Annotated in this window: 51 protein-coding genes and 3 pseudogenes; 23 read left to right on the forward strand and 31 right to left on the reverse strand. The window is 67.4% G+C overall.

The window, feature by feature from the left end; all coding sequences use genetic code 11:
• Positions 1-785: pseudogene (locus CSW59_RS18935) on the reverse strand (PTS transporter subunit EIIC); the annotation flags it as partial.
• A gap of 15 nt (positions 786-800) precedes the next feature.
• Positions 801-3,417, reverse strand: a pseudogene (gene ptsP, locus CSW59_RS18940) (phosphoenolpyruvate--protein phosphotransferase).
• Between the two features lie 160 nt (positions 3,418-3,577).
• Here ptsP and CSW59_RS18945 point away from each other — a divergent pair.
• From CSW59_RS18945 to CSW59_RS18960, 4 genes are read left to right on the forward strand one after another with little or no spacing between them, the layout of a single operon-like run.
• Positions 3,578-4,342, forward strand: coding sequence for a GntR family transcriptional regulator (locus tag CSW59_RS18945; RefSeq protein ID WP_099445537.1), 765 nt, complete (start codon positions 3,578-3,580; stop codon positions 4,340-4,342).
• Positions 4,343-4,380: 38 nt separating this feature from the next.
• On the forward strand, positions 4,381-5,472 hold the full coding sequence (locus tag CSW59_RS18950; protein WP_099445538.1) for an SIS domain-containing protein: 1,092 nt from the start codon (positions 4,381-4,383) through the stop codon (positions 5,470-5,472).
• Positions 5,472-6,635, forward strand: a complete 1,164-nt coding sequence (gene nagA, locus CSW59_RS18955; RefSeq protein ID WP_099445539.1) for an N-acetylglucosamine-6-phosphate deacetylase — start codon at positions 5,472-5,474, stop codon at positions 6,633-6,635. The genes CSW59_RS18950 and nagA overlap by 1 nt, the downstream gene beginning before the upstream one ends.
• Complete coding sequence (locus CSW59_RS18960) at positions 6,607-8,919, forward strand: GH92 family glycosyl hydrolase (protein ID WP_099445540.1); 2,313 nt, start codon at positions 6,607-6,609, stop codon at positions 8,917-8,919. Before nagA ends, CSW59_RS18960 begins: the two co-directional genes overlap by 29 nt.
• A 45-nt stretch (positions 8,920-8,964) precedes the next feature.
• Here the strand turns inward: CSW59_RS18960 and CSW59_RS18965 are convergent, their stop codons facing one another.
• The 4 genes from CSW59_RS18965 to CSW59_RS18980 all read right to left on the reverse strand — a co-directional run bounded on the left by CSW59_RS18965 (position 8,965) and on the right by CSW59_RS18980 (position 14,620).
• A complete protein-coding gene (locus CSW59_RS18965) occupies positions 8,965-10,485 on the reverse strand; it encodes a cellulase family glycosylhydrolase (RefSeq protein ID WP_099445789.1) in 1,521 nt (506 codons plus the stop codon).
• 114 nt (positions 10,486-10,599) lie between these two features.
• Positions 10,600-12,579: a TonB-dependent receptor gene (locus tag CSW59_RS18970; protein WP_099445541.1), complete on the reverse strand. Its 1,980-nt coding sequence runs from the start codon at positions 12,577-12,579 to the stop codon at positions 10,600-10,602.
• Between the two features lie 72 nt (positions 12,580-12,651).
• Positions 12,652-13,515 (reverse strand): dienelactone hydrolase family protein, encoded by an 864-nt coding sequence (locus CSW59_RS18975; protein ID WP_099445542.1) that lies wholly within the window; start codon positions 13,513-13,515, stop codon positions 12,652-12,654.
• A 76-nt stretch (positions 13,516-13,591) separates the two neighbouring features.
• A complete protein-coding gene (locus tag CSW59_RS18980; protein ID WP_099445543.1) occupies positions 13,592-14,620 on the reverse strand; it encodes a N(4)-(beta-N-acetylglucosaminyl)-L-asparaginase in 1,029 nt (342 codons plus the stop codon).
• A 53-nt stretch (positions 14,621-14,673) separates the two neighbouring features.
• Here CSW59_RS18980 and CSW59_RS18985 point away from each other — a divergent pair, with 53 nt between their 5' ends.
• Complete coding sequence (locus CSW59_RS18985) at positions 14,674-15,432, forward strand: copper homeostasis protein CutC (RefSeq protein WP_099445544.1); 759 nt, start codon at positions 14,674-14,676, stop codon at positions 15,430-15,432.
• Here CSW59_RS18985 and CSW59_RS18990 read toward each other — a convergent pair.
• From CSW59_RS18990 to CSW59_RS19000, 3 genes are read right to left on the reverse strand one after another with little or no spacing between them, the layout of a single operon-like run.
• On the reverse strand, positions 15,429-16,592 hold the full coding sequence (locus CSW59_RS18990; protein ID WP_099445545.1) for a glutathionylspermidine synthase family protein: 1,164 nt from the start codon (positions 16,590-16,592) through the stop codon (positions 15,429-15,431). The genes CSW59_RS18985 and CSW59_RS18990 overlap by 4 nt on opposite strands.
• A complete protein-coding gene (locus CSW59_RS18995; RefSeq protein WP_099445546.1) occupies positions 16,592-17,344 on the reverse strand; it encodes a PspA/IM30 family protein in 753 nt (250 codons plus the stop codon). The genes CSW59_RS18990 and CSW59_RS18995 overlap by 1 nt, the downstream gene beginning before the upstream one ends.
• Before the next feature lie 24 nt (positions 17,345-17,368).
• Positions 17,369-18,040: a YjfI family protein gene (locus CSW59_RS19000; protein ID WP_099445547.1), complete on the reverse strand. Its 672-nt coding sequence runs from the start codon at positions 18,038-18,040 to the stop codon at positions 17,369-17,371.
• 156 nt (positions 18,041-18,196) lie between these two features.
• On the opposite strand from CSW59_RS19000, the gene CSW59_RS19005 reads away from it, so the two are divergent.
• From CSW59_RS19005 to CSW59_RS19020, 4 genes are all read left to right on the forward strand, one after another.
• Positions 18,197-18,838 (forward strand): YjfK family protein, encoded by a 642-nt coding sequence (locus tag CSW59_RS19005; protein WP_099445548.1) that lies wholly within the window; start codon positions 18,197-18,199, stop codon positions 18,836-18,838.
• 10 nt (positions 18,839-18,848) lie between these two features.
• Entirely contained in the window at positions 18,849-19,262 is a 414-nt protein-coding gene (locus CSW59_RS19010; protein WP_099445549.1) for a DUF350 domain-containing protein, read from the forward strand.
• Positions 19,263-19,273: 11 nt separating this feature from the next.
• Positions 19,274-19,909: a DUF1190 domain-containing protein gene (locus CSW59_RS19015; protein WP_099445550.1), complete on the forward strand. Its 636-nt coding sequence runs from the start codon at positions 19,274-19,276 to the stop codon at positions 19,907-19,909.
• A 143-nt stretch (positions 19,910-20,052) separates the two neighbouring features.
• Positions 20,053-20,544: a hypothetical protein gene (locus CSW59_RS19020; RefSeq protein WP_099445551.1), complete on the forward strand. Its 492-nt coding sequence runs from the start codon at positions 20,053-20,055 to the stop codon at positions 20,542-20,544.
• Positions 20,545-20,547: 3 nt separating this feature from the next.
• On the opposite strand, the gene CSW59_RS19025 is transcribed toward CSW59_RS19020, so the two are convergent.
• The 5 genes from CSW59_RS19025 to CSW59_RS19045 all read right to left on the reverse strand — a co-directional run bounded on the left by CSW59_RS19025 (position 20,548) and on the right by CSW59_RS19045 (position 27,537).
• Positions 20,548-21,024, reverse strand: coding sequence for a low molecular weight protein-tyrosine-phosphatase (locus CSW59_RS19025; RefSeq protein ID WP_099445552.1), 477 nt, complete (start codon positions 21,022-21,024; stop codon positions 20,548-20,550).
• Positions 21,024-24,614: a hydantoinase B/oxoprolinase family protein gene (locus tag CSW59_RS19030; protein WP_099445553.1), complete on the reverse strand. Its 3,591-nt coding sequence runs from the start codon at positions 24,612-24,614 to the stop codon at positions 21,024-21,026. Before CSW59_RS19030 ends, CSW59_RS19025 begins: the two co-directional genes overlap by 1 nt.
• Positions 24,615-24,773: 159 nt before the next feature.
• Positions 24,774-25,349, reverse strand: coding sequence for a TMEM165/GDT1 family protein (locus tag CSW59_RS19035; protein ID WP_099445554.1), 576 nt, complete (start codon positions 25,347-25,349; stop codon positions 24,774-24,776).
• A gap of 349 nt (positions 25,350-25,698) precedes the next feature.
• Complete coding sequence (locus CSW59_RS19040; RefSeq protein ID WP_099445555.1) at positions 25,699-26,436, reverse strand: DUF2793 domain-containing protein; 738 nt, start codon at positions 26,434-26,436, stop codon at positions 25,699-25,701.
• 93 nt (positions 26,437-26,529) lie between these two features.
• Positions 26,530-27,537, reverse strand: a complete 1,008-nt coding sequence (locus CSW59_RS19045; RefSeq protein WP_099445556.1) for a nitronate monooxygenase family protein — start codon at positions 27,535-27,537, stop codon at positions 26,530-26,532.
• Positions 27,538-27,769: 232 nt separating this feature from the next.
• Here CSW59_RS19045 and CSW59_RS19050 point away from each other — a divergent pair, with 232 nt between their 5' ends.
• Genes CSW59_RS19050 through CSW59_RS19060 form a run of 3 tightly spaced genes read left to right on the forward strand, consistent with a single transcriptional unit; the run spans position 27,770 to position 31,834 of the window.
• Entirely contained in the window at positions 27,770-29,161 is a 1,392-nt protein-coding gene (locus CSW59_RS19050) for a methylmalonyl-CoA mutase family protein (RefSeq protein WP_099445790.1), read from the forward strand.
• Between the two features lie 3 nt (positions 29,162-29,164).
• Complete coding sequence (gene scpA, locus CSW59_RS19055; protein ID WP_099445557.1) at positions 29,165-31,315, forward strand: methylmalonyl-CoA mutase; 2,151 nt, start codon at positions 29,165-29,167, stop codon at positions 31,313-31,315.
• A 57-nt stretch (positions 31,316-31,372) separates the two neighbouring features.
• Positions 31,373-31,834, forward strand: coding sequence for a hypothetical protein (locus CSW59_RS19060; RefSeq protein WP_143755019.1), 462 nt, complete (start codon positions 31,373-31,375; stop codon positions 31,832-31,834).
• Here the strand turns inward: CSW59_RS19060 and CSW59_RS19065 are convergent.
• On the reverse strand, positions 31,831-32,304 hold the full coding sequence (locus CSW59_RS19065) for a DUF4112 domain-containing protein (RefSeq protein WP_201722859.1): 474 nt from the start codon (positions 32,302-32,304) through the stop codon (positions 31,831-31,833). The genes CSW59_RS19060 and CSW59_RS19065 overlap by 4 nt on opposite strands.
• Positions 32,305-32,429: 125 nt before the next feature.
• On the opposite strand from CSW59_RS19065, the gene meaB reads away from it, so the two are divergent.
• On the forward strand, positions 32,430-33,413 hold the full coding sequence (meaB, locus tag CSW59_RS19070) for a methylmalonyl Co-A mutase-associated GTPase MeaB (RefSeq protein ID WP_099445559.1): 984 nt from the start codon (positions 32,430-32,432) through the stop codon (positions 33,411-33,413).
• A 9-nt stretch (positions 33,414-33,422) separates the two neighbouring features.
• Here the strand turns inward: meaB and CSW59_RS19075 are convergent, their stop codons facing one another.
• Positions 33,423-33,743, reverse strand: a complete 321-nt coding sequence (locus tag CSW59_RS19075) for a (2Fe-2S) ferredoxin domain-containing protein (RefSeq protein ID WP_099445560.1) — start codon at positions 33,741-33,743, stop codon at positions 33,423-33,425.
• A 44-nt stretch (positions 33,744-33,787) separates the two neighbouring features.
• Between CSW59_RS19075 and CSW59_RS19080 the strand changes: the two genes are divergently transcribed.
• The 3 genes from CSW59_RS19080 (at position 33,788) to CSW59_RS19090 (ending at position 35,200) form a co-directional block, all read left to right on the forward strand.
• A complete protein-coding gene (locus tag CSW59_RS19080) occupies positions 33,788-34,105 on the forward strand; it encodes a hypothetical protein (RefSeq protein WP_099445561.1) in 318 nt (105 codons plus the stop codon).
• Positions 34,106-34,144: 39 nt separating this feature from the next.
• A complete protein-coding gene (locus CSW59_RS19085) occupies positions 34,145-34,558 on the forward strand; it encodes a response regulator transcription factor (protein ID WP_099445562.1) in 414 nt (137 codons plus the stop codon).
• 114 nt (positions 34,559-34,672) lie between these two features.
• The gene (locus tag CSW59_RS19090; RefSeq protein WP_099445563.1) at positions 34,673-35,200 is read left to right on the forward strand and encodes a DUF4199 domain-containing protein; all 528 of its coding nucleotides are present in this window, start codon (positions 34,673-34,675) and stop codon (positions 35,198-35,200) included.
• Between the two features lie 20 nt (positions 35,201-35,220).
• On the opposite strand, the gene cckA is transcribed toward CSW59_RS19090, so the two are convergent.
• The 4 genes from cckA to fliQ form a co-directional block, all read right to left on the reverse strand.
• The gene (cckA, locus tag CSW59_RS19095; protein ID WP_099445792.1) at positions 35,221-37,299 is read right to left on the reverse strand and encodes a cell cycle histidine kinase CckA; all 2,079 of its coding nucleotides are present in this window, start codon (positions 37,297-37,299) and stop codon (positions 35,221-35,223) included.
• 100 nt (positions 37,300-37,399) lie between these two features.
• Positions 37,400-38,485, reverse strand: coding sequence for a flagellar biosynthesis protein FlhB (gene flhB, locus CSW59_RS19100; RefSeq protein ID WP_099445564.1), 1,086 nt, complete (start codon positions 38,483-38,485; stop codon positions 37,400-37,402).
• Positions 38,486-38,494: 9 nt separating this feature from the next.
• Entirely contained in the window at positions 38,495-39,250 is a 756-nt protein-coding gene (fliR, locus tag CSW59_RS19105; protein WP_099445565.1) for a flagellar biosynthetic protein FliR, read from the reverse strand.
• Positions 39,251-39,265: 15 nt separating this feature from the next.
• Positions 39,266-39,532: a flagellar biosynthesis protein FliQ gene (gene fliQ / locus CSW59_RS19110; protein WP_201722860.1), complete on the reverse strand. Its 267-nt coding sequence runs from the start codon at positions 39,530-39,532 to the stop codon at positions 39,266-39,268.
• Positions 39,533-39,725: 193 nt separating this feature from the next.
• Between fliQ and CSW59_RS19115 the strand changes: the two genes are divergently transcribed.
• From CSW59_RS19115 to arsC, 3 genes are read left to right on the forward strand one after another with little or no spacing between them, the layout of a single operon-like run.
• A complete protein-coding gene (locus tag CSW59_RS19115) occupies positions 39,726-40,100 on the forward strand; it encodes a helix-turn-helix transcriptional regulator (RefSeq protein WP_201722861.1) in 375 nt (124 codons plus the stop codon).
• Between the two features lie 8 nt (positions 40,101-40,108).
• Positions 40,109-40,768, forward strand: a complete 660-nt coding sequence (locus CSW59_RS19120; protein WP_236632272.1) for an MIP/aquaporin family protein — start codon at positions 40,109-40,111, stop codon at positions 40,766-40,768.
• A complete protein-coding gene (arsC, locus tag CSW59_RS19125) occupies positions 40,765-41,178 on the forward strand; it encodes an arsenate reductase (glutaredoxin) (protein ID WP_099445569.1) in 414 nt (137 codons plus the stop codon). Before CSW59_RS19120 ends, arsC begins: the two co-directional genes overlap by 4 nt.
• Here arsC and CSW59_RS19130 read toward each other — a convergent pair.
• Positions 41,175-41,477, reverse strand: coding sequence for a hypothetical protein (locus CSW59_RS19130; RefSeq protein WP_099445570.1), 303 nt, complete (start codon positions 41,475-41,477; stop codon positions 41,175-41,177). The two genes, arsC and CSW59_RS19130, sit on opposite strands and share 4 nt — an antisense overlap.
• Before the next feature lie 62 nt (positions 41,478-41,539).
• Entirely contained in the window at positions 41,540-42,901 is a 1,362-nt protein-coding gene (locus tag CSW59_RS19135) for a hypothetical protein (RefSeq protein WP_099445571.1), read from the reverse strand.
• A 386-nt stretch (positions 42,902-43,287) separates the two neighbouring features.
• Between CSW59_RS19135 and CSW59_RS19140 the strand changes: the two genes are divergently transcribed.
• A complete protein-coding gene (locus CSW59_RS19140) occupies positions 43,288-43,767 on the forward strand; it encodes a ribonuclease H (protein ID WP_099445572.1) in 480 nt (159 codons plus the stop codon).
• Here the strand turns inward: CSW59_RS19140 and CSW59_RS19145 are convergent, their stop codons facing one another.
• Positions 43,768-44,160 (reverse strand): methylglyoxal synthase, encoded by a 393-nt coding sequence (locus tag CSW59_RS19145; protein WP_201722862.1) that lies wholly within the window; start codon positions 44,158-44,160, stop codon positions 43,768-43,770.
• A gap of 170 nt (positions 44,161-44,330) precedes the next feature.
• Here CSW59_RS19145 and CSW59_RS19150 point away from each other — a divergent pair, with 170 nt between their 5' ends.
• Positions 44,331-45,560 (forward strand): pyridoxal phosphate-dependent aminotransferase, encoded by a 1,230-nt coding sequence (locus CSW59_RS19150; RefSeq protein ID WP_099445573.1) that lies wholly within the window; start codon positions 44,331-44,333, stop codon positions 45,558-45,560.
• 66 nt (positions 45,561-45,626) lie between these two features.
• Here CSW59_RS19150 and CSW59_RS21965 read toward each other — a convergent pair whose 3' ends face one another.
• From CSW59_RS21965 to CSW59_RS19165, 3 genes and pseudogenes are all read right to left on the reverse strand, one after another.
• A complete protein-coding gene (locus tag CSW59_RS21965) occupies positions 45,627-45,854 on the reverse strand; it encodes a DUF6289 family protein (RefSeq protein WP_099445574.1) in 228 nt (75 codons plus the stop codon).
• Positions 45,855-45,949: 95 nt separating this feature from the next.
• Positions 45,950-46,088 (reverse strand): annotated as a pseudogene (locus CSW59_RS21545) (hypothetical protein); the annotation flags it as partial.
• Positions 46,089-46,126: 38 nt separating this feature from the next.
• Positions 46,127-47,590 carry an alpha/beta hydrolase gene (locus CSW59_RS19165; protein WP_099445794.1) on the reverse strand — a complete coding sequence of 488 codons (1,464 nt, stop codon included), beginning with the start codon at positions 47,588-47,590 and terminating at the stop codon, positions 46,127-46,129.
• Between the two features lie 222 nt (positions 47,591-47,812).
• Here CSW59_RS19165 and CSW59_RS19170 point away from each other — a divergent pair, with 222 nt between their 5' ends.
• The gene (locus CSW59_RS19170) at positions 47,813-49,138 is read left to right on the forward strand and encodes a LytTR family DNA-binding domain-containing protein (RefSeq protein WP_236632286.1); all 1,326 of its coding nucleotides are present in this window, start codon (positions 47,813-47,815) and stop codon (positions 49,136-49,138) included.
• Positions 49,139-49,172: 34 nt separating this feature from the next.
• On the opposite strand, the gene CSW59_RS19175 is transcribed toward CSW59_RS19170, so the two are convergent.
• The 3 genes from CSW59_RS19175 to CSW59_RS19185 all read right to left on the reverse strand — a co-directional run bounded on the left by CSW59_RS19175 (position 49,173) and on the right by CSW59_RS19185 (position 54,786).
• Positions 49,173-50,771, reverse strand: a complete 1,599-nt coding sequence (locus tag CSW59_RS19175) for a peptide chain release factor 3 (protein ID WP_099445577.1) — start codon at positions 50,769-50,771, stop codon at positions 49,173-49,175.
• 18 nt (positions 50,772-50,789) lie between these two features.
• Complete coding sequence (locus tag CSW59_RS19180; protein ID WP_143755020.1) at positions 50,790-52,310, reverse strand: hypothetical protein; 1,521 nt, start codon at positions 52,308-52,310, stop codon at positions 50,790-50,792.
• Positions 52,311-52,395: 85 nt separating this feature from the next.
• Positions 52,396-54,786, reverse strand: coding sequence for a TonB-dependent siderophore receptor (locus CSW59_RS19185; protein ID WP_099445579.1), 2,391 nt, complete (start codon positions 54,784-54,786; stop codon positions 52,396-52,398).
• A 290-nt stretch (positions 54,787-55,076) separates the two neighbouring features.
• Between CSW59_RS19185 and CSW59_RS21020 the strand changes: the two genes are divergently transcribed.
• Positions 55,077-55,214, forward strand: a complete 138-nt coding sequence (locus CSW59_RS21020) for a hypothetical protein (RefSeq protein WP_201722863.1) — start codon at positions 55,077-55,079, stop codon at positions 55,212-55,214.
• On the opposite strand, the gene CSW59_RS19190 is transcribed toward CSW59_RS21020, so the two are convergent.
• Both CSW59_RS19190 and CSW59_RS19195 read right to left on the reverse strand, forming a co-directional pair.
• The gene (locus CSW59_RS19190; protein ID WP_099445580.1) at positions 55,211-55,591 is read right to left on the reverse strand and encodes a hypothetical protein; all 381 of its coding nucleotides are present in this window, start codon (positions 55,589-55,591) and stop codon (positions 55,211-55,213) included. The two genes, CSW59_RS21020 and CSW59_RS19190, sit on opposite strands and share 4 nt — an antisense overlap.
• Before the next feature lie 137 nt (positions 55,592-55,728).
• Positions 55,729-56,067: a DUF1491 family protein gene (locus CSW59_RS19195; protein WP_099445581.1), complete on the reverse strand. Its 339-nt coding sequence runs from the start codon at positions 56,065-56,067 to the stop codon at positions 55,729-55,731.
• Positions 56,068-56,325: the final 258 nt, after the last annotated feature.

Raw genomic sequence — 56,325 nt, forward strand, 5'->3', positions numbered from 1 at the left:
CAGACCAAACATCATCACCGGGAAGAACCCGCTCATGAACGCCCCGGCGGCCGGTCGCCGGCGAAGAAGCGGCGCAGGTCTCCCGTGGCGCCGTGATAGTCGCCGACCACGAACCAGGCGATGTTGTTGAGGATGTGGTGCAGGCCGGTGACGATCAGGACCCGGTTCAGGAACCCGTAGACCACAAGGCCAAGCTCGCCTGAGCCGACCACGGCCCGGCTGGCCGCGTCGACCCCGCCGTTGAGGACGTCATAGCCCAGGCCCAAGAGGACGGCGATCAGCAGGCCCGCCAGCCCTGAGACGATCGGCACGAACCGCCGGCCGCTGAAGAAGGCCAGATACTCGGGCAGCTTGAAGCCCGAGAAGCGGTTGTAGAAGAGGCCGCCGATGATCCCCGAGACGATGCCGATCGGCACGCTGAGCTTTCCCAGCGCCTTGGCCTTATAGGCGGCCGAGGCCAGGTCCGCGTGGGCCTGGACAAGGCCCGCCATCACCTCGGCCGGGACATGCAGCAGGGCTTTGGCGCCCTCGGTGGCGATCAGGAAGCAGACCACGCCCGCCAGGCCCGCCGCGCCGTTGTTCTCGCGGGCCAGGCCCACGGCCACGCCGATGGCGAACAGCAAACCGAGGTTGGAGAAGATCGCATCCCCGGCCGCGGCCACGAAGCCGATGTTGAGGAGGTCTGGCTGGCCCAGGCGCAAGAGCAGGCCCGCCACCGGCAGCACCGCGATCGGCAGCATCAGGGCCCGGCCCAGCGGCTGGAGGATCTCGAGCGGAGACTTCATCGGAGACTTCATGCTTTAGGCTCCGAAGGCTTGGACAAGGCCGCGCACGGCCTGCGGCGAGGTCTGGGCCAGGGCCTGGGCGGCGAGCTTTTGGCAAGCGGCCAGATCAAGATCGCGGACGCGGGCCTTGACCTCCGGGGCGATGGCGGCCGTGGTCGACAGCTCCGTGACCCCAAGGCCCAAGAGGATCGGCGTGGCGGCGACGTCAGAGGCCAGGCCTCCGCAGACCCCGACCCAGCGGCCGTGGACCTTCGCGCCCTGGCAGGTCTGGCTTATCATCCGCAGCACCGCCGGGTGCAGGGCGTCGATCCGGGCGGCCAGCTCGGGATTGCCCCGGTCCATGGCCAGCACGTACTGGGTCAGGTCATTGGTGCCGATCGACAGGAAGTCGGCCTCGGCGGCGATCAGGTCGGCAGTCACGGCCGCAGCCGGCGTCTCGATCATCACGCCCAGCTCGACGTGGTCGGTGATCCCAAGCTCGCGCTTGGCTTCTTCCAGCACAGCCGCACGGCCCGCAGCTCGTCGAGGCTGCCGATCATCGGGACCATGATCTTGCACTGACCCCCTTTTGCGCCTTTGGGCGGAACCACCCGCAGGATGGCGCGCAGCTGGGTCTTCAGGAGATGCGGTCGCCACAGGCTGACGCGCACGCCGCGCAGGCCCAGCGCCGGGTTCTCCTCGGCCGGGATCGGCAGATAGGGCGCGGCCTTGTCGCCGCCGACGTCCAGCGTGCGCACGATCAGCGGCCGCCCCTGCAGGGCGTCGGCGATGGCCTGGTACTGGCGGGCCTGCTCGTCCTCATCGGGCGGGGTCTGGCGGTCCAGGAACAGGAACTCGGTGCGAAGAAGTCCGCTGCCCTCCGCGCCGTTCTCGATCGCCGCCAAGGCGTCCTTGACCGAGCCGGTGTTGGCGAAGACCTCGATGCGGGTTCCGTCCTTCGTCACGGCTGGCGCGTGGGCGGCGGCGTGGGCGGCGGCCTTGCGGGCCTGGCGCTGAGCCAGCTGCGTCTGGGCCGCCTCCAGAGCCGGGGCGTCGGGGGCCACGCGAAGGCTTCCCCCATCAGCGTCGAGGATCAGGGCGGTTCCGTCCGCGATCGACAGCGCCGCGCCGCCCAGCGCCACCAGGGCCGGGATGCCCATGGCCGCAGCCAGGATCGCCACGTGCGAGGTCGGACCGCCGCGCGCGGTGGCGAAGCCGGCGATGACGCCAGGGTCAGCCCCCATCAGCTGCGAGGGCAAAAGCTCGTCGGCCAACAGGATCGAGCCGGGCGGCAGCACCGCGGCGTCATCGTCTTCGCCATTGAGAGCGCGCAGCACCTGGCGCTCCAGGTCGATCAGGTCATCGACCCGCTCGGCCATCCGGCGATCGCCCAGCGCGCGCAGCGCCTCGACATAACCGCCCACCGCCGCGCGCCAGCCAAAGCCGGCGCTCTTGCCCGCCGCGATCAGGCTCTTGGCCTGGGCGAGAAGCTCGGGGTCGTCCAGGAAGGCCAGGTGGGCGGACAGGATAGCCTTGCGGGCCTTGTCGCCCCCAGGGGCGTTTTCTTTGGACGCATTGGCCTCGATCTTGGCGCGGACCTTGTCCAGGGCGGCCACCAGCGCGGCCTCTTCAAAGGCCTGCCCCTCGCCCTGCTCGCGCACGGCGATGTCGGACGAGGCCAGGCGAACGGCCTTGCCGATCGAAAGCCCCGGCGCGGCCAGCACGCCCTTCAGCACCCCGTCGGCCGGCAGCGCCGCCGGCGCCAGCGGCTGCGACGCGATCGGGGCCGGGGCGGGCGCTGGCGCAGCCTTCGCCAAGACCCGAGCCCCCTCGCCCATGCCGCTCTCGATCAGCGCGACGATGGCCGCCACGGCGTTCGCGGCGTCCGCGCCCGAGGCCGTGACCACGATCTCGTCGCCGTGGCGCACAGCCAGGGCCATCAGCCCCACCGGGCTCCTGGCGCTGGCGCGGCGCGCGCCCACGACCAGCGCCGTCTCGCCGCCAAAGGTCTTGGCCAGCTCGGCGATCCGCGCCGCCGGCCGCGCGTGGATCCCGTGCATCAAGGGCACGGTCACCGCGCGGGAAATCTCGTTGGACGCATCCGAGGCGTTCGAGGCCGCCGCACCGCCCAGCGCCCGCAGCTCCATCAGGAAACCGCCCGCCTCCACGGCCTGGTCCTGGTCGCGGCGCACAATCTCGAAGGCTTCGGGATTGGTGATGACCACCGGCGTGATCAAGCTCTTGGCCCGCTGGGCCAGGAAATCCAGATCAAAGCTGATCAGCCCATCGCCCGCGCGCACCGACTGGCCCTCACGCACGCGGACCTCAAAGCCCTCGCCGCCCAGAGCCACCGTCTCAAGCCCCACATGCATCAGAATCTCGGCCCCGCACGCCGCGCGCAGCGTCACCGCGTGACCCGCCCGGTGCACTGAGGCCACAACCCCGTCGCAAGGCGCCACAAGCTCGCCACCCAACGGATCAATCGCAACCCCGTCGCCCAGCATCCGTCCCGCAAACACCGCGTCCGGAGCCTCATCCAAAGACGCGATCCAGCCTTTCAGCGGTGAAGACAGCACCCATGCCGACATCTGAATCGCCCCCTTTCCGCCGCGCTACAACGACGGGACGGCACTACATTCCATTTTAATACCATTTGGCAAGGCCACTTTTGCGCTTTGGCATGGCCACCCTTGCTAAGCCTACGAAATAGCCAATATACAGGGACAAATCGGCGCGACAGGGTATGAAGCGTTGACATCCGCCGTCGGATAATAGGACTCATATTGGTATCCGACGGTTAGACCGCCGGGGTCATGCAACCGCAGGAGGCGGAGCGAGTGTCTCTTTCCCAGCGCATAGGCTTCGCCCACGGGGCGGTTTCTGCGCCGCTATACCTTCAGCTGCAGCGCGCCCTGCGCGAGGCGATCCAATTGAAGGTGCTGAGCCCGGACGACGCCCTCCCCCCCGAACGGGATATGGCCGACGAGTTCAACGTCTCGCGCATCACTGTGCGCAAGGCGCTGGAAGGCTTGGTCAACGAAGGCCTGCTGACCCGCCGCCAGGGCGCCGGCACCTTCGTGGCCGCCCGGGTGGAGAAGAACTTCTCGAAGTTGACCTGCTTCACCGAGGACATGATCTCGCGCGGTCGCGCGCCGCGCAGCGAATGGATCACCCGGGCCGAGGGCGCGGTGACGCCAGAGGAGGCGCTGATGCTGGGCGTCTCGCCCAACACGCCGGTCTACCGCTTCCACCGAATCCGCTTCGCCGACGGCGCGCCCATGGCGATGGAGTACACCACGATCGCCGCCTTCGCCCTGCCCTCGCCCGAGGTGGTCAAGGACTCGCTCTACGAGGCTATGGCCGCGCACGGTCACCGCCCGGCGCGCGCGCTCCAGCGCCTGCGCGGCGTGCTGATCAACCGCGAACACGCGGCGCTGCTGGGCGTGAAACCCAAGGACGCGGGCCTGCTGGTCGAGCGGCGCGGCTTCCTGAAGGATGGCCGGGCCGTCGAGATTTCTAATTCCTACTATCGTGGCGACGCCTACGACTTCGTCGCCGAACTGAACGACGCATCCTGACCGGCGCTCGCGCTGGCATGTTTCAAAGGACCACGAGCTTGGAGGCGACTGTCTTGACCCGTCCTGAAGGCCCCACGACGGGGCGGCTGGCGCCGGAAAGCACGAAGATGTTCGCCGAGGCCGGCCAAGGCGCAGCCGTGGCCAAAGCCCTGCTGGCGGCCAACGCCGAGCGGGTCGCGGCCCTGGCCGAGCGCCTGCGCGCCAATCCGCCTCGCGTCGTGGTGACCTGCGCCCGCGGCAGCAGCGACCACGCCGCGACCTTCGCCCGCTACCTGATCGAGACCAAGGCGGGCGTGCTGACCTCGTCGGTCGGCCTGTCGGTCAGCTCGGTCTATGACGCCTCTCCGAACCTCGAAGGCGCGCTGTGCCTGGCGGTCTCGCAGTCGGGCAAGAGCCCCGACCTGCTGGCGGCGGTGACGGCGGCCAAGGCGGCCGGCGCCTACGCCGTGGCCCTGGTCAATGTCGAGGACTCGCCTCTGGCGCAGTTGGCCGACGCGGTGATCCCGCTGCATGCGGGACCGGAACTGTCGGTGGCGGCCACCAAGTCCTACATCGCCGCCCTGGTGGCGGTGACTCAGTTGATCGCCGCCTGGACGCAGGACGCCGAACTGACGGCGGCGTTGGCGGACCTACCCTCCGCGCTGGAAAAGGCCTGGACCCTGGACTGGTCGGCGGCCGGCAAGCGTCTCGAAACGGCGACCAACCTCTATGTGCTGGGTCGCGGCGTAGGCTTTGGCGTCGCGCTGGAAGCCGCGCTGAAGTTCAAGGAGACCTGCGGCCTGCACGCCGAGGCCTTCAGCGCCGCCGAGGTGCTGCACGGCCCGATGGCTCTGGTGAAGGACGGCTTTCCGGCCCTGGTCTTCGCTCAGAACGACGAGAGCCGCCAAAGCGTCGAAGACATGGCCCAAGGCCTGCGGACGCGCGGCGCCGACGTGTTCCTGGCCGCGCCTGGTAAAGCCGACGGGGGCAAGTCCGGCGATGATCTACTGCCCAGCCTCAAGACCCATCCGGTGCTGGAGCCGATCCTGATGGTCCAGAGCTTCTACCGCATGGCCAACGCCTTGTCGGTGGCGCGCGGCTATGATCCCGATAGCCCACCTCACCTCAACAAGGTCACCGAAACCGTCTGATGCCGGCCGCTCTTATCAACGGCCGGGTAATGACGCCGGCTGGCGTCGTCGAAGGCCACGCCGTACTTGTCGAGGATGGCAAGGTCGTCGCCGTGGTTCCGATGGCGCAGGTCCCCGCTGGGGTCGAGCGCCAGGACCTGAGCGGCGGTCTGCTGGTCCCCGGCTATATCGACACCCAGGTCAATGGTGGCGGCGGCGTCCTTTTCAACGACGCCCCGACCGTAGAGACCATCGCCGCGATCGGCGCGGCGCATCGCGCCTATGGCACGACCGGCTTCCTGCCGACCCTGATCAGCGACGACCTCGATGTCGTGGACAAGGCCCTGCGCGCCACCGAGGCCGCCATCGAAGCGGGCGTGCCCGGCGTGCTGGGCGTCCACATCGAGGGGCCGTTCCTGAACCCCAAGCGCAAGGGCATCCACGACGAGGCCAAGTTCCGGGTCATCGACGAGGAGGCCATCGCCCTGCTCTCTTCGCTCAAGCGCGGCAAGCTGTTGCTGACCCTGGCGCCCGAGCGGACCACGCCCGAGGTCATCGGGCGTCTTTCCAAGGCTGGCGTCATTGTCGCGGCCGGCCACACCAACGCCCGCTACGAGACCATGCGCCAGGCCATCGAGCACGGCCTTACAGGCGTGACCCATCTCTTCAACGCTATGTCGCCCCTGACCAGCCGCGAGCCCGGCGTCGTCGGGGCGGTGCTGGAGGACCAGCACGTGTGGGCGGGGATCATTGTCGACGGCCGCCACGTCGATCCGGTCACCCTGAAGATCGCCCTGCGCGCGCGGCCGCTGAACCGGTTCATGCTGGTCACCGACGCCATGCCGACGGTCGGCATGACCGATAAGCGCTTCACCCTGCAAGGTCGCGAGATCACCGTGCGCGACGGCGTCTGCGTCGACGACGTCGGCACCCTGGCCGGCTCGGACCTCGACATGGCCGCCGCCGTCCGCAACGCGGTGGCGACGCTGGGCCTGTCGCTGGCCGACGCCGTCATGATGGCCTCGGCCGCCCCTGCCGCGTTCCTGGGCCTTGGCCATCAGCGCGGCCAGATCGCCCCCGGCTTCGCCGCCGACTTCTGCCTGCTAGACGACGACCTCAACGTCGCGAAAACCTGGATCGACGGGAAGGAAAACCATGTCCGGAAAGAGCCGCTTCCCGTCTAGGCGGGTCCTCGCCCTCGCGGTCGCGCTGAGCCTGGGTTCCGTCGGACTGGCGAGCGCCCAGTCGGCGCCAGACCTGCTGGCCAAGGTCGATCCGTTCGTCGGCGTCGACGGCGGTGGCGTCACCGGCGGCAACACCGTGCCCGGCGCCGGCGCGCCGTTCGGCTTCGTGTCGCTGAGCCCCGACACCACCAACGCCGACACCAACGGCTACGACTCCAAGAGCCCGATCATGGGCTTCAGCTATACCCATGTCAGTGGCACGGGCGGCTCGGGCAAGTACGGTAATTTTCGGGTCACCCCGACGGTCGGCCCGCTGCGCGTCAACCACCTGCACTACGGCAAGACCGACGAGCGGGCCTCGCCGGGCTACTACGCCGTGGGCCTGGCCAATACCGAAGCCGAGCGGATCAAGGTCGAGCTCACGGCCTCGCGCCGCGTCGGTTTCCAGCGCCTGACCTATCCGGCGCTCGCCGAGAGCAACCTGATCTTCGACGTCAGCTCGGTGATCGCCATGCGCGGCCGCGGCCAGCGCGTGCGTCTGGCCAAGGTCGAGCTGATCGACGACCACACCCTGTCCGGCGAGGTCACGGTCGAGGGCGGCTGGAACCCGACGCCCTATACGCTCTACTTCCACGCCGTCACGGATCGTCCCGCCAAGGCCTTCGGCGCGTGGAAGGCGGGCCAGGGCTGGATGGAGACCAAACCCGGCATCGGCCGCGCGGAAGGCGGCGTCCAGGTCAAGAGCGCGGCCAACCGCCAGGGCCTGATGATCGAGTACGACACCGAGCGCGAGTTCTCCAACCGCCTCGGCGCCTATCTGACCTTCGACACGACCACCAACCGTCAGGTCCAGATGAAGCTGGCCGTGTCGTTCGTCAGCGCCGACAAAGCCCGCGCCAACCTGGCCGAGGAGATGCCCGGCTGGGACTTCGACACCTATCAGGCGGCAACAGCGGCCCAGTGGTCGGACGCCCTGGCCAAGATCAAGGTCGAGGGCGGCACGGACGAGCAGCAACGGATCTTCTATTCGGCGCTCTACCGCTCGCACACCATGCCGCATGATCTGAGCGGCGAGAACGTCTGGTGGAAGTCCGACGAGCCGCACTACGAGGACTTCTACACGCTGTGGGACACCTTCCGGACGCTGCATCCGCTGCTGACGGTGATCCAGCCGCAGCGTCAGCGCGACATGATCCGGTCGCTGATCGACACCTACAAGCACACCGGCTGGATGCCCGACTCCCGCATCGCCGGCGCCAACGGCATGACCCAGGGCGGCTCGAACGGCGACATCCTGATCGCCGACGCGGTGACCAAGAAGCTGGGCGGCTTCGACGTCAACCTGGCCTATGAGGCGATCCGCAAAAACGGCGAAGTCGACAGCGACCAGCCCTTCCTGCAGGGCCGAGTGCTGAAGGACTATCTGAAGCTAGGCTATGTGCCGTTCACGCAGACCCGCTCGGCCTCGCGCACCCTGGAATACGCCTATGACGACTATGCGATCGGCGTCGTCGCCAAGGCGCTGGGCAAGACCCAGGACGCCAAGCGCTACATCGCCCGCTCGGGCAACTGGAAGAACCTCTGGGACGATAGTCTCGGCTGCGTCCGCCCCCGCTATCCGAACGGCGAGTGGGTCGAGAACTACAGCTGCACCTACGAGTATCCCGACCGCTCGGGCCCCTGGTGGGACGCGGTGTTCTATGAAGGCAATTCGCTGCAGTACTCCAGCTTCGTCCCGCAGGACGTGGCGGGGCTGATGGCCAAGACGGGCGGATCCGAGGGTTTCGTCAAATGGCTCGACCACCTGTTCGACGGCCACTACTCACAGAGCAACGAGCCGGATCTGCTGGCGCCCTATCTCTACATCCACGCCGGCCGCCCGGACCGGACTCATGAGATCGCGCGCGGCCTGATGGCCAAGCATTATCGCCTGAGCCGCACCGGCCTGCCGGGCAATGACGACGCTGGCGCCATGTCCAGCTGGTACGTCTGGAACGCGATCGGCCTCTATCCGAACGCTGGCCAGCCCTACTACTACATCGCCTCGCCGGTGTTCTCGCGCAGCGTGATCGCGCTGGAGGGCGGCAAGAGCTTCGAGGTCCGGGCGCCGACGACGTCGGAAGCCAATCGCTATGTCACGGGCGCCAAGCTGAACGGCAAACCGCTAGATCGCGCGTGGATCTCCCACGACGAACTCGCCAAGGGGGGCGTGCTGGAGCTGACCTTGGAAGCGGCGCCGACGGGCTGGGCCGCCCGCTTCACGCCGCCGCCAAACGGGCTCTGACGTATAGGGCCGAGCTCCCACGAGATCGCAAAGCAGAGCCCGCCATCAGGCGGGCTCTAGTTCCACCAGGACGATGTCATTGGCGCGCATGGGAAGATCGACCACCGCTTCGCCCGAGACTTTGATCACCTTGTCGACCTCGGGCCGATCCATCGTTAGGGCCTGAAGCTGGGCGAGCTGGGCCGGCGTCAGAGCGCCGGGCATGCCCATGTCGATGTAGGCGCTGTAGGCGTCATTGGCCCGATAGCCCGTCCGACGCGCGCGAAGGCGGTAGAGGCCAGGCTTGAGGCCAGCCAGACGCATTTGCAGCGCAGGCGCGGGACCCGGCGGATGCAGCTTGGTGTAGAAAGGCCGGTTGCTGACAGTCTGCTCAGGTTGTCGCCAGGCATAGGCCAGCACCGCCACTTTTCGCCCGTCGCGGGCGGCGAAGACCTGAGCGTCCTCGCAGGCGATCGCTTGGCCGCGCAGGGCGTTCAGGTACTTGTAGGCGAACCAGGCTGGCTTGCGGACGCCCTCGGGATTCATCAGCCCAAAGCCCCCCTGGAACGGCGCGGTCGGCGGCCCGGGCTCCTCGAACAGATCGCTATAGGTCCAGTAGCTCATGCCCTGTACGAGGCCCTGGGTGCGCCTCAGCTTGTCCAAGATGTAGGCCGCGCTGACATAGCTGTCATGAACGCTGTCGCGCGGCGTGTAGCTGGTGCTCCATTCGGTGAAATAGAGCGGCAGACCTGGGAATGGCGAGGCTTCTATCTGCTCTCGGACTCTGCGCACGTCACCGACGACCGCGTCCGGAGAGGCCGAGAGTTTGGTGTCCTGCTGGCCCTTCTCGTCAAGGAAGCCGCCGTCGACGCCATAGGTGTGGGTGGTCACGAAATCGACAGGCGCGCCGCTTTGCTTGACGTGCGCGAGGAACTCCGGAACCCAGGCCGCGCCGGCCGTCGACGGCCCACCGACAGGCAGAGCTGGATCAATCGCCTTGATGGCGCGCGCTGTGACATCATAGAGCTCGAAATAGGCGGCCTGGTCGGCCTTCTCCCAGAAGCCATCCAGGTTCGGTTCGTTCCAGACCTCGAAGAACCAGGTCCGCACCTCCTCGGCGCCATAACGCTGGCGAATATGCCGGACAAAGGCGTCGATCAGGTCGCGCCACGGCTCCAGCTTGGGGTGGGAGGTGTTGCCCTTCCAGTAGAAGATCGTCTGGTCCGAGGTCTTCATCGCCTCCGGCGTGAAGCCCAGCTCGACAAACGGCTTGATGCCCTTGGCGAGTAACGCGTCGTAGAGCTGGTCGATCTTGGTCCAGTCATAGACAATCTTGCCATCCCGAACCTTCACCGTGCCCAGTACGTCGTGGAAGATCGCGTGGAAGCGGATGTAGCGAAATCCCAGCTCGTCCACTGCGGTCTTCAGTTGGGTCTGGCTGTCGGCGCGGATGAGGGTACCGGGATAGTCCGCCCCCACCGAGAGATCGAAGAAGCGGTCTACGGGACCCGTGGTTTTCGCCGTGTCGAGACGGATCACGCGGGGAGCCGCCGACGCGGCGTCGGCAATGGCTGGCAGGCTCGACATAGCCGCCAGCAAGGCGCGGCGCGACAGGCGCATGGTGTTCCTCCTCAACTTTTGAAAAGAGGGCTACCCGGTCGTGACAGCGCTATCAAGGTCTATAGTCGATGATCGCAACGCCTATCGACGGAGCGCGAAGCCCACGAAGACCGTCCGAGGCGCGGCGTAACTGGTCACGCCGTCGGCGGTCTGGGCCACGGCGAGATCGGTGTTCAACGCGTTGTCGGCGGCCAGATAGATCTCGCTGGTCGGCGACAGCGCCCAGCCGGCGCGAAGGTCAAGGCTGGCCCCCGCCTTCAGCGTCCGGAGGTTCAGGTCGTCCTCGTAGCGTTTGCTCTCGTAGCGCAGGTCGGCGTCCAGGCTGAGGCGCTGCAGCGGTCTCCAGCGCGCGCCGGCGGTTATGGTCAAGGCCGGCGCCTGGGCGGGACGCTTGTCGGTCAGCTGGGGCGCCAGACCGCCGCCGTCGACGCGGGCATGGGTCGCAGAGAAGGCGGCGCGAACTGTCCAGGCCGGCGACAGGTCGGCGGCGATATCGCCCTCCAGACCATAGGCGTTGATCTCCCCCGCGTTGCGGCGCTGGCGCAGCACGCCGCCGGCCGGGATGAAGCCCGCCACCGGGAAGGTCCCCGGCCCGACGCCGATCGTCACATTGGTGATCGGATCCTGAATCTGATTGTAAAAGAGACCGAGGTTCCACGCGACCGCACCCTCGCCCGAGAGGCCAGCCTCGACGCCATAGAGCGTCTCGGGCTTCAGGGCGGAATTAGCCTCGGTCACGTCGTTGCCGACCCGGAACGGACGGTGCAGTTCGTTCAGCGTGGGCGGCCGAAAGCTCGCATAGGCGGCGGCCCGGACCCAGGTGTCGTCGATCAGACGCTGGCGCACGCCGGCGCGCGCCGTCGGCGTCGTCCCGGAGGCGTCTGCCACGGCCGCGTCGAGAGTCAGCGCGCCGGTCGCCGCATCCCGCTCGCGCCTGACGCCGTGATACGAGCGCCAGCCGTCCAGCCGCGCCCCGCCGGTCACCGAGAAGTCTGGCTGGCTATAGGCCGTCTCGGCATAGACGCCGCCGACCAGGGTACGACCGCCGGCGGTTCGCTGCCGGGTGAAGACGCCGTTCTGGTAGCGGAAGCGCTCGTTCGTCCGCCCCTCGGTCGCCCGGACGTCGCCTCCCAGCTCCCACGACCAGTCACCGGCCTTGTCCTGCCAGGCGGCGTTCAGGCCATAGCCACTGGCGGGCGTGGAGTACTGGTCGTTGGCTGGCGTCGTCGCGGTCCGTCCAGCAGCGACGGCGGCTGAGGTATTCTCCAGATCGCTGGATCGCGTCCAGGCTTGCAGGCGCCAACGGTCGCCCGCGACAGTGAGCGCCAGTGAGCTTCCCGTGGCGTTCGACTTGGCGCCGAACAGGCCGGCGCCGCGCTTTTCTTGGAAAGCGCCCATCCGCGCCGCCCAGCGCACGCCGCCCGCCTCGCCCTGGACGCGGGCGGTGATCGCGCCATCCTCAAGCGTGGTCGGGACATCGGCCGCGCCCGCTGCCGCGCCGCGCACCGGGCGATAGCCGTCGGTGCGCGAGCCGCTGGCGGTCAGCAGCACGTGATCGGTTCCGAGGGTCCCGGCAGCACGCCAGCTATCGCGCTCGCCGGCCTGGACCGAAAGACTGGAAAGGCCGCCGCCGACCGCGCGCTCTCGCAACGCCACCACGCCGGTCAGAGCGCCAGCGCCATAAGGCCCCGCCCCCGCACCGCGCACGATGGTCGCGCCGGAGAGGCTCTCGCCGGGCAAGGCTGTCCAGATGACCCAGCCGCCGAAGGGATCATTCTGAGGCGCGCCGTCCAGCGTCACCAGCGCCCGCCCCGCGCCCGACGGCGCGACCGCGCGCAGGGACAGACCCTGGATCGTCGGATTGGCCGCGTCGCTGCCGGTGCGCCGAAACAGCGACACGCCCGGCGTCGTTTTCAGGACATCGTCCAGCCGCGCCGACGCCCCGAGCTGCGCGGCGTCATAGCTCGCGGTCGAGAAGGCCTCCTGCCCGGCCAACGGCGGCAGTCTCGGCGCCTCGACGATGACAGCGGAGACCGGGGGCGGCGGGGCGTCGAATAGCACGGAGACCTCAAGGTTGCGGACGGCCAGGGTTTAGCCAAAGCCCTCGCCGCCCGCCATCGTTCCCCTCGCGGATCAGCCCAGCGTCTTCTTGTAGAGCGCCAGAAGGTTGCTCCACGCCCGCTCGGCGGCGGCCTCATTGTAGACTTGGCTGCCCTTGACGGTCCAACCGTGGTTGGCGCCCTCGAAGACCTCGATCTGGGCCGGGATCTTGGCATCGGCGAAGGCGGCTTTCAGCTTGTCCTTCACGGTCGGGTCCTGCTTGTCGTCGTTGTCGGCGATCTCGATCAGGTATTCGGCCTTGGTCTTGGGCAGCAGCAGGTGGGGGCTGTCGGGCTTGGCCGTCAGCAGGCCGCCGCCATGGAACGAGGCCACGGCCGCGATGCGGTCCGGGACGGCGGCGGCGGTCTGGAACGACAGCGGGCCGCCCATGCAGTAGCCCTGCACGCCGACCTTCTTGGCCTTGTTGGTCTGGGGCTGAGCATCGAGGAAGGCGATGTAGGCCACCGCGTCCTTGAACGTGCCCTCGGGCGTGACCGTGGCGCGCATCGGCATCAGCTTGGCGCGGTCCTCGGGGTTGGCGAAGTTGAAGCTGCCCTGGATCACCGGCGCCTTCTGGACGCGGTAGTAGAGGTTCGGAACCAGCACGACATAGCCGGCCGCGGCGAGGCGACGGCCCATGTCGCGGAACACCGGCCGCAGGCTCATCACGTCGGGCCACAGCAGCACGGCAGGATATTTGCCCTTGGCCTTCGGATAGAACAGCGCCGCGTCGGCGGTCCCGTCCGGCGTCTTGATCTCGACATCCTTCTCCACGACCGTGTCGTCGGCGCGAGCGACGGTCGCGACGCCGGTCAGGGCGACCGTCATCAGGCCGAACGCACGGCGGGAAACACTGGGGTCGTGCACGAGGCCTTGGTGGATATCGTCATCGCACATGGCGGTCTCCTCCGGATGATTGGGCGGGCACGCTATAACTGCGTTATCGGTTCGCCTATCCACTTTACGTAGCAGGTCAGACTCCGGATGCGTAGGTCGCCTTGCCCGGCAGCAACAGGTCCTGCTTGCGGCCGTCGCACAGGGCGTAGCTGAAGCCTGACTGGATCGCCCAGGCCCCGACCTCGCCCTGCTTGTTGATCGCCAGGAAGCCGACCTGGATGTCCTTGGCCTGGGGCTTCTTCTTCAGGATCCGCTCGACGGCCTCGCGGCAGGCGGCCTCGGGCGAACGGCCCTGGCGCATCAGCTCGACCACGAGAAAGCTGCCGACATTGCGGATCACTTCCTCGCCCACGCCGGTCGAGGTCGCGCCGCCGACCTCGTTGTCGACATAGAGCCCCGCGCCGATGATCGGGCTGTCCCCCACCCGGCCGCGCATCTTCCAGGCCATGCCGCTGGTGGTGCAGGCGCCGGCGATGTTCCCCTTGGCGTCGATGGCCAGCATGCCGATGGTGTCGTGATTGTTGGCGCCGCCGGGCGTGCCGAGCTGGCCCGTGGTCTTGCCGTAGTCCATGACCTCGCTGTTGGCCTTGGGCTGGTACTTGGCCTCCTTCTTCCACGCCTCCCAGGCGGCCCTCGATTCCGGCGTCAGCAGCTCCTCGCGCGGGAAGCCCTGCTCCAGCGCGAACTGCAACGCGCCGGCCCCGACCAGCATCACGTGCGGGGTCTTTTCCATCACGCGGCGGGCGACCGAGATCGGATGGGCGATATGCTCCATCGCCGCGACAGAACCGCAGTTGCCCAGCTCGTCCATGATGCAGGCGTCGAGCGACACGTGGCCGTCGCGGTCGGGATAGCCGGCCCGACCCACGCTATGGTTCTTGAGGTCCTGTTCGGGAACGCGCGCGCCAGCCTCGACCGCGTCCAGCGCGCGGCCGCCCTTGGACAGCACAGCCCAGGCCGCCTGGTTGGCCGCGACGCCGAAGTCCCAGGTGGAGATCACGCAGGGGCCACCCAAACGCACGCCTTCGCCCGCCGCCGTTGCCCGCCCGCTGATCATTGTCGATCCGGCGAGGGTCGCGCCGATCAGGCCTCTACGATTCATCATGCCGGTGTGCTCCAAGAAGACCGCCGAATCCGTACCACGGCCGGAGAGAGACCATGACCGCCGCCAATGATCTTGTGAAAGGGCGCGTCCTGCTGGAAGTCTGTGTCGATACGCCCGCCGGATTGGCGGCGGCGATCGCCGGCGGGGCGGATCGGATCGAACTTTGCGCGGCCTTGACGCTGCAAGGCCTGACGCCCGCGCCTGGCCTCATGGCGCTGGCCGCTGCCTCGCCGATCCCGGTCTATCCGATGATCCGGCCCCGCAACGGCGACTTCTGCTATGATACGCGCGACCTGGACGCCATGAAGCGCGACATCGACGCCGTCCGCGCCTACGGCCTGGAGGGCGTCAGCATTGGCGCCAGCCGCCCGGACGGGGAACTGGACCTCGAGGTGCTGGCCGCTTTGGTCGAGCATGCGCAAGGCTTGGGCCTGACCCTGCATCGCGCCTTCGACCTCGTAGCGGATCAATCAGCGGCCCTGGAGGCCGCAATCGAGATGGGCTTCGAGCGCGTGCTCACCTCGGGCGGCGCGATCAGCGCGGTGGTCGGCGCAGAGCGGATCGCGGCCCTGATGACCCAGGCAGGCGGCCGTATCAGCATCCTGGCCGGCGCCGGGGTCAGGGTCTCGAACATCGCCGAACTCGTCCGCACGACGGGCGTACGCGAGGTGCACGGCTCATTCGGCGCGGCGAAACCCGGCGCCGATCCGGCGTCGAAGCTCGGCGCCATGGGCTTTGTTCCGCCGACACTACAGGACACCGACCAGGCCACGGTGGCCGAGGTGGTTCGGATCCTGCGCGGCCTATCCTAGCCCTCGATGATGTGCGGCACGAACCGCGAGCGGTCGCGGGTCACGCGGCCCCGATCCTCGCGCACGCCGATCCCGGCCGGCTGGTCGCCGATCACCCAGGAGCCGACCACGGGATAGTTCGCGCCGAACTTGGGCGGCGGCTTCAGTTCCTGGCGGATCCAGCCTTCGGCGCCATAGCCCTGGTCCAGCACCCGGCCCTTGCGGCCGTTGGTCCACAGCTCGACGTTCGCGCCCTCTCGGCTGAACAGCGGCTTGCGGGCGTAGCTGGAGCCCAGCCGCTCGACCTTGGGATCGTCGTCGAAATAGGTCTCCAGCAGGTTCGGATGACCGGGATGCCGCTCCCACAGCAGCGGCAGCAGGGCCTTGTTCGACAGCAGCGCCTTCCAGGGCGGCTCGATGAACAGGGTCTTGGAGCCGGCGATGTTAGCCGCGTACGGCTCGCGCAGCATGTCCTCCCAGGGGTACAGCTTGAACATCGCGCCGATGAGGTAGTTGTCCTGGTCGATGAAGCGGCCGTCGGCGTCGAGGCCGATCTCCGTGGTCGGGACGAACTTGGGCTCAAGCCCCGCCAGCCGCGCCATATCCTCCAGGAACCGCACCGTCTGGCGATCCTCGACGAAGTCCGGATCGCTGGCGAAGTGGACGAAGCCGCCGCTGGGGAAGATCGCCCTGAGGCGCTCGGCGAGTTGGTCGTGCAGGCTGTTGAACTGGTCCGTGCTGTCCGGCAGCGCGCCGCGTTGGATCAGGTCCTCCAGCCACAGCCACTGGAACACCGCCGCCTCATAGATGCTGGTCGGCGTGTCGGCGTTGTACTCGTAGAGCTTGGGCGGCCCCGCCCCATCGTAGAAGAAATCGAAGCGGCCATAGAGCGAAGGATCGCGCGCCTTCCACGAGGCGGCGACGACATCGCGCGAAGCCTCGGGAATCTGGAGTTTCGCCATCAAGGCGTCGCTACCGATGGCCTCCTCGACGAACTCCAAACACAGCTTGTGCAGGGCCTCGGTCGCGGGCTCCAGATGGCCTTCGACCTCGTCCAGCGTGAAGGCGTAGGCCGCCCGCTCGTCCCAATAGCGACGACCGTCGGCGTGATGCCAGGTGAAGCCGACGGCCTCGGCCCTGGACTTCCAGTCCGGCCGAGGCGTCAGGGAAAGACGGCGCATCAGGCGTCCTTGGACCCGGCCTTGACCTTGTCCTCGATCGCCAGCATCGGAGCCGGCAGCGCCTCGTCCTTCGGCGCCATCAGGCGGGCCAGAACATCCTCGGCCCCGCCGCCGCCCGGCAGGATGCCCGCTGCGGCAAGCTTGGCGTCGAGATCGGCGCCGGTCTTGCGGTCCTCGGTCTCGTTATGCAGCCGGAACTGCTCCTCGCGCACCGCCTGACGCTCCTTGATGCGCTTGAGGCTATCGGCGGCCGAACCGACGACGCCGCTGGCCGAGCCCGAACGGGAGATCACGGCGGCCTGGGCCTTCTGGACGCTCTCGTTGACCTTGACGATCTCGATCTCGCGGCGCAGCGCCTCGACCTTGGTGTCGGTCTGGGCGATGATCGTGCGCAGCCTTTCCTCGGCGGCGCGCAACTCGGTCATCTGGGTCGACTTCTGCGTCGCGTCCGTCTCGAGGTCGGCGATGCGCTGAGCCACTTCCAGGGCCAGGGCCTGGTCGCCCTTGTTCATGGCGGCGCGCGCCGAGGTCTCATACTTGCGCGACTGGTCGGTCAGTTGGGCGACCTCGGTCTCCAGCGACCGGCGGCGCGCGACCAGCTTGGCCAGTTCGTCCCGGGCCTTGCCCTGGGCGTTGTCGGCGTCGCGGATTTCCTGGTCCAGGATTCGCAAAGCGTTCGCGTCCACGATGGTCTGCGCCCCATCGTGCGCGGTCCCGCGGAACAGGGCCGAGAGCTTGCTCCAGATCGACATGAGTAGGTCTCCAGGTCTTGTTCGTTAGGCGGCCGCGCCGCGGCTCTTTTCAAAACTGTCGCGCAGATCGCTGGCGGCGGCGATGGCGTTGTCGGCCAGGGTGCGCAGCTCGATCACCAGGGTCTGCAGGGTGGTCTTGGACGAAATCTCGCCCATCAGTTCATAATAGTCGCGACCTTCGATGGTCGTGATGCCGAAATTCGACAGCGGCACGATCTTCTGGGCCTTGAGCAGGAATTCGTTGAACGCCGCGCGATCGTTCTGTTCGTCACAGGGCCAAAGGATGGTCGAGACCACCAACTGCAGGCCGCCGCCGCTGACATAGATCGGCAGGTCGCCGAACTCGTGCATGACCACCATCAGGACAGGCTCAACGCCCTCGACGACGGTGACGGTCATTTCGTCCTCACGGACAAGGGAACTCTCCACCAGCCCGTCACGCAGGGTGTGGATCGTCCAGGCGGTGTCGATAACGGAATCCATGTGTCTGACGCCCTTGGGAGGGTTGGGGTTGGTTTTCAGGGCCGGCCCGCGGGCCGACTCCACGACGATCGCTTGGACAGCCGAAAGAATGTCGGGCTTGCACGCCGCCGGCGCCCAGACCTCGATCTTCACGAAGCCGGCTTGCCGACGGGCTTCACGCCACGCGCGGGTTCTTTCGGCGGCCTGAGCGCCTCTCGTCGGTTTGGCAGGCATGCGTTACATGTACGCATAACATGTACGCTTGACAAGACGCCGTTCAGCGTCATCCTGCGCCCGACTTCACTCAGGGACAAGCGCGTCCATGGGGAGCGCTGACGTCGCCGATCAGATAGGCATGTCGGCCAGGGATTCGAGGGCTCGCGCACCGCGATGTTCGGAAAGCTTTTTGGCAGGAAGGACGCCCAGCGCCCCGCCCTGCCCGTCATCCGCAACGTGACCATAGGCCGGACCGTGGTGCTGGACCCTCTGGCCTGGCGACGCCTGGGCGGCGAAGCGAAGTTCGCCCTGGATCGCGACACCTTGGAGATCACCGCCCAAGGCCTGATCCACCTGAACGACGGCGCGTTCGTGCATCGGTTCTATACGGACGACGAAATCCTGTTTCAGGTGGTCTCGGACGACCGCGAAGGCCAGCGCGCCAACGACTTCACCGTCTTCGTTCCGTGGGCCAGCGAGTATCCGGCCGACCGCGCCGACCGCGACCTGTGGGCCGAGCGCCTGCGCGCCCGAACCTTCCAGCCCGAGGGCCTGCCGGAGTACCGCCGCCTCTGGTTCGGCGAGGACGCCGAGCGGCAGGACCCCGTTACCCTGTGGGAAGACGTCTATTACGACCGCGAGGGCGCGACGCCCGACCGGCGGCTCTTCCAGACCACCATGCTGTTCCACCGCGAGCTTTCGGGCGGCGAGGGCCGCGAACTCTTGCTGGCGCTGACCGCCGAGCCCGAGGACGGTGACGTGACGCACGAGACGATGATCGGCCTGCCGCTGTCGGTGGGCGAGTTCAAGGCTTAGGGAGAGGCCGATGTTCGACTTCACGGCGTTCCAGGACGGAGCGATCGCGTTCCTGGTGGCCTTCGTGGCCGCGGGCCTGTTCACGATCGCCTTCAAGTATATCTACCAGTGGGTGACGCCCTATAATGAAAAGGCGTTGATCCGGCAGGGCAACCTGGCTGCGGCCATCGCCCTGGCCGGCGCCTTGATCGGCTACGTCCTGCCGTTGGCCTCGGCGCTGAGCCACACGGTCAGCCTGCCCGAGTTCGCGGCCTGGGCGACCCTGGCTGGCGTCATCCAGATCGCCGCCTTCACGGGCGTGCGCCTCGTCGCCCTGCCCGACGTCAAGGCGCGCATCGAGAACGGCGAGACCTCGATCGGGGTCTATCTGGCGGGCATCTCCATCGCCGTCGGCGTGCTGAACGCCGCCTGCATGACGACCTGAGGAGCGGAGCCATGAGCACCCGTAAGCGCTCCACGTCGCTGCAACTGACGACCATGCTGGCCGGCGCGGCCAGTCTGACCTTGGCCGGGTGCGACGATCCCGGCGTCGGCGCCCAGGCGGGCTGGGATCCCAACCGCGGCGAGCAGGTCGAGGCCTTCAGCTACAAGTCCCTAGAAGAGTGCAAGGCCGCCAAAGAGGTCTCGGACCAGCAATGCGACACGTCCTGGGCGGCCGCCCAGAAGGATGACGCCAAGAACGCCCCGCGCTACGACGCCCGCGCGTCGTGCGAAGACGTCTATGGCGCCGGCAACTGCGTGCCCCGCAGCGAGGCCGGCGGCGGCAGCTTCTTCACGCCCCTCCTCGCTGGCTTCGTGATCGGGCGGATGCTGGACGGCGGCAACTATTATCGAGGGACAGGACTCTACCGCGGGAACGACGGCTACTACTCGACCTGGGGCGGACGCCTGGGCCGCGACTACGGCACGGGCCGGACCGTCATCACGCGCGACAGCATCGACCCGCCCGACACAATCCGCAATGCGCCGCCCAAGGTCCAGACCCGCACCTCCGTCGTCTCGCGCGGTGGCTTCGGCGGCGGCCGCAGCTATGCCTATAGCGGAAGCCACAAGGGCGGCTTCGGCGGTTAGATCATCAGCGCATTTTTGCGATTGACTCGCAACTAGACATCCCGTTTAGTTGAGAAGTGTTCGCAAGAACGCGTCGGGCCGCTCACCGAAGTCGGTTCGCCAGGGCGGGTGTCGGCCCCCTGCTCGGCGAGGAGATTTCCGGCGTGCGGTCCGACCTTTTCCCTGACCCCTTTCATCACGCATCCGTCGACGAGTGCGGCCCGTCGGCGCTGACGCGTGGCGAGCGGGTCCTGCTGTGGATGCTACGCCAATGGGTGACAGCGCGCGTGCTGGGCCAGGAGCCTGGCGAGCGCCTGTCGCGCGAGGTCGGAAGCCTCGTCTCATCGCGCGTGGCGACCGCCTTTATCCTGCTGATGACCACCATCGAGGGCCAAGTCCGTCGCCCCCTGCGCATCGCCGCGCCTTGCCGCCAAGGCTACGCCGAGGACGAGCAACGCCTCATCACCGCGTGCGGCGTCTGCCCCGCCGCGCCCGAAATCGCCGAGCGGTTGCTTGAGCACCTCGTGATGACACCCGAGGCCGTTGTCGTCGCCGCTCGCTTTCTGAACTCGGCCCTGGCTCACGAAGCGCTGGCGTTGCCGCTGAGATTCGAGGAGCCAGCATACGCGCCGACGACACGCCCCACGCTGCACTGAGTCTCAGCGGTAGCCCTGGTGCGCCAGGCGCTGGGCCAGGGCCCTCGCCGCCATCTCGACGTCGCGCCAAGTCACGTCAAAGTCGCTGGCGTCGCCATAGTAGGGATCGGCCACCGCCCTGCCCTGGTGCCCGGGCACCAGGTCCAGCAGCAGCCCCAGCTCCGCCGTCGCGCCATGCGGCGCAAGCGCCCGAAGGCCGTTCAGATTGGCCTCATCCAGCGCGTAGATGTGGGTGAAGAGGCGGAAGTCGTCCTTGGTCACCTTGCGAGCGCGCTGGCGGGCGATATCGACGCCGTTGCGGCGGGCGGCGGCGATGGCGCGCGGGTCCGGCGGCTCGCCAGCGTGCCAGCCGCCCGTGCCAGCCGAGTCGACGACCACATCCAGTTGCATCCGTTGCGCCTCGGCCCGGAACGCCCCCTCGGCCAACGGCGAGCGGCAGATGTTGCCAAGACACACGAACAGAACCGAAGCCTTAGCCATCAAGCCGTTCCCCAGCCGCCGCCGCCCGGCGTTTCAATGACGATAGCGTCGCCCGCGCCGACTCGCACCAAGTCCGTCGCGGCCAGGGGCTGCACCTCACCATCGACGCGCTCGACCCGCGCCGCGCCAAGCGCGCCAGGCTGACCGCCCTCCAGCCCGAACGGCGGGACGCGGCGACGATTAGACAGCAGGCTGACGGTCATCGGCTCTCGGAAGCCGATCTTGCGCACGACGCCGTCACCGCCGCGATGCGTCCCTTCGCCGCCGGAGCCGCGCCGGATCGAGAAGGCTTCGACCAGCACCGGATAGCGCGCCTCCAGCACCTCGGGGTCGGTCAGGCGGCTGTTGGTCATGTGGGTCTGGACCGCGTCGGTCCCGTCGAAGTCCGGCCCCGCACCGGAGCCGCCGCAGATGGTCTCGTAGTACTGCCGCCGCTCGTCGCCGAACGTGAAGTTGTTCATGGTGCCCTGGGCGGCGGCCATCACGCCGAGAGCGCCGTAGAGGGCGTCGACCACGACTTGGCTGGTCTCGACATTGCCCGCCACCACCGCCGCCGGATAGCGCGGCCGCAGCATAGAGCCCTCGGGGATCACCAGCTCGACCGGCCGCAGGCAGCCGTCGTTCATCGGAATCTCGTCGTCCACCAGCGTGCGGAACACGTAAAGCGCCGCCGCCCGGCAAATCGAGGCGGGGGCGTTGAAGTTGGTCGGAACCTGGTCGCTCGTTCCGGTGAAGTCGACACGGGCGGTTCGGGTCTCCTGGTCGACTTCGATCGCGACCTTCACAACCGCGCCGTCGTCCAACTCGTAGGCGAACGAGCCGCTCTCCATCGTCGCCAGCACGCGACGGACGGCCTCCTCGGCGTTGTCCTGCACGTGGGCCATGTAGGCCTCGACGACGTCCTGGCCAAACTCGGCGACCATCCCGGTGAGCGCTTCAGCCCCGCGCGCGCAGGCGGCGATTTGGGCCTTCAGATCGCCGATATTCTGGTCGGGATTTCGCGCCGGCCATTCGCCCGAAGCCAGCAGGGCCCGGGTCTCGGCCTCGCGGAAGCGACCATCCTCGACCAGCAGGAAATTCTCGATCAGGACGCCCTCTTCCTCGACCGTCTTGCTGTTCGGCGGCATCGAGCCTGGCGTGATCCCGCCGATGTCACCCTGATGTCCCCGCGCGGCGACGTAGAACAGCAAGGCTTCCGTCGCATCGAACACCGGCATGACCACGGTCACGTCCGGAAGATGGGTGCCGCCGTTGTAGGGCGCGTTCAGCATGTAGACGTCGCCGGGTTTCATCCCGCGTCCATCGGAAAGGCGAGCGTCGCGGATCGCCCGCACGCTGTCGCCCATCGAGCCCAGGTGTACGGGCATGTGCGGGGCGTTGGCGATTAGGTTGCCGTCGCGGTCGAACAGGGCGCAGGAGAAGTCCAGTCGCTCCTTGATGTTGACCGAATAGGCGGTGTTCTGCAGGGCGAACCCCATCTCTTCGGCCACGGCCATGAAGAGGTTGTTGAACACCTCCAGCATGACCGGATCGGCCTGCGTCCCGATCGCCTTGCGGCTCGGCAGGGCGACAACGCGGTCCAGGATCAGGTTCAGCCGTGCGTCGACGCGGGCGCGCCAACCAGGCTCAACAACGGTGGTGCCCGTAGCCTCCCGGATGATGGCGGGACCGAGCACCTCAACGCCAACGCCAAGGGCTTCACGGTCGAACACGGGCGCCTCTTGCGACGCACCAGCCATTCGCGCCTCGACAGTCGCGATCGCCTTGGCCGCTCCCGTGGCCTTGGCCTCGCCCAAGCTGGGCTCGGCGCCAGCATCCGCGTGGCCGATGGCCTCCACCGACAACGTCTCGATCACCAGCGGCGTCGCCGGCGATGTGAAGCCAAACCGGCGCTGATGAAGGTTCTCGAAAGCCACGCGCACGACGGAGGCGTCGCCGAACGGGACCACGAGCGGCGTATCCGTGCCGGCGTACTTCACACGCAATGTCGCGACGGTCTCCACCGAGGCCATCGGCACGTCCTGCGCGCGCAAGGCCGCCTCGGCCTCGCCAGCCAAAGTCGCCGCCCGCGCCGCCAGGTCGCCTGCGTCATGGAGCGTCCGCTCGACCGTCTCCTCGCGGATTAGGCGCAGGTCGGCCAGACCCATGCCATAGGCCGAAAGCACGCCCGCGAACGGGTGGATCATCACCTTGGTCATGCCAAGGGCGTCGGCGACCAGGCAGGCGTGCTGGCCGCCCGCGCCCCCGAAACAGGCCAGGACGTAGCGGGTAACATCGTAGCCGCGCTGGATCGAGATCTGCCGGACGGCCTTGGCCATGTTCTCGACGGCGATGGTGACGAAGCCCTCGGCGACCTCCTGGGGCGTCATCGCCTTGCCGGTCGCCCAGACGATCTCCGCCGCCATCGCTTCAAAGCCGTGCGTCACGGCCTCTACGTCTAGCGGCTGGTCGGCGTTCGGACCGAACACTTTGGGAAAGAACTCCGGCCGCAGCTTGCCCAGCATGACGTTGCAGTCCGTGACCGTCAGCGGCCCGCCCCGGCGGTAGGCCGCCGGCCCCGGGACAGCCCCGGCCGAGGCGGGGCCCACCCGCAACCGCGCGCCGTCAAACGAGCAGATCGAGCCGCCGCCCGCCGCCACGGTGTGGATGTTCATCATCGGCGCGCGCATCCGCACGCCCGCCACCACCGTCTCGAAGGCACGCTCGTACGCGCCGGCATAGTGGCAGACGTCGGTCGAGGTGCCGCCCATGTCGAAGCCGATCACCCGATCGAAGCCGGCCTCCACCGCCGTCCGCGCCATGCCGACCACCCCACCGGCGGGGCCAGATAGGATAGCGTCCTTGCCCCGGAAGGCGCGCGCATCGGTCAGGCCGCCGTTCGACTGCATGAAGAGAAGCCGCGTATCATGGCCTAACGCCCCACTGACCTGGTCCACATATCGCCGCAGGATGGGCGACAGGTAGGCGTCGACAACCGTCGTGTCTCCGCGCCCGACCAGCTTCATCAGCGGGCTGACCTCGTGGCTGACCGAGACCTGTGTGAAGCCGATCCCGCGCGCGATCGCGGCTGCGCGCGCCTCGTGCTCGGTGAAGCGAAAGCCATGCAGCAGCACGATCGCCACCGCGCGGAAACCGGCGTCGTAGGCGGCTTGCAGGTCTCGCCGCGCGGCGACCTCGTCCAGCGGGCGCAGCACCTCGCCCTCTATGCTCATGCGTTCGTCGAGCTCGACGACGCGGTCGTACAGCGCCTCGGGCTTGACGATATGGCGCTCGAACAGTTTCGGCCGCGCTTGGTAGCCGATCCGCAGGGCGTCGGCGTGGCCTTGCGTGATGGCCAGCACCGTCGGCTCGCCCTTGCGCTCGAGCAGGGCGTTGGTCGCGACCGTAGTGCCCATCTTCACCGCGTCGATGCGCGCGCCGCTGGGCAGCAAGGCCCGGACACCCGCCACGGCGGCGTCAGCGTAGTGTTCGGGGTTCTCCGACAGCAGCTTGTGGGTGATCAGCGCCCCGTCCGGCCGCCGCGCGACGATGTCCGTGAACGTGCCGCCGCGATCGATCCAGAACTCCCAGCCGCGCGGGTATTGGGTCATGGGGGGCGGAACTCCTTGCTCCGCCCCTCATAGCGGCTCCCTCAAAGTTGTCATCCCGGCCGTAGCAGAGCGGAGAGCCGGGACCGCAGAAAGCTCGGCGTTTGCGGCGGTCCCGGATCGGCGCGCTGCGCGCTTGTCCGGGATGACAGCTTTTACGGCCTATTTCAGAATCCCCAGCAACTCCGCCGCCTGCCACAGACCCAGCAACAGGAAGATCACCGCCGCGCCGATGCGGACGTACTTCAGCGGCACGATCTTGGTCGCCGCCTCGCCCAGATAGACAGCCGGGACGTTGGCCAGCATCATGCCCAGGGTCGTGCCAGCGGCAACCCAAGCAATGGAATGAAACTTGGCGCCAAGGGCGACGGTGGCGATCTGGGTCTTGTCGCCCATCTCGACCAGGAAGAAGGCGACCGTGGTGGTCAGGAACACGCCATAGCGGCCGGCGCTCGTCCCTTCCTCGTCGTCGGCCTTGTCCGGGATCAGGGCCCAGGCGGCCATGGCGATGAAGGAAATGGCGATCGCCCACTTGAACCCGGCCCCGCTCAGGACGTCCGACACCCAGTAGCCGGCTGTCGCGGCCAGCGCGTGGTTGGCGAGCGTCGCCACCAGGATACCCATAATAATCGGGACGGGCTTCTTGAACCGCGTGGCCAGGATGATGGCCAAAAGCTGGGTCTTATCGCCGATCTCGGCGATGGCCACGACCAGGGTCGAGACGAGCAGGGCTTCCACTGAAATAGTCCTCCGGGCCGGGCGCATGCCAATAGCGTCGACGCCCACCCGGCCCGGATGGAGATCGGCGCCATTGGTCTCGCCAAGGAAGCTTCAAGTCCGCTTCCCTTCCCCGCGCCATGCTCCCCTCTCGAAAGAAAGAGGCGGCAAGTGTGTTGACGGCGGGGCCCGCTGATAGGCGCGGGCGGCTACTCCCCAAAGGTGAGCGGCGTGTAGCGGGTGGAGGGATCGAGGTCAATCTCCCTTCCCCCTTGATGGGGGAAGGGTCGGGGATGGGGGTGATGCGGCGGTTCAGCCATACAGGCCTTAGGTCACCCCCACCCTACCCTCCCCCATCAAGGGGGAGGGATCAGACGGATTGCGGCGCGTCGAAGCGCATAACGTGGATGGCGACCCTGACCTTACCGCTGACGAAGTTACCGCCCACGGCCGTCAGCACCACCGGCGTATCGGCATAGTAGGCCGTCGGTCCCACCACCCCGATGTTGCTGGAATTCTTGGCCACGCCCAGCGAGCCGCCGAACTTGCTGGCCTCGCCCGCGACGCCGCAGTTGTACGCTGTGGCGCCGGTGACCGCGACCGTGGTGCGGGTCGAGACCGCCAGCACGATCGCGCGGCTGGGAATGACAATGCTGGTCGCGGTCGAGGCGCCCGACAGGGTCACTTCCTGCTCCAGGATCTCGAGCCGGATGGCGGCGAGGTTTGGTGTCGCGGCGGCGGTCAGGCTTCGGAAGGTGGCCGACAAGGGCGTCCACGCCGCGCCGTCGAAGGCGACCACCTGGTTCTCGTCCTTGACCCAGGCCAGCACGCCCTCGGCCGGCGCGAGCGGCTCCCAGGCGCCGGCCTCGAAGCGCATCAGGGTTCCGGCCGACTGTCCGGCCCAGGCCGCGCCCGTAGCGCCGGCCGGGAGGATCCAGACGCCGCCAGCCGCCGGGCTGGCGGGTTGGGTCGTGACGCTGCGGCTCTCGACGGCGAGCTGAACGAGGCCGTCCAGCCGGGCGAGGCTTTCATTGATGGGAATATGCTTCTGCGCCTGTGCGGCGACCACATAGGGCAGGCCAAGGCGGGGCGTAACGTCGTCGAACATGAGGCGGCTCCGAGAGCGATGAAAGACGCTCTCAGCATCACGCCGCGCTCAGCGCCGGGGACGGACAGCTCTCCGCCCCCGTTGAACGCCCGTCTACTCGGCGGCGAAAGCCAAGTGATTTCCGGAGGTAAGCGCGGTCTTAGCCGCCAGTTCGGCCTTGGCTTGCTCGTACTCGGCGGCGAAACGCGCGATGAGTTCAGCGGCCGGCAGCACCGCCTTGATCGCGCCGATGCCTTGGCCCGAGCCCCAGATGTCGCGCCAGGCCTTGGCCTCCTGGTTGCCGCCGGAGCCGAAGCTCATCTTGGACGGATCGCTTTGTGGTAGGTTGTCGGGGTCCAGGCCTGCGGCGACGATCGACGAGCGCAGGTAGTTGCCGTGCACGCCGGTGAACAGGTTCGAATAGACGATGCCGTCGGCCTGGCCTTCTACGATGGCGCGCTTATAGCCCTCCACCGCGTTGGCCTCCTCGGTCGCGATAAAGGCCGAGCCGATATAGGCCAAATCCGCGCCCATCGCCTGGGCGGCCAGGATCGAGCGGCCGCAAGCGATCGAGCCCGACAGCGCCACCGGACCGTCGAACCATTGGCGGATTTCCTGGATCAGGGCGAACGGCGACAGGGTGCCGGCGTGGCCGCCAGCGCCGGCCGCGACCGGGATCAGGCCATCCGCGCCTTTTTCAATCGCCTTGCGGGCAAAACGATCCGTGATGACGTCGTGCAGCGTGATCCCGCCGTAGGAATGGACCGCCTGGTTCAGGTCCTCGCGGGCCCCCAGCGACGTAATGACCACCGGGACCTTGTACTTCACGCACATGGCGATGTCGTCTTCGAGCCGGTTGTTGGTCTTATGAACGATCTGGTTGACCGCGAAGGGCGCCGAGGGCGCGTCGGGATTGGCCTTGTCGTAGGCCGCCAGCTCCTCGGTGATCCGGGCCAGCCATTCGTCCAGCTGCGACAGGGGACGGGCGTTCAGCGACGGGAACGAGCCAACAATGCCCGCCTTGCACTGGGCGATCACCAGGTCGGGATTGCTGATGATGAACAGCGGCGAGGCGATGACCGGAAGGCGCAGGCGGTCACGCAGGATCGGCGGCAGGGCCATGGGCGAAGGTTCTCCCCTTTGGATCGGCTTGAGCGCCGAAATATATGATCGCCGTTCAGCTTAAACGCTCGTTTGGCGCCCGCGCAAGGCTTGACGGCCGTAGCGGCAGGGGCGCATCACGATCAAAAACAATAATGCTGCAGTGCAGGAGAGAGACGCTTTGACCGAGGCGACCACGCCCCTGGCCGAGGACTTTGGTCCGCAAGGCGACGACGCCACTAGCGCGCGCTGGATGACCCTGGTCGAGAAGACCCTGAAGGGCCAGAGCTTCGACGACGCCCTAACCACCACCACGCCTGACGGCGTAACGATCCAGCCTCTCTACACCGCCAAGGACGGCGTCGCCGTCGCCCGTGATCTGCGGATCCGGGACGCCGAGCGGCCGTGGGACCTGCGAGTTCGCGCCGCCCATCCCGATCCGGCCCGTACGGTCAAGGACCTGCTGACCGACCTCGAGAACGGCGCGGCTTCGGTGTTGCTGCAGCTCGATCCCTCGGGCAAGAACGGCATTGCGGTCGGCTCGCCCGACGATCTGGCCAAAGCGCTGTCGGGCGTGCTTCTGGACCTGGCGCCCGTAGCGCTGGACGCCGGCTTCATGGGCCCCAAGGCGGCCGACTGGCTGGGCGCTCTGGCCAAGGCCGCGCCCAATGCGCCGCTGGGCTTCCATCTCGACCCACTGACTGCCTTCATGCAAGCGGGCGGCAGCCCCGGGCCGATCGAGAGCCACGTCTTCAACGCCGCGACCGTGGCCACCCGCCTGGCCGCGACCTACGCCAAGGCCAGCTTGTTCCTGGCGACCGGCCGCGCCGTCCATGAGGCCGGCGGCTCCAATGTCGAGGAACTGGCCGCCATGACCGCCGCCGCCCTCGCCTACGCCAAGGCCCTGACGCGCTCGGGCCTGTCCACCGAGGACGCGTTCGGCCGCATCGTGCTGGGCGTCAGCCTGGACGGCGAATACTTCACCGGCGTCGCCAAGATCCGCGCCGCCAAGGCGATGTGGGCGCGGCTGACCGAGGCCTGCGGCGTCTCCGTCCCCGCCAAGATCGAGGCGCGCTCGTCGCGCCGGATGCTAGCCAAGGCCGACGCCTGGACGAACCTTTTGCGCCTGACCTCGGCGGGCTTCGCCGGCGCGGTCGGCGGCGCCGACGCCATCGTTCTGGACGCCTTCACCGACGCCATCGGCCTGCCCACCGCCTTCGCCCGCCGCCAGGCCCGCAACACCCAGCTCGTCCTCATGGAAGAGAGCAATCTTGGCCGCGTCGCCGATCCGGCCGGCGGGGCCTGGTATCTCGACAGCCTGACCGACCAATTGGCCCGCACTGCCTGGAACGGCTTCCAGGCTATCGAGGCCGCCGGTGGGATCATCAAGGCGCTGGAAAGCGGCTATGTCGCCAGCGGCGTCGCCAAGACGCGCGCGGCGCAGGACGTCGCTTACGCCGACAAGACCCGCAAGATCCTGGGCGTCACGATCTTTCCCAACGCTGACGACAAGCCGCCGGAGGTCGAGACGCCCGATCCCGCCGCCTTCGCGGTCGCCGGACCCGATGTCCGGCTGCCGGGACCGGACAGCAAGTGCCAGGCGCTGACGCCCATCCGTTTCGCCGCCGCCTTCGAGGGAGCCTGAGCCGTGACCAAGTTCCCCGACTTCACAAAGATCGACTTCTCCGAGGTCGCCCCGGGCGCTGCGCCCGACGGCAAGGCCTGGAGCACGCCGGAAGGCGTCGACGTCGCCCCGGCCTTCGACGCCAGCGACATCCAGGGCCTGGACTTTCTGGGCGGCTATCCGGGCGTCGCGCCCTATGTGCGCGGCCCCTACCCGACCATGTACGTGACCAACCCTTGGACGGTGCGTCAGTACGCCGGCTTCTCGACGGCCGAAGACTCCAACGCGTTCTACAGGCGCAACTTGGCCGCTGGCCAAATGGGTCTGTCGGTGGCCTTCGACCTGGCCACCCATCGCGGCTATGACTCAGACCACGAGCGGGTGAAGGGCGACGTCGGCATGGCGGGCGTGGCCATCGACTCGATCCTGGACATGCGCACGCTGTTTTCGGGCATCCCGCTCGACAAGATGAGCGTGTCGATGACCATGAACGGCGCGGTGCTGCCGATCCTGGCGCTCTACATCGTCGCGGCCGAGGAGCAGGGCGTCTCGCCCGACAAGCTCTCGGGGACGATCCAGAACGACATCCTCAAAGAGTTCATGGTGCGGAACACCTACATCTATCCGCCCGCACCCTCGATGAGGATCATCTCGGACATCTTCGCCTTCACCTCGGCGAACATGCCCAAGTTCAACTCGATCTCGATCAGCGGCTATCACATGCAGGAGGCCGGAGCGACGGCCGACCTGGAGCTGGCCTACACCCTGGCCGACGGCGTCGAGTACGCCCGCGCCGGCGTCGCGGCCGGCATGAGCATCGACGTCTTCGCGCCGCGCCTGTCGTTCTTCTGGGCGATCGGCATGAACTACTTCATGGAAGTGGCGAAGATGCGGGCCGCGCGCCTGCTGTGGGCCCGCCTGATGAAGCGCGAGTTCGAGCCCAAGGACGATCGCTCGCTCTCCCTGCGCACCCACAGCCAGACCTCGGGCTGGTCGCTGGCCGCGCAGGACGTGTTCAACAACGTCTCGCGCACCTGCGTCGAGGCCATGGCCGCCGTGAACGGCCAGACCCAGAGCCTGCACACCAACGCCCTGGACGAGGCCCTGGCCCTGCCGACCGACTTCTCGGCCCGCATCGCCCGCAACACCCAGCTCTTCCTGCAGATGGAGAGCGGCACAACCCGCGTCGCCGACCCGTGGGGCGGCAGCTATTACGTCGAGCGTTTGACCTACGAACTGGCCCAGAAAGCGCTCGCGCACATCGAGGAGGTCGAGGCCGCCGGCGGCATGGCCAAGGCCATCGAGCAGGGCATTCCCAAGCTGCGTATCGAGGAAGCCGCCGCCAAGACCCAGGCCCGCATCGACGCCAATCGCCAAAGCGTCGTCGGCGTCAACCGCTACAAGCCCGCCGTCGCTGACGACATCCCGATGCTGAAGGTCGACAACGGCTCGGTCCGCGCCCAACAGCTGGAGAAGCTGGCCCGCCTCAAGGCCGAGCGCGATCCGGCCGCGACCGAGGCCGCCCTGAAGGCGCTGGAGGACGGCGCGCGCGGCAACGGCAACCTGCTGGCTCTCGCCGTCGACGCCGCCCGCGCCAAAGCCACGGTGGGCGAGATCAGCTACGCCCTGGAGAAGGTGTTTGGCCGCCACCGCGCCGAGATCAAGTCGATCCAGGGGGTCTATATGAAGGAGGCCGGGAACGATCCGACCGCCGCCCGCGCCAAGGCCATGGTCGAGGCGTTCGAGCAGGCCGACGGTCGCCGGCCACGCATCCTGATCGCCAAGATGGGCCAGGACGGCCACGACCGAGGCCAGAAGGTGATCGCCACCGCCTTCGCCGACCTCGGTTTCGACGTCGATATCGGTCCGCTGTTCCAGACCCCGGCCGAGGCCGCGCGCCAGGCCGTCGAGAACGATGTCCACGTTGTGGGCGCTTCATCCCTTGCCGCCGGTCACCTGACGCTAGCGCCGGAACTCAAGGCCGAGCTGGCCAAGCAAGGTCGCGATGACATCCTGATGGTCGTGGGCGGGGTCATTCCGCCCCAGGACTTCCAGGCGCTGCGCGACGCCGGGGCGGTAGCGATCTTCCCGCCGGGCACGGTGATCGCCGAGGCGGCCATCGAACTTCTGGACCAGCTGAACCGGCAGCTCGGCTACACCCAGGAAGCGGCCTAACACGCTTGCGAGTACGCGGGGCCGGTTTAACCTCAGGTGGACTTCCTAGGTTTCCTCATGCTGCGCTCGACTAGAAGCACCACGCGACTTCGCTTCATAACGGGACTGGGGTTCGCCTTCGCGTTCCCGGGCTTCTGGCTTGGCCAGGCCTTCTACTGGCTCGACAAGCCCTATGGCCGCCAAGACTTGGACCCCGTCTCATTCGGCGTTGTGGCGATCGTGTTTGGGGTCTTCCTAGGCTGGCCGTTCGTTTTGGGAGCCGTCGGGGCCTGGGCGCTGCTTGATCAATTCGACCTTCACGCCGCACCCAGCGCAGCGTTGGTCGGTATGGCGACCGGCATACTAGTGGCTTTCTTCGCCTTCAGAGACGGCCGCTTCCAAGGCTATCCGATCGCCTATCCGTTATGCATGGCGCTAGGCGTCGCCACTGCCCTTGGCGTGTGGTGGATTGCTTACGGTCGTCAGTCGCGCCTGCCATCGCCTCGCGTCCAGTCGAAGCCCACGCCGTTGGCGCTTTAGCCCGACTTGCGCCGGAACAGCCCACGCTTCTTCTGGCTCCGCTCGAACGCAACCTCCTCGGGCAGGCCGTGGCGGACCTCGATGTCCTTCTGCAGCGCCTTGGCCGCCATCAGGTGGCCAGGGAACAGCGTGTCGACGGCCCAGCCGAGGACCGGCACGGTGTCGGAGACGTTGTCGACGGCGAGATAGGCCGCCATCCGGCCCACCGTGGCGAGGCCTGCCTTGGCATGGACTGCATGGAACAGCAGCAACGCGCCGGCGCCCAGGCCGTAGGCGAGACCGACGCCCGGCACCCAGGCCAGCACACCGTCGAGGCCGATGCCGATCGGTCCGACGCCGATAAGGCGGTCGGACAGTCGCTTGATGGTCTCTGCGGCGCGCCAGGCGCGATGCGCCTTGAACCGCTGATCATCCACGGGACCAGCTTGCGGATTGGCATAGGCCGAAGCCATGGAGAGATCGTCGGTCATGATGCCAGAACGTATCGCCTCATCCGTCGTTGCCTGAATCTCAGATCGTGGCCGGCGCCCCACGCCGCAAGGTCGTGCCACCCTTTTGGTTTCGCGATCGACGCGCCTCGGCTAAGCGAGAACCCGTGAACCCCGGTCTCGACATCGACGTCCTGGAACAGCGCTTGGTCGCAGGCGACCGCGCCGCTTTGGCCCGCGCCATCACCCTGGTCGAGAGTCGCCGCGTCGACCATCAGGTCGCGGCGCGAACCCTGCTGTCGCGCATGATGCCGCTGACGGGCCGAGCCCAGCGGATCGGGATCACTGGCGTGCCGGGGGCGGGCAAGTCCACGACGATAGAGCGGTTCGGCTGCAACCTGATCGAGGCCGGCTACAAGGTCGCGGTGCTGGCGGTCGATCCGTCATCGGGTCGGCACGGCGGCTCGATCCTGGGCGACAAGACGCGGATGGAGCAGCTCAGCGTACAGCCAAACGCCTATATCCGCCCCTCCCCGTCCGGCGGGGCCCTGGGCGGCGTCGCGCGCAAGACCCGCGAGGCCATGCTGCTGTGCGAGGCGGCTGGCTTCGACGTGGTCATTGTCGAGACGGTCGGCGTCGGACAGTCCGAGACGGTCGTCGCCGATATGGTGGACATCTTCCTGGCGCTGCTGATCCCCGGCGGCGGCGACGAGCTGCAGGGGATCAAGAAGGGCCTGATCGAGCTGGCCGATCTGTTGGTCATCAACAAGGCCGACGCCGATCCCGCCAAGGCCGAACGCTCGGCCCGCGACTATCGAAACGCCCTGCACATCCTCACCCCCGCCCATCCGGACTGGACTCCGCCGGTGCTGACCGCCTCGGGCCTGACGGGCCAAGGCCTCGACGTCCTGTGGACCCAGATCCAGCGCCACCGCGAGATCATGAGCGCTAACGGCGCACGGGCCGCACGACGCGCCGACCAGGACGCGCGATGGATGTGGGCGATGGTGGAAGACCGTCTGCGAGAGGCGTTCCGAGCCGCGCCCACCGTAGCCGCCCTAGCGCCCGAGCTCGAAGCCTCCGTTCGCGCGGGAGAGGTCCCGGCCTCCGCCGCCGCCGACCAACTACTGGACGCGTTCGGTTTGCTCTGACCGTTTCGTCTAGCGCTCCAGCAGCTCCAGCCGGTCGACCACCGCTGAAATCGCCGTGCCTCGCGGCACAATCGCCCACTCCCTAGGCCTGGAGCCTCGCACGACCACGACCGCGCCCTTGGGACAGACATCCAGGCAATCGACTTCGATCACCGCCGAACCCGACTTCCGCCCCGTCCCCTTGGCCCCCAGGGCCTTCCGCAGGGCCTTCGCCAGCTTCTGGTCGCCATTCTCGCCAAAGCCGCCCTTAAGCTTCTTCGAACATTTTCGGCAGACCAGAACCACTTCGGTCCACTCGGCCTTCACGCGCCTGATCGGCTTTTCTTCCATGTCTCGCAGATGGGAACGACGCGCCAACGGTGCTAGGACGAGCCATGGTCCGCAAAGTCACCGCCAAGATTGTCCCCGCCAAGGATCCGACCGCAGAGGCCGATCGCGCCTGGTTCGAAGCCAATGCCGAGCGGCGCTTCCGCCTGCGCGATCCCGCGCCGCTGGAGTTTAGAGACCCGCTGGGCGATCCGGGCGACGGCTTCTCCTGGCGCGTACTGGTCGCGCTATTGCCGGACGGCGGTCGCCTGCGACTGCCGATTTCCCTGTCGTGGGAACTGCACAACGACCACGCCAAGGACCAGCACCTGAGGATCCTGTTCGACCAGATCGCACCGGCCGAGGCCAAGGCGCGCCTAGGCTAATCCCATTGACCCGACGCGGCGATCGCGCACCCTCGCCGCATGACCCGTACGATCCTAATCTGGGCGCTGGTGCTGGCGTTCGGCGCCTTCGCGCTACAATGGCTGGAGCAACAGTTCCTGCTGCGCGTCCTGTCCTGGAAGATCTATGCCGGGCTGATCGGAACAGCCTTCGCGGCGGCGGGTGTGTGGATCGGTTGGAAGCTGGCGGCCCGCGCCCGGCCCGAGACCTTCCGTCGAAACGACGCCGCTCTCTCCTACCTTGGCCTGACCGGTCAGGAAGTCAGGGTGCTCGAACGCCTAGCGGCAGGCCGCTCCAACAAGGAAATCGCTCGCGATCTGGGCCTCTCGCCCAACACCGTCAAGACGCACGTGACCAATCTCTACGGCAAGCTCGACGTCAGCCGCCGAACTCAGGCGGTCGGCAAGGCCCGTGAGTTGGCATTGATCCCTTGACGGCCTCGTAAAGGCGCCAAACCGTCGAATTCACCCTTTCGGGCGATACCGCCGCGCCCTGATCGGCGGCAAGCCTCGGGACGCGCCGCAGGGGGCGGCGCGGAGGAGGAAAACATGTCTCGCACCATCCTGATCCACGGCCTGATCTCTGGCGCCGTCATCATCTGCGGCATCATCATCACCATCCTGATCGGCGGCGACGCGCCGCATTCCAACGTCTGGCTAGGTTATCTGATCATGCTAGTCGGCCTGTCCGCGATCCTGCTGGCCATCAAGCAGCATCGCGACAAGGTCCTGGGCGGCGTCATCAAGTTCTGGCCCGCCTTCCTAATCGGCCTGGGCGTCGCCGGGGTGGCGGCCCTGGCCTACGTGCTGATCTGGGAGGTCTATCTGGCGCTCACCAACTACAGCTTCATGGAGCAGTATGTGGCCAGCACGCTGGCTCAGAAGAAGGCGGCCGGCGTCAGCGGCGGCGAGTACGCCAAGCTGGTCGCTGACTTGGAGGCGATCAAGCGCAGTTACGCTAATCCGCTCTACCGGCTGCCGATGACCTTCGCCGAGATCTTCCCGGTCGGGCTTCTGGTAGCCCTGGTCAGCGCGGCTTTGCTGCGCAATCCCCGCTTCCTGCCGGCGAGAGCCTGAGCGGCGTAGTCAGGCGGCCTCTAGGCCGCCTGCAGCTGCTGCTTGACCCGCTCAGCCAAGGTCTTGATGTCGATCGGCTTGGGCAGGAAGGTCACGCCGGTCTCGCCTTCCAACAGGTCGCTGAACTCGGCTTCGGCGTAGCCGGAGATGAACATCACCGGCGCATTTCCCAGATAGCCGCGCGCCTTCTTCAGCAAGGTGGGACCGTCGATGCCGGGCATGATCACGTCGCTGATCAGGAGGTCGATCGTACCGGCGTGCTCTTCGGCGATCAGCAACGCCTCCTCGCCGTCGGCGGCCTCCAGCACCTCGTAGCCCCGGGCGCGGAGCAGACGGGCCGCGACGCTGCGGACGGCGTCCTCGTCCTCGACGAACAAGATGCGGCCGGCGCCCGAAAGGTCGCGCGCGGCGCGCGGCTTGACCGGCTCGGCGGCGGCGGCCTGGGCGGCGACCACGCCGACCGGCGCGTCATAGACCGGCAGGAAGATGCGGAACGCCGCGCCCTCGCCCGGACGGCTGTGGACGTGGATCCAGCCGTCGCTCTGCTTGACGATGCCGTAGACGGTGGCCAGGCCCAGGCCCGTCCCCTCGCCCACCGGCTTGGTGGTGAAGAACGGATCGAAGATCTTGCCCATCACGTCGGGCGGAATGCCGGGACCGTCATCACTGACCTCGATGAAGGCGCAGTCGCCATCGGCGGCCGGAAAGCCCAGCTGGATGGCCTCGTCGCGGTTCAGGCGCGCGGTGCGGATGCGCACGACGCCGCCGCCCTTGGCCGCCCGCACCGCGTCGCGGGCGTTGACGGCCAGGTTCATGACGGCGGTCTCAAGCTGGCTCTTGTCGGCCCGCACCTGCGGCAGGTCGCGGCCGTAGTCGGTGATCAGCTTGACGTCCTCGCGCAGCAGGCGGCGCAGCAGAACCTCGAACTCGGAAATCAGCTCGCCCAGGTCCAGCACCTCGCGCTGGACGGTCTGCTTGCGCGAGAAGGCCAGCAGCTTGCGGACGAGGTCGGCGGCGCGCACGCCCGTCTGCCGGATCTCGTTGAGGCCCTCGTAGGATGGGTCGCCAACCGGGTGGCGGTGCAGCAGCTCGTCCAACCGAAGCTGGATGGCGGTCAGCAGGTTGTTGAAGTCGTGGGCCACGCCGCCGGCCAGCTGGCCGATCGCCTGCATCTTCTGGGCCTGAGCCAGCTGCAGCTCGATCTGCTTCTGCTCGGACACGTCGATCATGTAGGCCACAAGGCGGCCTTCGGCGCGGTAGAGATAGAGGTGGGCGATGCGGGTGGCGTCGCGGGCCAGGCGCACCTCGTATGGACCGGCCCGGCCTTCGGCCAGGCGCGTCTCGGCGTCGGCGCGCGAGGCTGCGTCGATCAGGTCGCCGAACACCAAGCCAGCCTTGGCGCCCGTCATGGTCGTCAGGGCCGGATTGGCCTCAAGCACGCGCGAGGTGAACGGCTCCAGGCCTTCCAGCAGGGCCGCGCCGAACGGCGAAGCGCCCGCGAAGGCGTCGAGCGAGTTGGGCGGCGGCGCGGCGCGCTCCGCCACCGGCGCCGGCGCGATCGACTCGGCCGCGGGCTCGGTCCTGGCGATCGGCGAGAGGCGGATCAGCAGACGCCCGCCTGGCAAGCTTGAGACCTTGGCGACATGGTCGATCTCGCCAACCCGAAGGGCGCCCTCGGCCATCTCGCCATTTCGCGCCTGGATCAGAGCGGCGAACAGGCCCGCCCCAGCCGCGCCCTTGGGCAAACGACGCTGCGTTCCCAGCAACGCGCGCCAGGCGGGGTTGGCGGCCAGCACCCGCCCGTCGGGCGCGGCCAGCCCCGCAGGCTCGCTCAAGGCGGCGATAAAGCTCTCGGCCTGGTCGGAATCGTCACCGCTCGCGGCCGTGCCCCGGATGGCCAGCAGGCCCAGCACGGCGACACCCGCGACTCCCAGCAGCAACAGCAGGCCCGCCAGCGTGGCGGGGCCAGCCTTCAGCGCCGGGGCGGCTGAAAACCCGGCGGCCGCCAGGAAGAAAGCCGCCGCGCCAGCCAGCCACGGATCGAAGCGCCTGCGCGCCGCGCCGGCCAAGGCTTTGTCCTGGAGGTGAAGATCGGCCATCGGCGGCATAGGTACCTTGTTTACGGCGAGGCTGCGACTCACCGGAGATCGTTGAAACAATAACCTTTCCCGAGGGCTAGGTCATATTTGCGGAAATGGCCTACAGCGGACGAGCCCGGGCCTGGGGTTTCTTGCCGTTGAGGATGAAGCTGATGACCTTGGCCACAGCTTCGAAGTGTTCGACGGGGATTTCTTCGTCGACCTCGACGCTGGCGTAGAGAGCCCGCGCCAGAGGCGGATCTTCCAACACGGGCACGCCATGCTCCTCGGCGACCGCGCGGATTTTCAGAGCCAGTTCGTCGACGCCCTTGGCCACGCACAGCGGGGCGGGTGTCTCGCCCTGCTCGTACTTCAGCGCCACGGCGTAGTGGGTCGGGTTCATCACGACCACGGTGGCCTTGGGCACGGCCTGCATCATTCGCTGACGCGAGCGCTGCATCTGGATTTGGCGACGCTTGCCCTTGATATGCGGGTCGCCGTCAGACTGCTTGAACTCGTCCTTGACCTCCTGGAGGGTCATCCGCATCCGGTTCATGAAGCGGTGGCGCTGCCAGAACCAGTCGAAGGCGGCGGTGGCGGTCATGAAGATAATCACGGCGATCAGCAGCGACTTCGACAGCTTGAGCGCCTCAGGAAGCATCGCCGCCGGATCCAGCCCGACAAGGTTTCGAACCTCGCCGACATGAGGCTTCAGCAGCATCCAGGCGATCAGGGCCGTGACCAGAACCTTGACCGTCGACTTGGCGAACTGCACGAGACCGTCGGGGCCAAAGATGCGACCCAGGCCCTTGATCAGGTCCAGCTTGGTGAAATCGGGCTTCAGCTTGTCGGGGGTCAGCAAGAAACCCGACTGGGCGATGTGCGCGATAGCGCCAGCCAAGGCCGAGACCACCATCACCAGGATCAGCGACGGCAAGGCGGCCAAGCTCGCCTGCTTCATAACCACCATCGCGCCTCCGTTGGAGAGGTCGATCGTGCCGGCGTGAGCGATAAACGGATAGAGCGCGCCGGACAGGTCGCGCGCCAGCCAGCCGCCAGCCAGGACTATCATCGACACCGCGCCAACGAGCGAGGCCAGTTGCGGAATGTCGGCCGACTTGACGACGTCGCCCTTGGCGCGCGCGTCGGATAAGCGTTTCGCCGACGGTTCTTCTGTTTTCGACTCGGGGTCCGTATCGTCCGCCATGCGCGCCCCCTAGCTGAAAATCTGCAGGAGTTCGCGATAGCGATCGGTCCAGACCATGGCGATGCCGCCCAGGGACAGGGCCAGCAGCGACAGGCCCAGGATCACGCTGAGCGGCGAAGCGACGAAGAAGATCTGGAAGGCGGGCATGACGCGGCCGACCAGGCCCGTAGCGAGGTTGAAGACCAACGAGAAGACGATCACCGGCGCGGCCAGTTGAACGCCCAGCGAGAAAGACTCCGCCACCGTGCGCACGGCCAGGGCGACGGCGTCATTGACGGGCACGGCGCGGGTGAACGGGAACAGGGTGTAGGACTTGACGATCGCGCCGATGAACAGGTGATGCAGCCCCGTCGCCATGATGAGCGTCAGCCCCATCATCGACAGGAAGGTCGCCACCGCCGTGCTTGAGCCCTGCATCGACGGATTGGTCGTCTGGGCGAACGACAGGGTGGTCTGCAGCGAGATGATTTCGCCGGCGGTGGTCAGGGAGATCATGAATAGACGCAGCACCGAACCGATCATCAGACCGATCAGAATTTCGTGGATGATCGCGCCGACCAGGCCGCCCAGCGTGCTCGGGATCGGCGGCACGGTGTCCTGGACCAGCGGCCCCAGCAGCAGCGCCATCAAGAGGGCGAACGAGAGGCGAATGCGCGGCGGCACGGGCTCGTCACCAATGCCCGGCATGGTCATGACCATGGCGCCCACCCGCGAGAACACGAGGGCGGCGACGTAGACCTGAAACGACGTGGCGAACGCGTCCAAGCCCCCAGACCTCCGCTACATGCCTGCGATGCGGGCGGCGATCTGGCGCATGAACGCACTCATCAGCGCGCCCATCATCGGCAGAAAGATCAGCAGCGAAACGAAAATGGCGACGATCTTCGGCGCGTAGACCAGGGTCTGCTCCTGGATCTGGGTCAGCGCCTGGAACAGACCGATGGCGACGCCCACGACCAGGCCGACGATCAGCACGGGCGCGCACAGCTTGAGCGTCAGCCAGATCGCGTCCCGGCCGACATCTAGAACCTCGGCGCCCGTCATCAAAAGCCTCGTGGGAATCGGCCGCCAAGGCCGTGGAATCGAGGGCTTTAGCTTGGTCGGAATATGGTTAACGAGGCGTTAGGGGTTAACCTTTCGCCAGTGGTGGCGAGGCTGGCGCGACGGTGCGTCGCGGACGCCTGTCGCGCGCGAAGGTCGCCATCATTGAACAGCCACATAGTTCGACTATGCTGGAAATATGGAATCTTCATCAGCCGTGCAGATGCTCTCCGCCCTGGGCCACGAGGCGCGGCTGGCGATCTTTCGCCTGCTGGTGAAAGCCGGCGCCGAGGGCGTTGCGGCGGGCGATATCGCCCGAACCTTGAACGTCCTGCCCAACAGCCTGTCGGCTAACCTGAACGTCCTGTCCCACGCCGGCCTGATCACGTCCCGACGCGAGGGCCGGTCCATCATCTATTTCGCCGAGTACGGCGCGATGGCCGGAATGCTGGAGTTCCTGTTGCGGGACTGCTGTAACGGGGCGCCCGAGGTCTGCGCGCCGCTGAGCGCGATCCTGGATGGGACGGACAACTGCGCCTCGGCATGCGCCCCCTCGGCGGTATCCCCTCAATGAGCGTCGGCATGTCGCGCAGACTGGTCGCCGAGGGGCTGGGAACGGCGCTTTTGCTGGCGGTCGTGGTCGGCTCCGGGATCATGGGCGAACAGCTGGCGGCCGGGAACACCGCGATCGCCCTGCTGGGCAACACCCTGGCCACCGGCGCAGCGTTGGTCGTCCTGATCTGGATCTTCGGGCCGATCTCCGGCGCCCACTTCAACCCGGCGGTGACCTTGATCGCGGCGCTACGGCGTGATCTTTCGCCGGGCGCGGCCCTAGCCTATGCCGCCGTCCAGGTCGGCGGCGCGGCGCTGGGCGTCTGGATCGCCCACGCCATGTTCGGCGAGCCTATCCTGCAGGTCTCGACCAAGCTGCGGAGCGGCGGCGCCCAGGCCTTCTCCGAGGTCGTGGCGACGTTTGGGCTGATCGGCACGATCCTCGGCGTATCCCGGTTCAGGGCGGGCAGCACGCCGATGGCCGTGGGTCTTTACATCACTGCGGCCTACTGGTTCACCGCCTCGACATCCTTCGCCAATCCGGCGGTGACGTTGGCGCGAAGCCTCTCGGACACCTTCGCCGGGATCGCGCCCGCCAGCGCGCCCGCATTCATCCTCGCCCAGTTCATCGGCGCCCTGCTCGCCGCCGGCGTTTTCAACTGGCTTCTCAAGACGGAACAGACGGCATGACCACGACGGATTTCCCAATCACGATCTTCCACAATCCGGCGTGCGGCACCTCGCGCAACGTCGTGGCGATGGTCCAAGCCGCCGGTTACCAGCCCAAGGTGGTCGAGTATCTGAAAGCCGGATGGACCCGCGACCAGCTGCGTGACCTCGCCGCCAAGAGCGGCCTGTCGTTCCGCCAGCTCATGCGCGAGAAGGGCACGCCCGCCGAGGCGCTGGGCCTGCTGGCGGACGACGTCGCCGAGGACCGCATCCTCGACGCCATGATCGAGCATCCGATCCTGGTGAACCGGCCGATCGTCGTAACCCCGAAGGGCGCGAAGCTATGCCGCCCGTCGGAGCTCGTGCTCGACTTGCTTGAGCAGCGCCCCGCCAGCTTCACCAAGGAAGACGGCGAGGTCGTGAAGCTTTAGCGGATGCGAATCCGCACCGGCACCTGGATGTAGGAGCCCGCGCGGCTCTTGCCGTCGGGACCCAGCAGATCGACCTGAAACTGCGAGGCCATCGACAGAGCCGCCTGGCCGACGCCCAGTTCGCTGGGGGTTTCGTCCTGAACCGTACAGCCAGTCAGGCGTCCGTCGCTTTTGACCAGGCAGTTCAGCAAGGCGACGACTTCGCGCGGCTGCGAGGCGGGGACGAGCATGTCCGAAGCGGTCTTGGCCGGAACGGGGGTGGCGGCGAAGGCGGCGGCCAAGGCGAGCGAAGCAATCACGAGTTCATCCCTTTACTTATCGTTCTTTGGCGGGCCCCTGCCCCGCCGCGTCCCGTTTCGGGTCAGACGGCCGGAGCCCGTTGGAGACGTTGCAGGCTCTGTGCCGCGAGGTCCGTCAGCGAGCGCAAGCCCAGCTCCGAGAAGATGTCCAGAGCCGCGGCCAGGGCGACGCCCGCCCGCGCCAGACGTCCGTCGTCCCGGCCGGTTATCTCGACACGCGCCTCGTAAAGGCGGGCCAGGTTCATCTGCGCCACCGCCCAGCTGGCCGGATCGCGCGCGCCGCGCACTTCCGCCAGCTCAGCCTTGAAGGCCAGTTCGGCGGCGTCCAGCACGGCGAGGTCCGCCGTCAGTTCAGCGCAGCGGGCCAGACAAAGAGCGCGGTTGTTGGCGACCTGGGCGCGCAGCGCGAGCGCCGGCTGGACCTTGAGAATCTGCGTGGCGCGATCGTAGGCCGACACAGCCTGCTCGAAGACGCGCTCGCTGGTGGTGGCCTCGCCCAAGGTCTGCAGGGCCGCGCCAAGCAGCGCCTGGGCGCGGGCCCAGTCCATCGGGCTATGATCCAGGGAGAAGACCTGACCTGCGTCGGTGATCGCCTGAACCCCCTCGGCGATGCGCGCGATCTCGCCGTCGAGGTCGCCCAAATGCACCAGGGCGGCGCCGCGCAGGCACTCCAATCGACCCCAGGCCAGGGGTTCGAAGTCGGGGTCGAGGCCTTCCAGAGCGGTCTTGGCTTCAGACGCGGCGAGCTCCGCCAAGGCGCGGTCCTTTAGGCGCGTCGAGCAGCTAAGGATCAGGTCGATGCGCGTGGCGCGCTGGTCGGCCAATAAGAGCCGGGTGCCGCCGCCCTTGGCGCGCTTGGCGGCCGCCAGGGCGCGCAGCGGCGCCTCGAAAGCTTGCACGGCGGCGAGCGCTCGGTCCAGATCGCCATCGACCATGGCCGCTCGTCCCTCCAGCGTCGCCCACAAGGCGCCGCAGAGCGCAGTGCGGTGATTGGCTGGCGTACGCGCCAGGGTAGACATGGCGGCGGCCACCAGGCCTTCGTCACCGAACAGATCCGCGCCTTGCAGCGCCAGCATCACCTGTTCGCACCGGGCGGCGGCCTGGCCGTCCTGGCGACGCTCGGTCTCGAAAATCTTCAGGGCGGCCTCGGCCTGGGCCGCGCCCTTGCGCAGGGCGGTCGCGTCGCCGGTCCGGCGGGCCAACTCTCGCCAGATCACCGCCGCCTCCAGAAGGCGCGTCCCGCGATCCTTTGAACCCAAGCGGCTGGCGGCGACATCAGCCGAGCGCGCCTCGTTGGCCAGCAGCGGCGTCTCAAGCAGCTCCAGCAACGACGTGTCGCCGCCGGTCAGGCCCTCGCGCCAAGCGCTCTTCGCCTCGGCTTCGACACCGAACAGCCGCTTCAGATCTCGCCCAAACTCGAACATGGCCCGCGGACTCCATTTGGGACGTCCCAAGGCGGGACAGCCGTTGAAGGTTCAACGCCCAAGCAGCAAAACCGGAGCCAGCAGATTTAACAAGTGGTTAATAGGTATTTACATCGCGTTAACCATAAATATTTTTCAGATTTTTATACATCACCCACAAATCCACCCAAAAGGGCTGACCGAGACCCAATCTGGCACATTTATTGCTTAACGGAACACAGCTCACTCGGCGCTCTTCTTGATTTTCTTAAAACACCGTTCACCGATCCTAAAATGACGTTAACCATAAGTTTTAGGGCAATGTTTACCCTTCGTTCACCCGCTCCCCGAGTTTGAGCGAAACAGGCTAGAAAGCCGCCAAATCACTTGAAGATCGGGAGCCCCCCATGGTCGCCGTCACCTTGTGGATCGCCAGCCTCTGCCGCCAGGACCCCAGCTATGGCGGCTGGTCCTATGTGCGGCGGATCGACGGCGAAACCGGAGCGGGCGCGATCAAAGGGGCGGCCGGCGGCGAGCGGCGCACGACGGCCGCAAAGATGAGTCTGACGGCTCTCATCGAGGCCCTGGAGGGTCTTTCGGATTTGCCCGCCGACGCCGCCGTGACCCTGCGCTTCTCCGATTTGGAGCTCGCCAGCCAGCTGGTCGCGTCCGATGGCGACTATGCGACCACGGAACCCGACGCGTGGACGTCCGCTCGCGCCGCCGTCGCTTCTCGGCCGGTGCTGGAGATGGTCCCCTCCTCTCCCGTCGACGCGGCCAACGGCTTTCTCGCGGCCTGGGCGGAGTTTGGCCTGGACACCAGCAAGTCGCGCGGAACGTTCAAGGCCGCGATCCCCAAGCCGAACCTGTTGAAGTTCCCAGGCTAGCTAAGCCTGGCAGGCGACGATCAGATCAGCCGTCGCCGGATTGCAGGCGAACGGGATATCGGCCAGTGTCGCCATGCGGATCAGCGCCTTAACGTCCACGTCGTGCGGCTGAGGCGACAGCGGGTCGACGAAGAAGATCAGAACGTCCAGCCGCCCCTCGGCGATCATCGCGCCCAGCTGCTGATCGCCGCCCAGCGGGCCGCTCTTCAGACGCGTCAGATCTAGCTCCGGCAACGCTTCCAGGAGTCGCCCACCGGTGGTGCCAGTGGCGAACAGCGTCTTGTCCTTCAAGAAGTCGGCATGCGCCTTGGCCCAGGCGACCAGGGCGGCCTTCTTCTCGTCGTGGGCCACCAATCCAATCGAGAGGTGGCCGATGGCGAGGGGCGCGGGCATGGAGCGATTCCTGACAGATGGAGCCGCACTCATTTCGCGCCTAAGCGGCGATGGCAAGCCTGGCTCTGCCCGCGCCTTGGGCAGGACGCGCGACGCTGGCCCGTGCCCCCTTGCGCGATCGTTCGCGAAGGTTCGTCCTCGGGCCTCGAGTAAATGGGGAGCAGACGAAGATGGTCACGCGGAATTCCGACGAACCGGCGCTGGGGCGCCGTTCCTTCCTGCGCGGCGCGGCGCTGATCGCCGCAGCCGCGCCCATAGTGACCGAGGCCAGTCTCGCACACGCGGCGCAGACCGCCGCGCCTCCGTCCGGCATGGCGCTACACGGTCAAAGCCCCAACGCGCCGGCGCCAGGCATGGTCCTGATCAACGCCAACGAAAATCCGCTGGGCCCTAGCAAGGCGGCCTGCGACGCCATCGCCCGCGTCGCCCCGCTGGGCGGCCGCTACGATCTGAACGGCGAGACGGACCTGCTGATCCAGACCTTTGCGGCTCAGACCGGCCTCAAGCCCGAGTACGTCGTCGCCTATGCGGGCTCCTCCGAGCCCCTGCACTACAGCGTGCTAGCCTTCACCTCGCCGACCAAGAGCTTCGTCACGGCCGATCCGTCGTACGAGGCCGGCATGTACGCGGCCAAGACCAGCCAGGCCAAGGTGGTCAAGGTGCCACTGACCAAGGACTGCGCCCATGACGTCAAGGCCATGGTCGCCGCCGACGCCCAGGCCGGCGTCATCTACATCTGCAACCCGAACAACCCGACAGGCACCGTCACCACCAAGCAGGACATCATCTGGGCGCTTGAGAACAAGCCCGCTGGCGCGATCTTGTTGGTCGACGAGGCCTATATCCATCTGACCGACGAACCAGACACCCTGGACCTGGTGGCTCAGGGCAAGGACCTGATCGTCCTGCGCACCTTCTCCAAGATCTACGGCATGGCCGGCATACGCTGCGGCTTCGCGGTCGGACGCCCCGACCTGCTGGCAAGGCTGAAGCCGTTCGGCCAGAACGCCATGCCCATCACCGGCTCTGCAGCCGCCCGCGCCTCGCTTGAGGACGCCAGCCTGGCGCCCGCTCGACGCAAGATCATCGGCGATACGCGCCGCGACACGATCGCCTGGCTGAAAGCCAACGGCTACAAGGTCATCGGCGATCCGCAGACCAACTGCTTCATGATCGACACGGGCCGAAACGGTCGCGGGGTGATGGCGGCCATGAAGGCCAAGAACGTCCTGATCGGCCGCACCTGGCCCATTTGGCCCAACGCCGTCCGCGTCTCGGTCGGCACGCCAGAGGAAATGGCGGCGTTCAAGGTCGCCTTCAAGGAGGTCATGGACGCCAAGCCGATGGCCATCGGCGATCATGTCCAGCACGCGGAACTCGACTATTACGCAATCCTATAGCCGCCGCACCATGCGCACCGGATAGAGAGGGCCGCCCCAAGCGAGGGCGGCCTTCGCATATCCCGCTCACGGACAGGGCGCTACGTATCGATCGTTGATGTCAGTACGAGAACCCCAGCTATAGCTGGATCCGTCGCAACCTCTGTAGCTTTCGCCGACCTGGATCATCTTGGATTCGTTGGCATAGTACATGACCAGGACCTCCTGATCGAAAGGTCCCGACGAAGCCGGGCCGGCTACGGCCATGGCGGCCAACACGGCCGCTACGGCCGCCTTCATGATCAACGTCCGCATCGCGCTCTCCTTGCCTAGTGATAGTAAGAGCAAGGCCGGCACAGCCCTAGGAAAAAGAAAGCCAAAACTCTCGCTAAGCTACACTCGCGTCTTCGTCAGCGCAGCGCCTTCGGATAGCGCTCGGCGACATAGCCAATCTCCCAGGCGCTCCTGCCGAAGAACACCGAGGATCTCGTCGATATCTTGGCCCATGGCCGACTTGTGCTTGTTGACGAAGTCCTCGACATCGGCGCGGTTAGGATGCCGCTCGTAGCGCGTCGCCAGCCTCCCAATCACGCCACCTTGAACGTCGGCGGCGGCAGGCTCAGCCGGGTGTCGACCACGGCCTCGCCGCGGAAGAACCGCACCAGCAATCCCTGCACGTCCGGGTGGGCCTCAAAGACGTTGTGGCCAGCGTTCTCGACAGTCACCCGGGCCTTGCGGGTGAACTGGGCCGCCACCTCGTCCTGCTCGGACACCGGCGTGCGGCCGTCCAGTGTGCCGGCGATCAGCAGGGCCGGATGGTCGATGCGGAACGACGCTCGGAAGGCCTCGCCCAGGTCGGCTTCCGGAACCACGCCCAGCAGCTGCGGCATCGGGAAGTTCAGCGCCTCGCCCAGCACGGCGGTCTTGGCCTCGCGCCGCACCAGGGCCAGCCGGCCGGGAGAGATGCCCGACGCCAGGTCCGTGGCCTCGGGCATGCCGGCGATGCCGGGAATGTTGGCGAATTCGCCCATGAACGGCGCCAGAACCTCGTAGCGGCCCGCGTCCAGCGCCAGATAAAGGCCTGGCAGCATGACCAGGGTCTGCGGATTAGCGATCAGCCCGCCGGTCATCAGCTGGATGGCGAAGCCGCCGATCTTCAGCTCGACCGGCGCGCCGTTCAGCGTGGCGGGCATCTTGACCGGCGCCGCCTCCATCTTGGCATGCACGCGCCGCATCAGGGCCGGCAGGTCGGGGATCGCCGCCCGCACGGCGGGATCGGCGGCCAAGAGACCGTCGACGTGCTGCAAAAGGGCGTCAACCGCCGCTGGGCGCTTCACCGTCTGATCCAGCCCTTCAAGGCTGGCCAGGGCCACGCGGCTGACCCGCGCGCCATGCCGCTTGAGCATGGTCAGCGCCAGGTGCGTGCCGTAGCTGATGCCCCACAGAGAAACCTGCTCCGCCCCCAGGTGACGCCGCAGGTCGTCGATGTCGTCGGCGTTCTGTTCGGTGTTGTAGCCGGTCATGGCCACGCCGGCCTTAGTCCAGTCGGCCCAGGCGCTCTTGAAGTCCTCACGGAAATAGGCGGTCAGCCCGGCCTCCGTGAATTCGGGCAAGGGCCGCGCCGACAGCGGCCGGTCGGGGATATGGTTGGACAGGCCCGTGCCGCGCTGCTCGAAGACGATGACGTCGGCCACGTCGCGCAGGGCCATGAAGATCGGAAACCGCGGGCCGGCGGCCGCTCGCGTCGCCACGCCGCCCGGTCCGCCGGACAGATAGACGATCGGCGGGCCCGGCTTGGCCGCCGTCGAGGCGAACCGCACATAGCTCAGCCGGATCTTCCGGGACTTAGGATCGCGACGATCTTCCGGGACTTCGAAGAAGCCGCGTTCGGCGTCGGTGTCCTGGCCCTTCCAGCCCTTGAAGCGGAAGAGACCGGGCTGCGACGGAGACGGCGCGGCGGTCTGGGCCAGCGCCAATCCAGAGACGGCGAAACCAGGAAGGGCGAGGCCAGCGGCGAGCAGGGCGCGGCGATTGAGCGATGCATGGGTCATGGCGATAGCTGAGCCGATCGGCGGACCGCTCGCCACAAGGCTTCGGTCAACAGCGCCCTGCGATCGGTGAACGGTGGCGCGTCTCGGCGAACGGCGCTCTAAGGTGACGTCATGTGGCGAACCCTGCTTCTCTCCCTTCTGTTGACGAGCCTTGCGACCCTGGCGCGGGCCCAGGATATGACGTGGGAGGCGTGCCATGGAGCGATCGGCCCCTCCGGACCGGTGTTGAGCGACTGCCGCCCCCTTGGAGACTTCGTCGATCCCCAGGGCCGCGAGCTCTGGATCCGCTCAACGATCCCTTCCCCAAGCGACACCCAGCCGAGCGCCCTTTATGTCGCGGGCGTCGCCTCGTCCGAAGCCTGGCTCAACGGCCAGCGCCTGGGTGGCAATGGCGTCCCGGGAGCGTCGGCGCGCGATGAGGTCCCAGGACGCTATCAAGCGATCTTTCCGATCCGCGAGACCGTCTGGCGTCCCTACGGGAACACTCTGGTTCTGCGGCTGTCGTCGTTCCATGGCGGCCTGCGCTTCGCCGGCCCGATGACCGCCATCGTCGTCTTGCCCTATCCCTATCCGCAGCGCACCGCGCTGATGGCGGTGACCTTCGTGGCGACCGGCGCCCTGCTGGCGGCGACGTTTGGGTTCGGCGTCATTCACGCCCTGCGACGGACCGGCTCAAGCCTCGCCATGGCCGGCATGGCCGGTGTCGCCACCTTACAGGCAATCGTCGAGAGCCTACGGCCGCTGTTCAACTATCCCTACCCCCTCCACGCCTGGCGGATGAGCGCCATTTGGGCGCTGGCGGCCGCCTTCGCGATCCTGCTGGTCGCCTATGTCACCAGCCGGTTCCTGCCCAAGGCGCGCGGCCTGATGATCGGTCTGGCGCTGGGCTGCGTCGGCGCCACGGTCCTGCTGCCAGGCTTCGACAACAAGACGGTCTGGGCGCTGATCCTGGGCGTGACGCTCGCCGTGCCATCGGCTGTCGCGGGCGTGCGCCTGCGCCTCCCCGGCGCCCGGCCCGCCCTGGCTTATCTGGCGCTGTTTCTCGCCCTGGCCCTCGGCTTTCCCGAATGGCTGGCCGACTTCTCCTATTTCCTGCTCGCCGCCAGCCTGGTGCTGCCGCTGCTGATGGTCGAGGTGGTGCGGCTGGGTCGCGACGACCGTGGCCGCGAAGCCGCTCTGACCCGCGCCGTCAGCCTTCCCGATCGGCTGACCGTGGCCTCGGCCCGGGGCGTCGAGCTGGCGCCGCTCGCCGAGATTCTGGCTGTGGTGGGGGCCGACGACTATGTCGAGCTGCGGCTGGTCGGCGGTCGCAGCCTGCTGCACGCGGCGCGTCTGGACGGGCTGACGACCCAACTGCCGGCGAACTTTCTGCGCGTCCACAGGTCGGTGATCGCCAACCTGGCCCACGTCCAACGGCTAGAACGCGATGGCGACCGCTGGCGGCTGCATCTGAGCGAGGGCGCGCCCCTGCCCGTCAGCCGCGCTCGCCAGCCCGCTGTTCGGGAGGCCCTGGAAGCGCCTCACGCGGTTGGGGCGTTGTCGGCCTGAGGTCAGCTTCGGCTGACGCCAGGCCGCCCCTCGCCTAGGCCCGTTCCTTGGTCCGCTCGAAGCGCACCTTCGGATAGCGCTCGGCGACATAGCCGATTTCCCAGGACGACTTGCCCAGAAACACCGGCTGCTCGTCGATGTCCTGGCCCATGGCCGACTTGTGCTTGTTCACGAAGTCCTCGACATCGGCGCGGTCGCCGCCCAGCCAGCGGGCCTCGGCGTAAGGGCTGGCCTCGAAGATCACGTCCAGTTGGTATTCGTTGGCCAGGCGGTCGGCCATGACCTCGAACTGCAGCTGGCCGACGGCGCCGACGATGAAGTCGCTGCCGATCATCGGGCGGAACAGCTGGGTGACGCCTTCCTCGGCCAGGCCTTCCAGCGCCTTCTTCAGGTGCTTGGCCTTCAGCGGGTCCTTCACGCGCACGCGGCGCAGGATTTCCGGGGCGAAGTTGGGCAGGCCGGCAAAGCGCAGCGTCCCGGTTTCGGACAGGCTGTCGCCCACCCGCAGCACGCCGTGGTTCGGGATACCGATCACGTCGCCGGCGAAGGCGTCCTCGGCCAACTCGCGGTCGGACGCGAAGAACATGATCGGCGCGTTGACGCTCATCGCCTTGCCGGTGTTCTGGGCCTTCAGCTTCATGCCGCGCGTGAAGCGGCCGCTGGTCAGGCGCAGGAAGGCGATCCGGTCGCGGTGGTTGGGGTCCATGTTTGCCTGGACCTTGAAGACAAAGCCCGACACCTCGGCGTCGCCCGGCGCGACGTGGGTCTCAGCGCCGCTCTTGGTGGCGGCGGCCGGCTTGGGCGGCGGGGCGTAGGCGCCGATGCCGGCCAGCAGCTCCGAAACGCCGAAATGGCGCAGGGCCGAGCCGAAGAACACCGGCGTCATGTGCCCCTCAAGGAACGACTGGACGTCGAACGGCTTGCCGGCCTCGGTGACCAGCATGGCGTTGTCTTCCAGCTCGGCCTTCTCTTCGGGGTCCAGGTATTGGACCACCGCATTGCCCTTGAAGGCGATCGGGTCGGGGTGTCCCTCGTCGTCGGTCGAGCTCTTCTTGGCGTAGGGAATGAACTTGTCGTTCCGCAGGTCCAGCATGCCCTTGAACCGGCCGCCCGAACCCGCCGGCCAGTAAAGCGGCGCCGGATCGAGCGCCAGTTTGGACGAGACCTCGTCGAGCAGTTCGAACGGATCCTGGGCCTCACGGTCCATCTTGTTGATGAAGGTGATGATCGGGATGTCGCGCAGGCGGCAGACCTCGAACAGCTTCAGGGTCTGGGGCTCGATGCCCTTGGCGGCGTCCAGCACCATGATCGCCGCGTCGGCGGCCGTCAGCGTGCGGTAGGTGTCTTCCGAGAAGTCTTCGTGGCCCGGGGTGTCCAAGAGGTTGAACATCAGGCCGTCGTGGTCGAACGTCATGACCGAGGCGCTGACAGAGATGCCGCGCTCGCGCTCGATCTTCATCCAGTCCGACTGGGTGCGCCGCGTCTGACCGCGCGCCCGCACGGCGCCGGCGGCCCGGATCGCCCCGCCAGCCAGCAGCAGGTTTTCCGTCAGGGTCGTCTTGCCGGCGTCGGGGTGACTGATGATGGCGAAGGTGCGCCGACGGGCGGCTTCAGCGGCGGGGGAAGTGCTCATGGGCGGGGACTAGCCTCCTCAGCCCTTTTTGTCACCTTCCGAGGACGCTTCGGCGGGCCGTCGACGCGCGAGAGCCTCTTCGAACCGACGCTTGGCCTCGGCCCGTTCAGGGCCGGCGTGCGGGTCATTGAATACCGGCTGCACCATGGCCGCCGCCTCGTCGAAGCGGCCCCGTCGCATCAGCGCGTCCGCGGCGGCCAGCCGGAACGGCGCCACCTGGGGCGCCAGCGCCTGGGCCCGCAACAGCACGTTGACGATGTTGTCGCTCGGATAGCCTGGCTCTCCTCGCCGGCTGATCCCGTAGTCGAACAGCAGCAGCGGATTGTCGCGATCGACGGCGAAGCCCTTGCCGAACCAGTCGCGGGCCTCGCTCAGCAGGCGCTGCGCCTGGGCCGGCTCGGCGGCCGCTTGCCGCATGCAAGACCACCCCAGAATCTGCAGCGCTTCGACGTCGCGAGGGTCTATATCGACCCGCCGCTTCAGGATCGCCTGAGCCTTGGCGCGGTCGCCGAAGTCGTTCTCGGCCCGCGCCAGAGTCAGATCCGCGAGCCGGTCCCCCGGATAGCGCGCGGCCCGTTCGCGGATCATGGCCAGAACCTCCGGGCGCTCTTCCGGCGGCACGCCCATCTTAAGCCGCTGGTTCTCTAGCAGCAGGACGTCCGCAGACCCATGCAAGCGCGCGACCGTCGGGGACGTCGCCGTCGAGGGCGGGCGCGCCATGCGTCGGCCAGGCAAGGCCTCCATGTAACGACGGAGCACCCGGTCGAGCTTGTCCAGCGGCGCGCCGGCGGCCTCGGGCATAAGGGCCACTGGATCCCCGCCCCCCGCGACCGCCTCGGCGTAGCGTGTCAGGCGCGCCAGCCGCTCGGGATCGGACATCATGTAGTGGGTAAGCAGCCAGGACTGGGCGTAGAAGGCCGTGATGTCGGAGCGATCGCCCCACAGCGCTCGACGCCCAAGGATATCTTCGAACGGCGTCCAGACCGCCCCCCTCAGCCATGCGATACGGGGACTGGTAACGCCCAGCTCGACCGCATCAGGCTTGAACCGAGCAGTCGAGAAGTACTCGGCGTAGCCCTCGACCAGCCACGACGGATAGGCGGCGGGCGCGTTCTGCATCATGAAATGGTGCGTGTACTCGTGAAACAGCACCCGGCGGCCACGCTCTTCCCCGCCTTCCACGCTCATCACCGCGAAGACATCGCCGATCGACGCGCTGTAAAGGCCGCTGATGTCCTTTGAAAGGCTCGGCCTCACGCGGCGAAGATCGGTGTCGCGCGGGACGAAGTAGATCGGCAGTGGCCTGGCTGTCTGCGCGTCAACGCCGTGCAACATCCGGAGCAGGCCGTCGAAATCCTCGAGATCCCGCGCCATCTGGGTGAGCGTACGCTCGCCTATGCGACCGTACAGCGAAAAGGATCGCGTCTGGGTGTGCAGCCACGCTCCGCCTTCAAGCGGAGCGGCGCGGCCAACGGAGACCGCGAAGGGCGCGACGGCGGCGCTGGTCACGAACATCCGTCGCGACATCCATCGACGCATCACGCCACTCCCCGATCACTCAAGCCGCGACGTGATCTGACATGAGATCACGCCACGGCACAACCTCTCCGCGCGCGACGACCTCCTAGAACTTGGCCGACAGCCGCGCGTACCAAAGACCGCCATCGGTATCGTAGGGGGCGTTGCGCGAGTAGATCAGGCCGCGCGAGACCTGGAAGGTCGCCTCGTCCGGATAGGTGTCGAACAGGTTCTCAGCGCCGACCGTCAGCTTGAGCGCATCGGTCAGCTGAGCGCTCATGGATAGGTCGACCAGAGTGCGGCCGCCGAAGGTCTGGATCAGATCGGCGGTCCCGTTGGCTTGAGCGTCGGTCCACTCGCCCGACCAGCGGGCGCGGATCAGGCCGCTAAAGCGCCCCTTGGCGTAGTCGAACGACACGTTGGCGGCGTTCTGCGGCAGGCCATCTTCCAAGTTGATACGGGCCAGGCGCGAGACCTCGGTCAGCTTGGAGCGCGTGACCTTGGTGTCGTTCCAGTTCCAGGCTGCGGTGACGCCCGCGCGCGCGCCCCAAACCTGGCCGCGCCAGGAGCCGACCACGTCGACGCCTTGCGTCCGGGTGTCGAAGGAGTTGGTGAAGTAGCTGACCGTCGTCAGGCTGTCGGCGCCGGGGACCCCGGCGGCCACCAGCTGAGCGCGCAGCGCCGGCGTGACCGTGAAGTTCGGCGAGACGGCGAACCGATTGTCGACCTCGATGCGGTAGTAGTCGACCGACGCCGTGAAGCCGCCCTGGCGGAACACTGCGCCCAGCGACAGGTTCTTGGACTCTTCCGGCTCCAGCGGCTTGCCGCCCAGGGCCACCGAGATCGGGTTGATCGGCGAGAGCCGGCCCGAGGTGAACAGCAGCAAGGTCGTGGTGTTCAGGCCTTGCGAGGTGCGGGTGTTATTGATCTGGCCGGCGGTCGGGGCCCGGAAACCGGTCGAGACCGCGCCACGAATGGCGAAGTTCGGCGTGAACTCGTAGCGCGCGGCGATCTTGCCGTCGGTGGTCTGGCCGAACTCCGAGAAATCCTCGTGACGCACGGCGATGTCGGCGTTGAACTTGTCTGTGATCGGCAGGTCAAGATCGGCATAGGCGGCGTAGCTGGTCTGGTCCCACGACCCGGCCTGACTGGGCGCGTAGCCCGGGAAACCGTTCGAGCCGCTGGGCAGGCCCGCTGAGGCGCCAGGACCGACGTCCCACGAATAGCGATCGCCCGCCTCGATCTTGTAGGTTTCTTTCCGGGCCTCAACGCCCATTGCGAGGTTGGCGGGCTTGGCCAGGAACGACCACTCCATTGGCCGCGAGGCGTCGAGGTTCAGTGTCGCCTCTTCCTGAATCAGCGAACCGGCGTCGAAGCGGGTCGGCGACTGCGGGCCGAATGAGGCGTTGATGCTGTTGTTCAGGAAGTAGTCGACCTTGTCGCGGCCCCAACCTGCCGAGACGCCCCAGGACCAGCCCTTGGCGTCGCCGCGCAGGCCGCCGTTGAGCGAGGCGTTCGTCTCGTCCTGGCCGAATTTCGGCGAGAAACCCGCCGGATAGATCTGGCTCAGCGACCAGCCCGGGAACACCGTGCTGGTGCGGTACGAGCTGTCGGTCGAGGGGTTGCGCCAGTTGAAGTCGGTGACGCCCTGCAGATCGCTATAGGTCGCGAAGCCATAAGCTTCTGCGGCGTCTCCGATCGGCAGCACCAGATTCAGCGAGCCGCGCCAGACTTCGCGATCGGGCTGGCCCCAGCGCTGGACGGGGTTCGGCACCTTGATGCTAGGATTGGCCGCCTGGAAGGCGATCGCGTCGGGCCGCTGACGGGTGCGCGAAGTGGCTTCGGCGTTGGTGTAGTCGAGCGCCGCGACGATGCTGCCGCCGTTGCCGATCGCCATGCCATAGCGCGCGCCGATCTCGGTCTTGTCGCCATCGCCGGCGAAGTAGCGCCCCGTCTGCGCGTAACCTTCAAATCCGGTCTTGTCGCTGAGGATGATGTTGATGACCCCGGCGATGGCGTCCGAACCGTACTGAGCCGAGGCGCCGTCGCGCAGCACCTCGATTCGCTCGATGCCGCTGGTCCCCAGAGCGGCGAGGTCTACGCCCTGCTGACCGCGCCCACCCAGCACCGCCGAGCGATGGCGGCGCTTGCCATTGACCAGCACCAGGGTCTGGTCGGGAGACAGGCCGCGCAGGGTGGCGGGGCGCACGAAGGCTTGGCCATCGGCGGCCGGCAAGCGCTGAACGTTGAACGACGGCGTCGTGGCCGCCAGCTTGTCCATAATCTCGTCGGAGACGACGCTCTTCAGCGCCTCCTGGCTGACGACATCCACCGGCGCGGCAGACTCGAAGGCCGTGCGGTCGACGCGGCGGGTGCCGGTGACGACCAACGTGTCCACCTGCGCCGCCTCTCCGCTGGAAGCCGCCTGCTGGGCTTGGGCTGGGGTGGCCAGGACCAGGGCGATCACACCCCAGGCGGCTGTCGTCATAAGCTTCATCGTACACCTGCACTATTCAACTGAGCGCGGCGTAGCGGCGTGTCTTGTCAGGTGGGCGACAAGGCCATGTTGGTTCCGTGAAGGCTCCGAATGGCGTTCGCGGAGACTTGAACCAAGGATTGAGCGGCTCAACCAGAAAGAGCTTTAACCGCCCTGGCCGCGTCACCATGTCCTGGCGAGTGCTCACCAGACGTTCAAAATCCCTCTATTCGAAGAGTGAGTTTGGAGTCATGCTCGGCGAAATACCAACGACGGCTCAAGATCGTCGGGTTTTTGGAGGAAATCGAACGATGGCCTTGCTCGACCATTACCGCTCCACTGGCCGGCAACATCCTGCCCGTAGCGCGCTTTGCTTCGGCGTCACGATCGCTGGCCTTGTCGGCCTAGCCATCACGATCAGCTGGCTGATGAACTTCGTTCAGCTCTAGGCGGCCAAGCGCTGCCAGACCTGACGGTCAGCTTCAGCGTTGGTGAGGGCCCCGGCGTTCTGCCGATGCAGCAACGCGCCCATGACCTCGACGCTGAGCTGGACGTAGCGAGCCTGTACATCCTCGACCGCGCAGCCACGCGCTGGCGCGATGAACAGCGCGGCGTTGATATCCGGCGCCTTGGCGATCATCAAAGCGGCCAAACGCTGGGCGCGTTCGACATCCTTGCGCTGCAAAAGCGGCTCTTCCGAAAACAGTTCCTTACCCAGGTCCAGCACGCTGTTCAGCGACAGCTTGGCAAAGCGTTCGCGCGTCACGGGCGGCGCCAGTTCGCTCGGGTCGAAGCTGAGAATGACGTCGTTCATCAGGAAAAGCATGGGCTTCACGTGCTGGGCGGCTATGAGCCCAACACATACCCGATCCGGGCTTTCAGTCCGGTTTAGGATCAGGGTTAACGACAGGCGCCACGCCCCTCCCACCACGCGTCCCGCTTCCGAAATGAGAACGTTGACCTCTACGCCCGGTCAGGCTCGACGGGCTCGGTCAGGAAATGCCGCCCCTCGCGATCCTCGATCTCCACAAGCCAGATATCGGGATCAATCCGCGCGGCGCGCTCGACATAGGCGTCCAGATCAGGTTCGAACACGGAGCGAACCGGCTGCATCCAAAAGCGCTCTCCGTCGCCCCGCATAGCCTCGCTGTAGAGGCGCGCGGTTCCGGCCCGGCGGTCTACCGCCTTGACCAGCACCGCGCCGGCGCGCGCATCGCCCTTGCGGGCCACGGCGGCGAAGGCCCCGCCGAGCTCCGCGCGCCGGATCAAGGCCCCAACCCAGATGTCTGTCGAAAGAAGCATGCTAACCGAACCGCAACCCGGAGGGGCCTAGAACCCGTCCTTCGAATGTCTCATCCATAGGCCAATGACGTCCGCAGAGCATCAGAAAGGTCGCGCACGCCAGGGCATGGCGGCGGTCGTGCTCGCGGCGACGCTGGCCGCGCCCTCGGTGCTGCTAGCCGCCGGAGCCGCCGACCAGCTCTATGAGCGTACGCTGATGACCGCGGCGAACGCACGCTGCGGCCTGTTCTCGCCCCAGATTGGGGCGGCGCTGAACGC

The sequence above is a fragment of the Caulobacter sp. BP25 genome, from assembly GCF_002737755.1.
In the GTDB taxonomy this organism is placed as follows: Bacteria; Pseudomonadota; Alphaproteobacteria; order Caulobacterales; family Caulobacteraceae; genus Caulobacter.

Coding starts and splice junctions, on each gene's coding strand:
- CSW59_RS18945 (WP_099445537.1), top strand. CDS start 3,578: ATGCAACCGCAGGAGGCGGAGCGAGTGTCTCTTTCCCAGCGCATAGGC.
- nagA (WP_099445539.1), top strand. CDS start 5,472: ATGCCGGCCGCTCTTATCAACGGCCGGGTAATGACGCCGGCTGGCGTC.
- CSW59_RS18960 (WP_099445540.1), top strand. CDS start 6,607: ATGTCCGGAAAGAGCCGCTTCCCGTCTAGGCGGGTCCTCGCCCTCGCG.
- CSW59_RS18965 (WP_099445789.1), bottom strand. CDS start 10,485: ATGTCGAGCCTGCCAGCCATTGCCGACGCCGCGTCGGCGGCTCCCCGC.
- CSW59_RS18975 (WP_099445542.1), bottom strand. CDS start 13,515: ATGTGCGATGACGATATCCACCAAGGCCTCGTGCACGACCCCAGTGTT.
- CSW59_RS18980 (WP_099445543.1), bottom strand. CDS start 14,620: ATGATGAATCGTAGAGGCCTGATCGGCGCGACCCTCGCCGGATCGACA.
- CSW59_RS18985 (WP_099445544.1), top strand. CDS start 14,674: ATGACCGCCGCCAATGATCTTGTGAAAGGGCGCGTCCTGCTGGAAGTC.
- CSW59_RS18990 (WP_099445545.1), bottom strand. CDS start 16,592: ATGCGCCGTCTTTCCCTGACGCCTCGGCCGGACTGGAAGTCCAGGGCC.
- CSW59_RS18995 (WP_099445546.1), bottom strand. CDS start 17,344: ATGTCGATCTGGAGCAAGCTCTCGGCCCTGTTCCGCGGGACCGCGCAC.
- CSW59_RS19000 (WP_099445547.1), bottom strand. CDS start 18,040: ATGCCTGCCAAACCGACGAGAGGCGCTCAGGCCGCCGAAAGAACCCGC.
- CSW59_RS19005 (WP_099445548.1), top strand. CDS start 18,197: ATGTTCGGAAAGCTTTTTGGCAGGAAGGACGCCCAGCGCCCCGCCCTG.
- CSW59_RS19010 (WP_099445549.1), top strand. CDS start 18,849: ATGTTCGACTTCACGGCGTTCCAGGACGGAGCGATCGCGTTCCTGGTG.
- CSW59_RS19015 (WP_099445550.1), top strand. CDS start 19,274: ATGAGCACCCGTAAGCGCTCCACGTCGCTGCAACTGACGACCATGCTG.
- CSW59_RS19025 (WP_099445552.1), bottom strand. CDS start 21,024: ATGGCTAAGGCTTCGGTTCTGTTCGTGTGTCTTGGCAACATCTGCCGC.
- CSW59_RS19030 (WP_099445553.1), bottom strand. CDS start 24,614: ATGACCCAATACCCGCGCGGCTGGGAGTTCTGGATCGATCGCGGCGGC.
- CSW59_RS19040 (WP_099445555.1), bottom strand. CDS start 26,436: ATGTTCGACGACGTTACGCCCCGCCTTGGCCTGCCCTATGTGGTCGCC.
- CSW59_RS19045 (WP_099445556.1), bottom strand. CDS start 27,537: ATGGCCCTGCCGCCGATCCTGCGTGACCGCCTGCGCCTTCCGGTCATC.
- CSW59_RS19050 (WP_099445790.1), top strand. CDS start 27,770: ATGACCCTGGTCGAGAAGACCCTGAAGGGCCAGAGCTTCGACGACGCC.
- CSW59_RS19060 (WP_143755019.1), top strand. CDS start 31,373: ATGCTGCGCTCGACTAGAAGCACCACGCGACTTCGCTTCATAACGGGA.
- CSW59_RS19065 (WP_201722859.1), bottom strand. CDS start 32,304: ATGACCGACGATCTCTCCATGGCTTCGGCCTATGCCAATCCGCAAGCT.
- CSW59_RS19075 (WP_099445560.1), bottom strand. CDS start 33,743: ATGGAAGAAAAGCCGATCAGGCGCGTGAAGGCCGAGTGGACCGAAGTG.
- CSW59_RS19080 (WP_099445561.1), top strand. CDS start 33,788: ATGGTCCGCAAAGTCACCGCCAAGATTGTCCCCGCCAAGGATCCGACC.
- CSW59_RS19085 (WP_099445562.1), top strand. CDS start 34,145: ATGACCCGTACGATCCTAATCTGGGCGCTGGTGCTGGCGTTCGGCGCC.
- CSW59_RS19090 (WP_099445563.1), top strand. CDS start 34,673: ATGTCTCGCACCATCCTGATCCACGGCCTGATCTCTGGCGCCGTCATC.
- cckA (WP_099445792.1), bottom strand. CDS start 37,299: ATGGCCGATCTTCACCTCCAGGACAAAGCCTTGGCCGGCGCGGCGCGC.
- flhB (WP_099445564.1), bottom strand. CDS start 38,485: ATGGCGGACGATACGGACCCCGAGTCGAAAACAGAAGAACCGTCGGCG.
- CSW59_RS19115 (WP_201722861.1), top strand. CDS start 39,726: ATGGAATCTTCATCAGCCGTGCAGATGCTCTCCGCCCTGGGCCACGAG.
- CSW59_RS19120 (WP_236632272.1), top strand. CDS start 40,109: ATGTCGCGCAGACTGGTCGCCGAGGGGCTGGGAACGGCGCTTTTGCTG.
- arsC (WP_099445569.1), top strand. CDS start 40,765: ATGACCACGACGGATTTCCCAATCACGATCTTCCACAATCCGGCGTGC.
- CSW59_RS19135 (WP_099445571.1), bottom strand. CDS start 42,901: ATGTTCGAGTTTGGGCGAGATCTGAAGCGGCTGTTCGGTGTCGAAGCC.
- CSW59_RS19140 (WP_099445572.1), top strand. CDS start 43,288: ATGGTCGCCGTCACCTTGTGGATCGCCAGCCTCTGCCGCCAGGACCCC.
- CSW59_RS19145 (WP_201722862.1), bottom strand. CDS start 44,160: ATGCCCGCGCCCCTCGCCATCGGCCACCTCTCGATTGGATTGGTGGCC.
- CSW59_RS19150 (WP_099445573.1), top strand. CDS start 44,331: ATGGTCACGCGGAATTCCGACGAACCGGCGCTGGGGCGCCGTTCCTTC.
- CSW59_RS21965 (WP_099445574.1), bottom strand. CDS start 45,854: ATGCGGACGTTGATCATGAAGGCGGCCGTAGCGGCCGTGTTGGCCGCC.
- CSW59_RS19165 (WP_099445794.1), bottom strand. CDS start 47,590: ATGACCCATGCATCGCTCAATCGCCGCGCCCTGCTCGCCGCTGGCCTC.
- CSW59_RS19175 (WP_099445577.1), bottom strand. CDS start 50,771: ATGAGCACTTCCCCCGCCGCTGAAGCCGCCCGTCGGCGCACCTTCGCC.
- CSW59_RS19180 (WP_143755020.1), bottom strand. CDS start 52,310: ATGCGTCGATGGATGTCGCGACGGATGTTCGTGACCAGCGCCGCCGTC.
- CSW59_RS19185 (WP_099445579.1), bottom strand. CDS start 54,786: ATGAAGCTTATGACGACAGCCGCCTGGGGTGTGATCGCCCTGGTCCTG.
- CSW59_RS21020 (WP_201722863.1), top strand. CDS start 55,077: ATGGCCTTGCTCGACCATTACCGCTCCACTGGCCGGCAACATCCTGCC.
- CSW59_RS19190 (WP_099445580.1), bottom strand. CDS start 55,591: ATGCTTTTCCTGATGAACGACGTCATTCTCAGCTTCGACCCGAGCGAA.
- CSW59_RS19195 (WP_099445581.1), bottom strand. CDS start 56,067: ATGCTTCTTTCGACAGACATCTGGGTTGGGGCCTTGATCCGGCGCGCG.